Origin of the sequence: Pseudomonas sp. CC120222-01a, from assembly GCF_003097235.1 — a bacterium.
Lineage (GTDB): Bacteria > Pseudomonadota > Gammaproteobacteria > Pseudomonadales > Pseudomonadaceae > Aquipseudomonas.
The window spans coordinates 458,021-514,337 of sequence record NZ_QEQQ01000002.1 but is presented as its reverse complement, the minus strand read 5'-3'; the positions used below and the strand labels follow the sequence as shown (position 1 = coordinate 514,337).

Below are 56,317 nucleotides of genomic sequence, written 5' to 3'. Positions count from 1 at the left end.
GAAGTCTACAAGCGTTGCGTCGATGCGTGCATCGAGATCGGCTACCGCGGTGCCGGTACCTTCGAGTTCCTGTACGAGAACGGCCGTTTCTACTTCATCGAGATGAACACCCGTGTGCAGGTTGAGCACCCGGTGTCGGAGATGGTCACCGGTATCGACATCGTCAAGGAGATGCTGAGCATCGCCGCTGGCAACAAGCTGTCGTTCCGCCAGGAAGACGTGGTCATCCGTGGCCACTCGCTGGAGTGCCGGATCAACGCCGAAGACCCGAAGAAGTTCATTCCGAGCCCAGGCAAGGTCAAGCACTTCCACGCTCCAGGCGGCAACGGCGTGCGCGTCGATTCGCACCTGTACAGCGGCTATTCGGTTCCGCCGAACTACGACTCGCTGATCGGCAAGCTGATCACCTACGGCAAAGACCGCGACGAAGCCATGGCGCGCATGCGTAATGCCCTGGACGAAATCGTCGTCGACGGCATCAAGACCAACATCCCGCTGCACCGCGACCTGGTGCGTGATGAAGGTTTCTGCAAAGGCGGCGTGAACATCCACTACCTCGAGCACAAACTGGCCAACCAGGAGTGATCGCGTTAGCGTGATGCATCAAGAACCCCGGCCCAGTGCCGGGGTTTTTTATTGCCTGCCAGGGCCCTACCCTTTCATCCGCGGCATCTCGATCCGGTGCTCATGCACCCGCCGATACAAGGTCGCCCGCGATATCCCCAAAGCACGCGCCGCTTCCGCCGGTTTCCAGCGATGGCGGATCAGGGCATCGAGCAGCAACTGCCGAGCCGGGCTCGACACGCCGACATCCGCTGCAGGCACGGCATCACCCTGCACCTCTTGCGGCAGGTTCTCCAGGCACACTTGCCCGCCCTCGCTGACCGCACAGGCATAACGCAGCACTTGCCGCAGCTGGCGCAAATTCCCCGGCCAGCGGTACACCAGCAGTGCTTGCAACGCATCATCTGCCAGCACCACCTCAACCCCGCAAGCCTCGGCCTCCTCGGCCAGCAACTGATGAATAAGGCCCAACCGGTCCTCCCGTTCACGCAGCGGTGGCAACTCGAAGCGGGCATTGGCCAGACGGAAATACAGGTCCTCACGGAAACGCCCTTCACTCACCATCGCCGCCAGGTCGCGGTGGGTCGCACAGATCACCTGGATATCAACCCGCTCCCGCCGCGCAGCGCCCAGCGGCGCCACTTCGCCTTCGGCCAGCACCCGCAGCAGGCGAGTTTGCAGGTGCAGCGGCATGTCGCCGATTTCGTCGAGAAACAAGGTGCCGCCATCAGCCTGCTGCAACAGCCCCTGCATGCCTTTGCTCGACGCACCGGTAAACGCCCCGGCGACATAGCCGAACAGCTCGCTCTCGATCAGGCTCTCGGGGATGGCTGCACAGTTCAGCGTGACGAACGGCCCTTCACGGCGCTGGCTCTGCTGGTGCAACTGGCGCGCGAAGACTTCCTTGCCGGAACCGGTTTCGCCCTGCACCAGCACGGCCAGGTTGCAGTCCTTGACCCTTGTGGCCAACCGCAAGTGCTGTTCGATGCGCGCATCCTGCGCTTGCTGCAAGGGTTGCGTCCGGCCCCGCCGCTGGGGCGCGCTGACCCGCCCGTACAACCCGCCCCAACCTGGCAGGCGCTGGGCCGAGGCGTCGTTGGCGCGGCGCAGCTGGGCCATGTCGAACAGCTCACAGATGTGTTCTGGCAAACGCCCGTGCCGTGCCAGCAAGCGCTCGCGGGCCAGGCTGTTGATCGCCTGCAGGCGGCCATCGGCATCCCAGGCCAGCAGGTAGTCGGGCTGGCTCTCCACATAGCCAGGCGTGCCATGGGCGCGCATCACCCAGTGGCCTTGGGCGCTGTGCATGAAAAAGGCATTCTCGATCTCGCGCGCGGTCTGCTCCACCAGTTGCAGGATCAGGTGCTGGCTGCGGCGGTCGTCCGGGGATTGCAGGGCCGACACATCCACCACGCCGAGCAGTTCGCCCTGTGGGTCGAATACCGGCGCCGCCGTGCAGGTCAGGCCGATGAAGGCGGCGCGAAAGTGATCGCGCTTGTGCACCGTGACCGGCGCCTTGCTGGTCAGCACCGCCGCCACGCCACAGGTGCCCTCCTCGCCCTCGGACCAGCAGGTGCCCAGGTACAGGCCGGCCTTGCGGCAATCGTTGCGGATGGCCGATTCGACCCGGTAATCGATGGTGCGCCCAAGGGCATCGGTCAGCAGCACGCAATAGTCGGCACCGCGCACCCGCGCATGCAGGCGCGCCACGGCATCGCTGGCGATGCGCAGGAACAGTTCGGCGCGTTCGCGGCATTCGTTGAGCAGCGATTGGGACAGGATGCGCGGCCCCTGCTGGGACCCGGGGTCAAGACGGTACAGCTCCATGGAACGGCGCCATGAGTCGAGGATCAGCGGCGGCACCGGCGCCTGGGGCAGGCGGTCGGCGTTCTTCAGCACCCGGCTGACGCAATCGACATGGGCTCGGGAGTTCGCGGCAAGCATGAGGCCTCCGGTTCCTGTTTGTTCTTGTCGTTGTGCGGCCATTAAGCGCCTGCCGGCATGTCCCGACAAGCGCTGTGTGATTACCGGTGGGCTTGAGACGCAGCGTCTCAGCCTTCCGGCAAACGCCCGGCAATGCTGGCACGCAGCGTCTCAGGCAATGGCCACTGCAGCCTTGCCCGATAGCCATTCAAGCGCTCTGCAACGGCCCTTGCAGGGCACGCGAAGAAAGCTGGCACCCGCCTTGCTCAAGCCTAGGCAAACAAGAACACGAGGTGTGCCATGCCGCAGCCCGCCCCGACCATCGGGATCATTGCCAACCCTGCCTCCGGCCGCGACCTGCGTCGCCTGACCAGCAACGCCGGGCTTTACTCCAGCACCGACAAGGCCTCGGTCATCCAGCGCCTGCTCGGCGCTTTTGGCGCCACCGGCGTCGCCGAGGTGCTGCTGCCCACCGACATGACCGGTATTGCCGCCGCAGTGCTCAAGGCCAGCCTCGGCCCCGTGGCGCACGACCAGCACTGGCCGCGCCTGGCACTGCTCGACCTGCCGTTGACCCAGACTGTCAGCGACACCCGGCTGGCCACCCGGCAGATGGTCGAGCGCGGCGTGGCGATGATCGCCGTGCTGGGCGGCGACGGCACACACAAGGCCGTGGCGGCCGAGGCTGGGGACACGCCCCTGCTGACCCTGTCCACCGGCACCAACAACGCCTTCCCGGAACTGCGCGAAGCCACCAGCGCAGGCCTCGCTGGCGGCCTGCTCGCAGGCGGCCGGGTACCGGCCAGCATCGGCCTGCGCCGCAACAAGCGGCTGCTGGTGAAGGTAGCGCAGCAACAGCTGTGTGAGTGGGCGCTGGTCGAAGTGGCAGTGTCGCCGCAACGCTTCATCGGCGCCCGCGCACTGAGCCGCAGTGAAGACCTCTGCGAAATCTTCGCCTGCTTCGCCGAGCCCCACGCCATTGGCCTGTCTGCGCTCTGCGGGCTGTGGCAACCGGTGGCCCGCCATGAACCCCACGGCGCCTGGGTACGGCTCAACCCCGGCGCCGAACAGGCCCTGCTCGCCCCGCTGGCCCCCGGCTCGCTGCAAGGCTGCGGCATCACCGCCAGCGGCACGCTCAGCCCAGGTGTGGCCCATCGCCTGAGCCTCACCGCCGGCACCCTGGCCCTGGATGGCGAGCGCGAGATCGAGTTCGCCGAACACGACACCCCGACCATCACCCTCGACCTGCAAGGCCCGTTGACCGTCGACGTCGAGGCCGCGCTGGCACATGCCGCCCGTCATCACCTGCTGGCCGTCCCGCGCGGCCATCGGCTGCACCCTGCAACCCCGTGTTGAGACAACCCTGGAGAACAACAAGATGTCCACTCACCTCAGTTCAGAGCAATTGCTGCATGCCTATGAAGTGATGCGCACCATCCGCGCCTTCGAAGAACGCCTGCACGTGGAATTCGCCACCGGCGAGATACCCGGCTTCGTCCACCTGTATGCCGGTGAAGAAGCCTCTGCCGCCGGGGTCATGGCGCACCTGCGCGACAGCGACTGCATCGCCTCGACCCACCGCGGCCATGGCCACTGCATCGCCAAGGGCGTCGACGTGTACGGCATGATGGCCGAGATCTACGGCAAGAAGACCGGCGTGTGCGGCGGCAAGGGCGGTTCGATGCACATCGCCGACCTGGAAAAAGGCATGCTCGGTGCCAACGGCATCGTTGGTGCCGGCGCGCCACTGGTGGCCGGCGCCGCCCTGGCGGCCAAGATCAAGGGCAATGACAACGTGGCCGTGGCCTTCTTCGGCGACGGTGCTTCAAACGAGGGCGCGGTGTTCGAGGCTATGAACCTGGCCTCGATCATGAACCTGCCATGCATCTTCGTCGCCGAGAACAACGGCTACGCCGAAGCCACCGCCTCGACCTGGTCGGTGGCCTGCGACCACATCGCTGACCGCGCCGCCGGTTTCGGCATGCCAGGCGTGACCATCGACGGCTTCGACTTCTTTGCCGTGCACGAGGCCGCTGGCGCCGCCATCGAACGCGCCCGGTCCGGGCAAGGGCCGTCGCTGATCGAGGTCAAGCTGAGCCGCTACTACGGCCACTTTGAAGGCGACGCACAGACCTACCGCGCCCCTGACGAGGTGAAGAACCTGCGCGAATCCCGCGACTGCCTGCTGCAGTTCCGCAACAAGACCACCCGTGCCGGCCTGCTGCAGGCGGCGCAACTGGACGCCATCGACGCCCGTGTCGACGACCTCATCGAAGACGCCGTGCGCCGCGCCAAAGCCGACCCCAAGCCGCAGCCCGCCGACCTGCTCACCGATGTCTACGTCAGCTACCCCTGAGCCCGGACAACAAGAACAACAGGAGAACCACCATGGCTAGAAAAATCAGCTACCAGCAGGCCATCAACGAAGCCCTGGCCCAGGAAATGCGCCGCGACACCAGCGTGTTCATCATTGGCGAAGACGTTGCCGGTGGCGCGGGCGCCCCGGGCGAGGATGACGCCTGGGGTGGCGTGCTCGGTGTCACCAAAGGCCTGTACCACCAGTTCCCGGGGCGCGTGCTCGATGCGCCGCTGTCGGAAATCGGCTACGTCGGTGCCGCCGTCGGTGCCGCTACCCAAGGCTTGCGCCCGGTGTGCGAGCTGATGTTCGTCGACTTTGCCGGCTGCTGCCTGGACCAGATCCTCAACCAGGCCGCCAAGTTCCGCTACATGTTCGGTGGCAAGGCGGTCACGCCGCTGGTGATGCGCACCATGTACGGCGCCGGCCTGCGCGCTGCGGCCCAGCACTCGCAGATGCTTACCTCGCTATGGACCCACATCCCCGGCCTGAAGGTGGTCTGCCCGTCCTCGCCGTATGACGCCAAGGGCCTGCTGATCCAGGCAATCCGCGACAACGACCCGGTGATCTTCTGTGAGCACAAGCTGCTCTACAGCATGCAGGGCGAAGTGCCGGAAGAGGTGTACAGCGTGCCATTCGGCGAGGCCAACTTCCTGCGCGACGGCGACGACGTGACCCTGGTGACCTATGGGCGCATGGTTCACGTAGCCATGGAAGCGGCCAACAACCTGGCCCGCCAGGGCATCGACTGCGAAGTGCTGGACCTGCGCACCACCAGTCCGCTGGACGAAGACAGCATTCTCGAAAGCGTGGAGAAGACCGGCCGCCTGGTGGTGATCGACGAAGCCAACCCGCGCTGCTCGATGGCCACCGATATCAGCGCACTGGTCGCGCAAAAAGCCTTCGCCGCGCTCAAGGGCCCGATCGAGATGGTCACCGCGCCGCACACCCCAGTGCCGTTCTCCGATGCCCTGGAAGACCTGTACATCCCTGACGCGGCGAAGGTCGAAGCGGCCGTGCGCAAGGTGATCGAAGCTGCAAGGAGTGCCGCATGAGCCAGATCCATACCCTGACCATGCCCAAGTGGGGCCTGTCGATGACCGAGGGCCGGGTCGACGCGTGGCTCAAGCAGGAGGGGGATGAAATCAGCAAGGGCGACGAGGTGCTGGACGTCGAGACCGACAAGATCAGCAGCAGCGTCGAGGCGCCGTTCAGCGGCGTGTTGCGCCGCCAGGTGGCCCGGCCCGACGAAACGTTGCCGGTCGGTGCACTGCTGGCCGTGGTGGTGGAAGGTGAAGCCGAGGAATCGGAAATCGATGCCGTGGTGCAACGCTTCCAGGCCGAGTTCGTTGCTGAAGGTGGTGCCGACCAGGCCCAGGGGCCGGCACCGCAAAAGGCCGAGGTGGCCGGGCGCCTGCTGCGCTGGTTCGAACTGGGTGAAGGCGGCACGCCGCTGGTGCTGGTGCACGGTTTTGGCGGCGACCTCAACAACTGGCTGTTCAACCACCCGGCACTGGCGGCCGAGCGTCGAGTCATCGCACTGGACCTGCCGGGGCATGGTGAGTCGGCCAAGGCCCTGGCAAAAGGTGATCTGGATGAGTTGAGCGAAACGGTGCTGGCCCTGCTCGATCATCTGGACATCGCCAAGGCCCACCTCACCGGGCACTCCATGGGCGGCGCAGTCAGCCTGAATGTGGCACGCCTGGCGCCACAGCGGGTGGCGAGCCTGAGCCTGGTGGCCAGTGCCGGGCTGGGTGAGACGGTCAATGGCCAGTACCTGCAAGGTTTCGTCGCCGCCGCCAACCGCAATGCCCTGAAGCCGCAGATGGTGCAGCTGTTTGCCGACCCGGGGCTGGTGACCCGGCAGATGCTCGATGACATGCTCAAGTTCAAGCGCCTGGAGGGCGTGGATGACGCCTTGCGCCAGCTGGGGGCGGCGCTGGCTGACGGTGACCGCCAGCGGCATGACCTGCGTGGGGTGCTGGGGCAGCACCCGGCGCTGGTGATCTGGGGGGCCGAGGACGCGATCATTCCGGCGGCGCATGCCGACGGGGTCGAAGCCGAGGTGCTGGTGGTGCCAGGGGTCGGGCACATGGTGCAGATGGAGGCGGCGGAGCAGGTGAACCAGCGGCTGCTGGAGTTCCTTCGCAAGCATTGACCCTCTCGACTGCCTGTCCCGGCCTCTTCGCGGGCAAGCCCGCTCCCACAGACCTTGAAAACCCTGGATAACCTGTGGGAGCGGGCTTGCCCGCGAAGAAGGCGACGCGGTCCCCTGCCATGCCTCTACAAACCCCCCGCACTCGCGTAAACTGCCAGGCTTCTCGCAGCCTCGGGCTGCCCCTGTCGATTTACCAAAGGTGCCCGCCATGCCTTGGCTGCAAGTACGCCTGGCCATCAGCCCGGAACAAGCCGAAACTTACGAAGACGCCCTGCTCGAAGTCGGCGCCGTATCGGTCACGTTCATGGACGCCGAAGACCAGCCGATCTTCGAACCCGACCTCAACACCACCCCGCTGTGGTCGCACACCCACCTGCTGGCCCTGTTCGAAGCCGACGCCGAGCCTGAAGCGGTATTCGCCCACCTGCAGCTGCTGACCGGCGCCGAATTGCCCGAGCACCAGGCCGAAGTGATCGAGGACCAGGACTGGGAACGCAGCTGGATGGACGGTTTCCAGCCGATGCGCTTTGGCCAGCGCCTGTGGATTGTGCCGAGCTGGCACGAGGCCCCGGAACAGGACGCGGTCAACCTGCTGCTCGACCCAGGCCTGGCGTTCGGCACCGGCACCCACCCGACCACCGCACTGTGCCTGGAATGGCTCGACGGCCAGCAACTGCAAGACACCCAGGTGCTGGACTTCGGCTGCGGCTCGGGCATCCTCGCCATCGCCGCCCTGCTACTGGGCGCGCGTGAGGCCGTCGGTACCGACATCGACGTGCAGGCCATCGAAGCCTCCCGTGACAACGCCCAGCGCAACGGCATCGCCGACGAAAAGCTGGCGCTGTACCTGCCCGAGCACATGCCGGCCATGCAGGCCGACGTGCTGGTCGCCAACATTCTCGCCGGCCCGCTGGTGTCGCTGGCACCGCAACTGTCCGGCCTGGTCCGCCCAGGTGGGCTGCTGGCCCTGTCGGGCATCCTCGCCGAACAGGGTGAGGAAGTGGCTGCTGCCTACGCTGCCGACTTCGATCTGGACCCGATCGTCGTGCGCGACGGCTGGGTGCGCATCAGTGGTCGGCGCCGCTAAGCGGGCCTAGAATAGTTCTCTGCACAGCTCCCGGATCGCCGCATGACCGACAGTTTCGTCACCCAGTGCCCGCATTGCCAGACCAGCTTTCGCGTCACCCATCACCAGTTGAGCGTGGCTCGCGGCGTCGTGCGCTGCGGTCACTGCCTGCAGGTGTTCAATGCGGCCAAGCAGTTGCTGGAGCAGAACCGTGCCAAGACCGGCGTTGCCCCCGATGCGCCACCGCCCGCGGTGGTCGAACCGGTTGCCGCGCCCGAACCGGTCGCCAGCGAGCCGCCGCCGGTCGAGAAAGAGGCCTGGGCCATCACCGCCCAGGCCCTGGATGAACTCGACCTGGACCAGGAACTCGCGCGCCTCGAACGCCGTGGCGAACCTGCCGAGCCCGGCCCGGATAGCAAGGCCGGTGCCCTGCAGGCCCGTCGCGACGAACCGGCTAGCGATGAGCATGAAGATGAATTGTTCGGCACCGCGACCGACGACCGCCATGAACCGCTCGAGGCCCATGACCCGGCGCCGGTGCTGCTGGACGAACAGCCTCTGGAGCCGGAGCCGGGCGACCGCACCGAGCCGACCCTCGGTGGCAACCTGGACCTGGACCTCGACGACGAACCGCCGGCGCAACGCGCTGCCGAGCCAGAGCCCACGCAACGGTTCGATGAACACGACGACGACGTCATTCACGAAAAGGGCCTGAGCGCCCGTGACGACGACGACACCGACCTCCATTTGTCAGCCCGCGATGACGACCCGCACGAGCCGCTGCCCGGCGAACGCCTGGAGCCCGGCTTCGCCGCCAAGCCTGAGCGCCCGTCACGCAAGGAGCCGCTGGTCGACGTGGTCGACGACCCGCTGCAGCTGGGTTGGGAGAAACCCCGACCCAACTGGGGCAAGCGCCTGCTCTGGAGTTTCCTGACCCTGCTGGCCGCTGGCCTGCTGGCATTCCAGTACGTGTGGTTCCACTTCGACGAGTTGGCCCGCCAGGACCAGTACCGGCCAATCTTCCAGCAACTGTGCCCGATGCTCGGCTGCCAGGTGCCGACCCGCGTCGATATCGGCCGAATCAAGAGCAGCAACCTGGTGGTGCGCAGCCACCCGGACTTCAAGGGCGCGCTGATCGTCGATGCGATCATCTACAACCGCGCACCGTTCGCCCAGCCGTTCCCGCTGCTGGAGCTGCGCTTCGCCGACCTCAACGGCCAGCTGATCGCCAGCCGTCGGTTCAAGCCCAGCGAGTACCTGTCGGGTGAATTGGCCGGGCGCGGCGAAATGCCCAGCCAGACGCCGATCCACATCGCCCTGGATATTCTCGACCCAGGTCCCAAGGCCGTGAACTACAGCCTCAGCTTCCGCTCCCCGGAGTGACACCCCATGGCTGGCAGCCGGATTATCGGCGCCAGCGGGCTGTCGCAAACCCTCGGGCATAAGGCTGCAGTTGCTCAGAATTTATCCAAATCCTTCTTTATCCGGTCACCGAGAGCGGGTATCATGCCAACCCTTTTTCGACTCCAATGATTCGGCCCCACAACAGGGAACACCTATGTCGGCGGTACGCATCGGCCCATACACACTACGCAACAACCTGATCCTCGCGCCCATGGCCGGGGTCACGGACCAGCCTTTCCGTACACTTTGCAAGCGCCTGGGCGCCGGCATGGTGGTGTCGGAGATGGTCAGCAGCGACATGAGCCTGTGGAACAGCCGCAAGTCCAGCCTGCGCCGCATCCATGAAGGTGATCCCGAGCCACGCTCGGTACAGATCGCCGGTGGTGATGCGCAGATGATGGCGGCGGCGGCCCGAGCCAACGTCGAGGCAGGCGCCCAGATCATCGATATCAACATGGGCTGCCCGGCAAAAAAAGTCTGCAACAAAGCTGCAGGCTCTGCTTTATTGAGAGATGAAGCTCTGGTCACCGAAATCCTCCACGCCGTGGTCGGCGCGGTGGACGTACCGGTGACGCTGAAAATCCGTACCGGCTGGGACCGGGCGAACAAGAACGGCCTGAACGTGGCGAAGATCGCCGAACAGGCCGGTATCCAGGCGCTGGCGGTGCATGGCCGCACACGCGCCGACCTGTACACCGGCGAAGCCGAATACGACACCATCGCTGCCATCAAGCAGGCGGTGTCGATCCCGGTTTTCGCCAATGGCGATATCACTTCGCCAGAAAAGGCCCGGGCGGTGCTGGATGCCACCGGGGTCGACGGCTTGCTGATTGGCCGGGCTGCCCAGGGGCGGCCGTGGATCTTTCGCGAGATCGAACATTTTTTGGGGACTGGCCAGCATTTGCCGGCCCCGCAGTTGGACGAAGTGGAACGCATCCTGCTGGAGCACCTGGCCGCGCTGCATGCCTTCTATGGCGATGTAATGGGCGTGCGTATCGCCCGCAAGCATGTGGGCTGGTACCTGGCAACACGACCCGGCGGCAAGGAGTTTCGCTCCCGGTTCAACGCTTTGGAAGACACACAAGCGCAGTGCGCCAACGTTCGCGAATATTTCAGCGAACGTCGACAGAGCCTTGAGACAGAGGACGGACAAGGGGTGGCCGCATGACGATGATGACTGAGACATTAGTGAGTGGAACAACGCCCGTGAGCGACAACGCCAACCTCAAACAGCACCTCAACACGCCGAGCGAAGAGGGCCAGACCCTTCGCGACAGCGTCGAGAAGGCGCTGCACAACTACTTCGCACACCTGGAAGGCGCGACCGTCACCGACGTGTACAACCTGGTGCTCTCCGAAGTCGAGGCGCCCCTGCTCGAAAGCGTGATGAACTACGTGAAGGGCAACCAGACCAAGGCCAGCGAGATGCTCGGGCTCAACCGTGGCACCCTGCGCAAGAAGCTCAAGCAGTACGACTTGTTGTAAGCCAGAATCCCAATCAGAAAAGGCGGCCTCTGCGAAGAGACGCCTTTTTTGCTGACTCCACCGCGTTATTGGAACCCGAAATGACCGACCAGACTACCCGCCTGCCAGTCCGCCGCGCCCTGATCAGCGTCTCCGACAAGACCGGTATCCTCGAATTCGCCCGTGAGCTGCAACAGCTTGGTGTCGAGATCCTGTCCACCGGCGGCACCTACAAGCTGCTCAAGGACAACGGTGTGAACGCGGTGGAAGTGGCCGACTACACTGGCTTCGCTGAAATGATGGATGGCCGGGTCAAGACCCTGCACCCGAAGATCCACGGTGGCATCCTCGGCCGTCGCGGCACCGACGACGCCATCATGAACGAGCACGGCATCAAGCCGATCGACCTGGTTGCCGTCAACCTGTACCCGTTCGAAGCCACCATTTCCAAGCCTGGCTGTGACCTGCCGACCGCCATCGAGAACATCGACATCGGCGGCCCAACCATGGTCCGTTCGGCGGCCAAGAACCACAAGGACGTCGCCATCGTGGTCAACGCCAGCGACTACGCCGGCGTGCTGGAAGGCCTGAAGGCCGGTGGCCTGACCTACGCCCAGCGCTTCGACCTGATGCTCAAGGCGTTCGAGCACACTGCCGCCTACGACGGCATGATCGCCAACTACATGGGCACCATCGACCAGGCCAAAGAAACCCTGTCGACCTCCGCGCGCAGCGAGTTCCCGCGCACCTTCAACAGCCAGTTCGTCAAGGCCCAGGAAATGCGCTACGGCGAGAACCCGCACCAGAGCGCGGCGTTCTACGTTGAAGCCAAGAAAGGCGAAGCCAGCATTTCCACTGCCGTGCAGCTGCAGGGCAAGGAACTGTCGTTCAACAACGTGGCCGACACCGACGCCGCGCTGGAGTGCGTGAAGAGCTTCGTCAAGCCGGCCTGCGTCATCGTCAAGCACGCCAACCCATGCGGCGTGGCCGTGGTGCCTGAAGACGAAGGCGGCATTCGCAAGGCCTACGACCTGGCCTACGCCACCGACACCGAGTCGGCGTTCGGCGGCATTATCGCCTTCAACCGCGAGCTGGACGGCGAAACCGCCCAGGCCATCGTCGACCGTCAGTTCGTCGAAGTGATCATCGCGCCGAAAATCTCCCAGGCTGCCCGCGACGTGGTAGCGGCCAAGCAGAACGTGCGTCTGCTGGAATGCGGCGAGTGGCCAGCCGAGCGCGCTGCCGGTTGGGACTTCAAGCGCGTCAACGGTGGCCTGCTGGTGCAGAGCCGCGATATCGGCATGATCACCGCCGATGACCTGAAGATTGTCACCAAGCGTGCACCGACCGAGCAAGAGATCCACGACCTGGTGTTCGCCTGGAAAGTGGCCAAGTTCGTCAAGTCCAACGCCATCGTCTACGCCAAGCAGCGCCAGACCATCGGTGTCGGCGCCGGCCAGATGAGCCGCGTCAACTCCGCCCGCATCGCCGCCATCAAGGCCGAGCATGCCGGCCTGCAGGTGCAGGGTGCGGTCATGGCATCGGACGCGTTCTTCCCGTTCCGTGACGGCATCGACAATGCGGCTAAAGTGGGTATCAGCGCCGTGATCCAGCCGGGTGGTTCGATGCGTGATGCCGAGGTTATCGCTGCTGCCGACGAGGCAGGCATCGCGATGGTCTTTACCGGCATGCGCCACTTCCGCCACTAATTCAGATGGTCGGCCGAGCCTCGGCCCCTGTAGGAGCGGCCTTGTGTCGCGAAAGGGCTGCACAGCAGCCCCCGGACCTTTGCAATACAGCAAAAATCCCGGGACCGCACTGCGGTCCTTTCGCGACACAAGGCCGCTCCTACACCGGGACGAGGTTCGCCGCCAAACAGAGGTTTTGACATGAAAGTTTTGATCATCGGCAGCGGCGGCCGTGAGCACGCCCTGGCCTGGAAAGTCGCCCAGGACCCACGCGTCGAGAAGGTCTTCGTTGCCCCGGGCAACGCCGGCACCGCCATCGAGCCAAAATGCGAGAACGTCGCCATCGACGTGTGTGCGCTGGAGCAACTGGCCGACTTCGCCGAGAAGAACGTAAACCTGACCATCGTCGGCCCGGAAGCGCCGCTGGTGATCGGCGTGGTCGACCTGTTCCGCAGCCGTGGCCTGGACTGCTTTGGGCCGACCAAGGGCGCGGCCCAGCTGGAAGGCTCCAAGGCCTTCACCAAGGACTTCCTGGCGCGTCACAAGATCCCGACCGCCGACTACCAGAACTTCACCGAGATCGAGCCGGCCCTGGCCTACCTGCAGGAAAAAGGCGCACCGATCGTGATCAAGGCCGACGGCCTGGCTGCGGGCAAGGGCGTGATCGTCGCCATGACCCTGGAAGAAGCCGAAGCCGCCGTGCGTGACATGCTGGCCGGCAACGCCTTCGGCGAGGCGGGTTCGCGTGTGGTCATCGAAGAGTTCCTCGATGGCGAGGAAGCCAGCTTCATCGTCATGGTCGACGGCCACAACGTGCTGCCAATGGCCACCAGCCAGGACCACAAGCGCGTCGGCGATCAGGACACCGGCCCGAACACCGGCGGCATGGGCGCCTACTCCCCTGCTCCGGTAGTTACCCCGGACGTGCACCAGCGTGTGATGGACCAGGTGATCTGGCCGACCGTGCGCGGCATGGCCGAAGAAGGCAACGTCTACACTGGCTTCCTGTATGCCGGCCTGATGATCGACAAGGCGGGCAACCCCAAGGTCATCGAGTTCAACTGCCGTTTCGGCGACCCTGAGACCCAGCCCGTCATGCTGCGCCTGGAGTCGAGCCTGGTGCTGCTGGTCGAAGCCGCCTTCGCCAAGGCGCTGGACAAGGTCGAAGCACAGTGGGACCCGCGTCCGAGCCTGGGCGTGGTGCTGGCTGCCGGCGGTTACCCGGGCGACTACGCCAAGGGCGACGTGATCAACGGCCTGGATGCCGCCGCCAAGATCGAAGGCAAGGTGTTCCATGCCGGTACTTCGCTGAAGGATGGCCAGGTCGTCACCAACGGCGGCCGCGTGCTCTGCGCCACTGCCATGGGCGCCAGCGTTGCCGATGCCCAGCAGCAGGCCTACCGCCTGGCCAAGGAAGTGAGCTGGAACGGCAGCTTCTACCGCACCGACATCGGCTACCGGGCCATCGCCCGCGAGCGCGGTGAGCACCAGCAGTAAGTTGTACCGGATTGCCGCAGCAGCTTGTGCATGCGGCATCCGGCTCGTCGACAGGGCCCCATGGGGGCCTTGCCTTCGACTTGGCGCGCCGCGCATAGTTAGTATCTGGCACATCGGCTAGGAAGGGATCTCGTAGTGCGTCGGCTTCGGATTGCCACAGCTCTGATCGTCAGCTTGCTGACCTTGTTCTGCCTGTTGCCGGCTTCGGCCGATCAGGGCGGAGGCTGGTCCGTTCTGCTCGATGAACAGGCCAACCTGCAATTGAGCGACGTGCGCTCTGATCGCTATCGCAGCCAGTTCAGCCCGACCACCCTGGGTGAGCTCGACGCCGCACCGGCCGACCAGGCCTTGTGGCTGCACTATCGCCTGGAACCGGGTGACCAGGAGCAGCTGCTGCGCATCTTCGCCCCCGACCTGTCCCGCCTCGATCTGTACGCCCTCGATGGCGACCGGCTGCTGCGCCAGCTGCACCATGGCCGCCAGGCCGGCAACGGCAATGGCAGCCCGACCCTGCGTGGCAGTGACCATGTATTACCCTTGCCCAACAGCCAGCATGCGCTGGATATCTACCTGCGCCTGGTCTCGGAGCACCAACTGCGCCCGGCGATAAGCCTGGAGCCTGCAGCGATAGCCGCCTCCGACCACAGCCAGCCGCTACTGTTCGGCATGCTGTTCGGCGGCCTGGTGATGCTCATCCTGCATAACCTGATCCGCTTCATCTATACCCGCTCCAGCACCACACTGTATCTCGCCCTTTACCACGGCCTGATGCTGCTCAGCGGCCTGATCCTGCTCAATCTCAGCGGTCCGTGGTGGCATTTATGGCACAGCGCGCAAACCCCGGCCGCCTACCTGACCCTGGTGCTGGCCGGGCTGTCAGGGCTGTATTTCACCCAACATTTCTTCGCCCCCTGCAACTCGCCGCGGCTTAACCGCCTGCTGCAGGGTGAAATGCTGGTCGCTGCAGTCAGCGGCCTGATTCTGCTGTTCGTCGACACCTTGCCGCTCAACCTGATGACCTATGCCCTGCTGGCCATCGGCAGCGTGACCATGCTGCTGGCCAGCAGCTACCACTGGTACAAGGGCTATGCCCCTGCACGCCTGTTCAGCATCGCCATGCTGGTGTTCAACCTTGGTGGCCTGGTGCTGCTGCCTGCCCTGCTCGGCCTGACCCGCACCTCGACGCCCTGGCTGCTGTGCATCCTCCTGGGCATGACGGTGGCCAGCGGCCTGCTGCTCAACCTGGCCGTCAGCGAGCGCCTGCGGCGCATCAGCGAAGAGCGCTTCAGCGCCAGCCGTGCATTGGCTGCCAGCGACGCCGAGATCAACGCCAAGGCGGAGTTCCTGGCCAAGATCAGCCATGAAATCCGTACCCCCATGAACGGTGTACTGGGCATGACCGAGCTGCTGCTCGGCACGCCGCTGTCGGTCAAGCAGCGCGACTATGTGCAGACCATCCACAGCGCCGGCAACGAGCTGCTGACGCTGATCAACGAGATTCTCGACATATCCAAGCTCGAATCGCGGCAGATCGAACTGGATGACGTGCAGTTCGACCTGAACGCCCTGATCGAGGACTGCCTGAACATTTTCCGCGCCAAGGCCGAGCAGCAGAACATCGAGCTGATCAGCTTCACCCAGCCGCAGGTGCCGCGGGTCATCAGTGGTGACCCGACGCGCTTGCGCCAGGCGCTGTCGAGCCTGCTGGAAAATGCCCTGAAGAACACCTCCCAGGGCGAGATCCTGCTGGTAGTGGCACTGGACCAGCGCGGTGAAATCCCGCGCCTGCGCATTGCCGTGCAGGACAGTGGCGAACCGCTGCCATCTGCCGAGCGCGAGGCCTTGCTGCAGGCCGAGCTGCACAGCCACCACTTCCTCTCCAGCAACAAACTCGGCGGCCACCTCGGGCTGGTCATCGCCAAACAGCTGATCGGCCTGATGCAAGGCGAGTTCGGCATCAAGAGCAGCACCAGCATGGGCAACACCCTGTGGCTGACCTTGCCGCTCGACCCGTCACGCCTGGAGCAGCCCCCGGCAGACCTGGACGGCCCATTGCGCGACGCCCGGGTGCTGGTGGTGGACGACAACGACACCTGCCGCAAGGTCCTGGTGCAACAGTGCAGCGCCTGGGGCATGAATGTCAGCGCGGTGCCGTCCGGCAAGGAGGCGCTGGCCCTGCTGCGAACCAAGGCGCACCTGCGCGACTACTTCGACGCCGTGTTGCTGGACCAGAACATGCCAGGCATGACCGGCATGCAGCTGGCGGCCAAGATCAAGGAAGACCCGAGCCTGAACCACGACATCCTGGTGGTGATGCTCACCGGGATCAGCAACGCGCCCAGCAAGGTCATCGCGCGTAACGCCGGGGTCAAGCGCATCCTCGCCAAGCCGGTCGCCGGTTATACGCTGAAGACCACGCTGGCCGAAGAGCTGGCCCAGCGCGGCCGCGAGCAGGCCGTCCCGGCACCACTGCCCGGCGCGCAGGGCACGCTTGAGCTGCCGAGCGACTTCCGTGTGCTGGTAGCCGAAGACAACAGCATCTCGACCAAGGTCATCCGCGGCATGCTCGGCAAGCTCAACCTGGAACCCGATACCGCCAGCAACGGCGAGGAGGCCTTGCAGGCGATGAAGGCGCAACGTTACGACCTGGTGCTGATGGACTGCGAAATGCCGGTGCTGGACGGTTTCTCCGCGACCCAGCAGCTGCGTGCCTGGGAAACCACCAACCAGCGCCAACGCACCCCGGTGGTGGCACTGACCGCGCATATACTGGCAGAACACAAGGAGCGCGCACGGCTGGCCGGCATGGACGGGCACATGGCCAAGCCGGTGGAGCTGTCACAGTTGCGCGAGTTGATCCAGTACTGGGCCAATCAGCGCGAAGCCAAGGCTGACCCTGCGCATACTTCTTGACCACGCCGAACGCGCTGTTTGTAGGAGCGGCCTTGTGTCGCGAAAGGGTCGCGCAGCGGCCCCAGATTCTCAGTTTCGCAGCAGAAATTGCCGGGGCCGCTGCGCGGCCCTTTCGCGACACAAGGCCGCTCCTACACCAAGGATCATCCCATGCTCCACGAGTTGTTCAGTGTCTACCTGAAGATGCTGGTGCTCTATAGCCCGTTCTTCGTGCTGTCGTGCTTCATCAGCCTGACCCGCGGCCACTCCAGCAAGGAGCGCAAGCAGCTGGCCTGGAAGGTCGCCTTTGCCGCGCTGGTGGCCAGCGTGCTGCTTTACCTGTTCGGGCGGGTGATCTTCGGCATCTTCGGCATTACCGCCGACGCCTTCCGCATCGGTGCCGGTAGCGTGCTGTTCATTTCGGCGTTGGGCATGGCCCAGGGCAAACCGGCCGTGCAGGCCGACAATGTGCAGCAGGACGTGACCATCGTACCGCTGACCATTCCGCTCACCGTCGGCCCCGGCACCATCGGTGCACTGCTGGTGATGGGGGTGGGCCAACCGCACTGGGACGACAAGCTGCTGGCCATCGTCAGTATCGCGCTGGCCAGCTTCACCGTAGGGCTGGTGCTGTACTTGTCCCACGGCATCGAGAAACTGCTCGGTGACCAGGGCCTGCAGATCGTCAGCCGTTTGATGGGGCTGTTCGTCTGCGCCCTGGCGGCGCAGATCATCTTTACCGGGATCAAGGGCTACCTGGTCGGTTAGCCCTCGAGCTCAGGGCGCGACCGGGTACCAGCGTGGGGTGTAGACCCACTGCCCGCCATTGGCGCGGTCGAAGGTGCAGGTAGTGGACGAACCGACCAGTACCATGGTGCGCATGTCGACCATCTCCGGCGTCAGCTCGGCCAGGCTCACCACCCTCAGCGTCTGCCCCGGCCGGCCGATATCGCGCCCCAGTACCACCGGCGTCTGCCCATCACGGTGCCGGCGCACGACCTCCAGCGCCATGCCAAGCTGATGCGGCCGGGATCTGGAAATCGGGTTGTAGAAGGCCAGCACCAGATCCGCCTGGGCCGCCAGGTCCAGGCGTTTTTCGATGATCGACCAAGGCTTGAGGTTGTCCGACAGCGACATCACACAGAAGTCATGCCCCAACGGCGCGCCCGCTTGCGCGGCAGTTGCCAGCGAAGCCGATACGCCAGGCAGGATCTCAAGGTCGACGCGGTGCCAGGCAGGGTCGCTGGACTCATGCAGGGCTTCGAGCACCGCCGCCGCCATGGCGAATACACCCGGGTCGCCCGAAGACACCACCACCACCGAACGCCCCTGGGCCGCCAGTTCGAAGGCATGCCGCGCACGCTGCATCTCTTCACGGTTGTCGGTGCAGTGCTGCACCTGATCGTCGCGGAACGGCCCAGCCATGCGTACGTAGGTTTCATAACCGAGGATGTCCTCGGCACACGCCAGCTCGGCCTTCACGGCAGGCACCATCAGCTCGGCGGCACCAGGGCCCAGGCCGATCACCGCCAGGCGACCGCGCTTGCGGCCCAGCCGTGCAACATCGACCGGCACCGTGGCCTGCGCGATCACCAGGCCCGACTGCTCGATCAGCCGAGCCTCGGGCAAGACCTCGGCCGCCATGTCGGTCAACGTGCCGTTCATGGCCGCGAAGCGCAACACGACGCCCAGTTCTGTGGCGGCCTCGCGCAATGAAGGCTCGGCCATCGCCTGCTCGGCGACCAACAGACAAGCCAGCGAGGGCTCGGCAATGCCGGCCTCACGCAAGGCGCCCCGCACTTGCTCGGCCAGAGCAGGCCCGCCTGCAGCCAACACCACCACCACGGAACGTGGGTGGATCAGCAACTCGTCACGGCTGGCCACGCGCGCGTCACAGCCAACATGGATGGTGCGCCGGGCCGTGTCACTGGCGGGCAATTGCGCCTGCGCAAGCCAGGGTGCATCCCCCTCGACACGCACGCTTTCACCGGCCAGCAGGTCGGAGACAAAGCGCTTGCCCTGTTCGAGGTCTGCCAAGGCATAGCCCTCGGGTGGGTTGAGCAGGCAAGTGCCAAAGCGCAGCTCACCACTGGTAGTGATCGCCGCCGCCACACCCAGCGCCTCGCCGAGTTCGCGGGCCATGACGTTGACCCCGCTCAGGCCACCCAGCAGCGGCACCACCGCGCTACCGTCCTCGGCCACGGCCAGTACCGGCGGCTCCGCGCCCTTCTCATCGAGCAGGCTGGCCAGGCTGCGGATGACGATGCCGGCGGCGCACAGCGCGATGATCGGCGTGGCCTGCTGGTACAGCACGCGCAGGGTGTCGCCAAAACCGTCGTAATACTGGTCCGCGCCCTCGACCCGGCCGCGCAGGCCGTGGATGGTCGCCTGTGGATAACGTTGCTGGATGCGCTGCGCCGTAGCCAGGCTGCCGCCGCCAAGAATGACGATGGCCGGCGCCTGTTGCCTGTTCAGCCCTGCCATTTTTCCCCCGGCACGATGATCAGCGAGAAGTATGGCGAGGACTGCGGGTCCACCTCATCCAGCGGCACGATCTTCTGGTTGGCCATGGTCGCCCGCTCGACATACAGCGCACGGCCGTCCAGGCCCAGTTCGCCCAGCACCTGACGTACCTTGGGGAAGTTGCGACCAAGCTTCATGATCACCGCCGCATCGGCATCCGCCAGCCGGCGCTTGAGCTCTTCGGCCGGCAGCACGCCCGACAGTACCGACAGGCTCTGGTTGCGATACACCAGTGGCGCACCCAGTACCGAGGCACCTCCGAGCATCGAGCAGACGCCTGGGACCACTTCAGCCTCATGCTGCTGGGCAAGGCGGTCGTGCAGGTACATGTAGGAACCGTAGAAGAACGGGTCACCTTCGCAGATCACGGCCACATCGCGACCAGCGTCCAGGTGCTCGGCTACCTGTACGGCAGCTTCATCGTAGAAATCGCTGATCACCTGCTCGTAGGACAACGGCGCGGGCAGTGCCTCGGTGGTCACCGGGTACACCAGTGGCAGCAGAGTCTGCTCGGTTTGCAGGTGCGCCTCGATGATGCCGAAGGCGTTGCCGCGCTTGCCCTTGGCCACGAAGTACGCCACCACGGGCGCCTCGCGCAGCAGACGCAGTGCCTTGACGGTGATCAGTTCAGGGTCGCCGGGGCCTACGCCCAGGCCCAGCAGTCGTCCGCGCGCCATCACTCCACCTCCGTGGCCAGGGCGTTGACCGCAGCAGCGGCCATCGCGCTGCCGCCCAGGCGGCCTTGCATGATCACGAACGGCACGCCACGGCTGTCGGCAGCGAGCATCGCCTTGGACTCGGCGGCGCCGACGAAGCCGACCGGGAAGCCAAGGATCAGGGCGGGCTTTGGCGCACCGGCATCGATCATCTCCAGCAGGTAGAACAGCGCAGTCGGGGCATTGCCGATCACCACCACGCTGCCTTCCAGGTGCGGGCGCCACAGCTCCAGGGCCACGGCGGAACGGGTGTTGCCGGCGTCCTTGGCCAAGCCTGGCACGCTCGGGTCGCGCAGGGTGCAGATCACCGGGTTGTTGGCGGGCAAGCGGGCACGGGTGATGCCTTCGGCAACCATGTGCGCGTCGCAGAGAATCGGCGCGCCATTGGCCAGGGCTTCACGGCCGGCGCGGCCGGCACCTTCGGAGAACTGCAGGCCGTCGATGGCGTCGACCATGCCGCAGGCATGGATCACGCGCACGGCGAGTTTTTCCAGGTCTGCGGGGATCCGCTCGAGCCGGGCTTCCTCACGGATGATCCGGAAGGAATTGCGATAGATCTCCTGACCATCGCGGATGTAGTCAATCATCAAGGTGCTCCGTCGGCAGGGCGAGCATGGCGCCTGCTTCATTCAAGGTAAGGTCGGTGGCGCGCAGGGCACCCAGGCCCGGCAGGTGCGCGTCACGCAAATAGAGGTCATAGCGGCCCGGTGAACGGGCCAGCAAGGTGGCCGGGGCGACGTGGGCCACGGCACAGGAACGGGGGCAGCCGGACAGGTGCACGCTGCCGGGCGCGCCACTGCCCAGCAACTCCGCCAGCTCGACGGCATCGGCCTTGGTGTCGGCCAGGCCCTTGGCGCAGCCACTGCTGCCGGTGCAGGCAACCACGCGCGCCAAGGGCTCATCGGCCTGGCAGAGCAGGCCCAATGCCGACAGCTCGACGCGGGCTTGTTCCAGGTCGGCTGCGGCAATGTTGGTCAGCATCAGGCTTTGCCACGGGGTCAGGCGCAGGCTGCCATCCCCCCATTGGCGGGCCACCCGGGCAGCGCCACGCAACATGGCCGGTGACAGGCGGCCCAACGGCGGCGCGACACCCAACGCCATGCCCTGCTGTTGTGTCACGGCACCCAGCCAAGGGCGTTGCGCGACTTCGCGCCGCCACTCGAGCACGGCCGCATCGCGGCGGACTTGCAAGCCGAGACCGTCGATGAAGACATCGACCTGGCAACCTTGCAGCAGCTGGCGCATGCGCGATTGCTCCGGGCTGGCCAGATCGAGGAAGCGATCGAGCACCGCGCGCACCAGCGCCAGCCCTTGCACCAGCGGTACCGCACCCAGTACCTGGCCATCGGCCGGGCAGCTGGCCAGGCCAAATGCCAGCCAGTCACGCTGCTCCAGGCGCAGTGCCGATAGCCACAGGTCGTGAGGGTGATCGAGCATCGCCACGCCTTCGCCCCCATCGAGCTGCACGGCGAACTTGGCCGACAACTGATGGAAGCGCGGCGTACCTTGCAGCAGGTCGAGGATCTGCCCGGCCAGGGGGCGTACATCCAGCAGCATCGACGGGTCATGGCCAGCCAGGGGACTGAGCATCAGGTTGCGCACGTCATCGCTGGCTGCATCACGTGGACCGAGGCGGGCGGCCAGCAGGCTTTCGACCAGCCCGGCATGATCGCTGCCGATACCGCGGATCTGCAGATTGCCGCGGTTGGTGGCTTCGATCACCCCACCCGCGAAACGCTCGGCTGACGCCGCCACCGCTTCGGCCTGGCCGGCCAGCAGCAGGCCGCCGGGCAGCTTGATGCGGCAAATGCCACCGTCACGGGCGCTGACGATGCGCCACAACCCCGGGCAGGCCGAGGGACGGGGTGATGCTACGGGCGTGTTGGCTGGCGTCAAAGGGGCGTCCGGCAATCGCTGAAAATGCGCTTGAGTGTAGAAGGCGCGGTATTATGCCTGCTTTGTCCGGCGGCATGAAAAGCCGGTGGTCGAGCTTCAACAGCGATTGAGCAGAAATTTTGGGGGCGCTGCGCGCCCCATCGCGACACAAGGCCGCTCCTACAGGAATCACCGTCCCCTGTAGGAGCGGCCTTGTGTCGCGATGGGCTGCACAGCAGCCCCAGACCCCGAAGAGGTATCAATGACCCCCTGGCTGACAGTAGTAGGCATCGGCGAAGACGGCTTCAGCGGCCTGGGCAAGCAGGCCCGGCGCGCCCTGCTGGGCGCCTCGCGGATCATCGGCAGCCCGCGCCAGCTGGCCCTGCTGCCGCGTTGCATCGGCGCCGAGCGGCAAGACTGGCCAACGCCATTCTCCCTCGCCCCGGTACTGGCACTGCGCGGTGAGCCGACCTGCGTACTGGCCAGCGGCGACCCGATGTTCTTTGGCGTCGGCGCCAGCCTGGCGCGACAGGTAGCAGCCGAAGAAATGCAGGTGCTGTCGATGCCCTCCTCTTGTGCTCTGGCCGCCGCACGCCTGGGCTGGCCACTGCAGGACGTGCAGGTGGTATCGGTAGTCGCACGCCCGTTGGCGGCGCTCAATGCCCACCTGTACAGCGGCCAGCGCCTGCTGGTGCTGAGCAACGACGGCGATAGCCCAGCGGCCATCGCTGCACTGCTGCGCGAACGCGGCTTCGGGCCCAGCCGCCTGTACGTGCTTGAGCACCTCGGCGGTGCGGCCGAGCGGCATCTGCGCGGCACCGCCGATGACTGGCCCCACAGCGAAATCGCCACCCTCAACCTGGTCGCCATCGAATGCCTCGCCAGCCCAGATGCCATGCGCCTGTCGCGCGTGCCCGGCCTGCCAGACAGCGCCTTCCGCCATGACGGCCAGCTGACCAAGCGCGACGTGCGCGCCATCACCCTGGCGCGCCTGGCGCCGCAGCCCGGCGAATTGCTGTGGGATGTCGGCGCCGGTTGCGGCTCAATTGGCATCGAGTGGATGCGCGCTCACCCGGCCTGCCGCACCCTGGCCATCGAAGCCGACGAAGGCCGGCAGGGCTTCATCGAATACAACCGCGATGCCCTCGGTGTGCCGGGCCTTCAGCTGGTTCGCGGCAAGGCACCCGACGCCCTCAACGAGCTGGAACGCCCGGATGCCATTTTCATTGGTGGTGGTGTCACCCGCGAAGGCGTGTTGCCGCTGTGCTGGGAACGCTTGCGCCCCGGTGGGCGGCTGGTGGCCAATGCGGTGACCCTGCAAAGCGAGCTGGCCTTGGCGCACTTCCGTGAACAGCACGGGGGCGAGCTGACCCGTATCCATGTCGCCCAGGCCCAGCCGTTGGGAGCTTTCGACACCTGGCGCCAGGCGCTGCCGATCACCTTGCTCGACGTGGTGAAACCCCTCGATGCGTGAAGAAACCCGCGAGCAACCCGCGCCCCTGCGCAGCGGCCTGACCACCGGCAGCTGCGCCACGGCCACAAGCCTTGCCGCTGCCAAGTTGCTGCTGACCGGCCAGTGCGACGACGCGGTGAACATCACCCTGCCCAAGGGCAAGGTGGTGCAGATGCGCCTGGAATTCTGCCGCCTGGTCGGCGAGCGCGCCGAAGCGGGCACGCTCAAGGATGCCGGCGACGATCCTGACGTCACCCATGGCGCCCTGCTCTACAGCCAGATCCGCCTGCAGGCACAACCTGGCATACGCTTCGTCGCGGGCTCTGGCGTCGGTACCGTCACCCGCCCTGGCCTGGTGCTGGCAGTGGGTGAGCCGGCGATCAACCCGGTGCCACGGCGGATGATCAGCGAGCACTTGCAGCAACTGGCCGACGACTGCGGCTACCTGGGCGGCTTCGAGGTCACGGTCAATGTGCAAGGCGGTGAGGCGCTGGCGCTGAAGACCATGAACCCGCGCCTGGGCATCCTCGGCGGGCTGTCGATCCTCGGCACCAGCGGCATTGTCCGCCCCTTCTCCTGCTCGGCGTACATCGCCTCGATCCACCAGGGCATCGACGTCGCCCACACCAACGGCTACACCCATATCGCTGCCTGCACCGGCAACGCCAGCGAAGACACCATGCGCCGGGTCTACAACCTGCCCGAAATCGCCCTGATCGAAATGGGGGATTTCGTCGGTGCAGTGCTCAAGCACGTGCGCAAAGTGCCGGTGCCACGCCTGACCCTGTGCGGCGGTTTCGGCAAGATCAGCAAGCTGGCTGCCGGGCACATGGATCTGCACAGCCGCCACTCGAGCATCGACCTGCCACAGTTGGCTGGCTGGGCAGCGGACATCGGCGCCGACGCCGAGCTGCAAGCGGCCATCATTGCCGCCAACACCAGCCAGCAGGCCCTGGCCCTGGCCCACGCCGCAGGCATCGCCCTGGGCGATGCGGTATGCACCCATGCCCTGGCCTTCGCCCGTAGCGTGGTGCCGGCTCAGGTGCAGGTCGAAGTGTTTGCCATCGACCGCCAGGGCGGCATCGTCGGCAAGGCCGGTGTGCAATGAGCCGCCGTATCCTGCTGCTCGGCGGCGTCACCGAAGCCTTGGCCATCGCCCGCCAGCTTGGCCCCGAGCACGTCTACAGCCTGGCCGGCATCGGCCGCGTGCCGCAGGACCTCACATGCCAGGTACGGGTCGGTGGCTATGGTGGCGCCGAGGGCCTGGCCACCTACCTGCGTGAAGCTGGCATCAGCCTGCTGATCGACGCCACCCACCCCTATGCCGCGCAGATCAGCCGTAACGCTGCCAGCGCCGCACAGGCCGCCGGCATCCCCTGCTGGGCCTTGCGCCGCCCGGCCTGGCAGGCACAGCCGGGAGACGACTGGCGCGAAGTGGAAGACTGGGCCGGCCTGATCGAAGCGCTCAAGCCGTTCAAGCGCCCCTTGTTCACCCTAGGCCGCGAACCGCTGCAACATCTTGAGGAGATTCCGCCGGAGCAGTTCTGGACCTTGCGGGCGCTGGAAGCCTGCGCGGGCAATGAGCGCTGTGAGGTCATCGGCGCACGTGGGCCGTTTCAGATCGAAGACGAGCGGGCATTGTTCGAGCGGCGCCGCATCGATGTGCTGGTGAGCAAGAACAGCGGTAGCGTGGCGACCGAACCAAAACTCGACGTGGCACGGGAACGCGGGGTGCCGGTGCTGATACTGAGACGTCCGGCATTGCCTGCCGTGGATCGGGAATTTACCCAGGCGGGTCTATTGCTGGCCAAGATCAAGGACTGTTTGTGATGACGCCAGAACGTATATCCCTTTGACATATACGTCGTCTGACTTAAACTCCAGTCACAGTTTGCTGCTTCCAAGGAGGCCTATCATGGAGCAAGGTGCAGTCTTCAAAAGTAACCGCAGCCAGGCCATCCGTTTGCCGAAATCCGTTGCCCTTCCCGATGAAGTGACCCGCGTAGACATCGTTGCCGTGGGGCGAACCCGCATCATCACCCCAGCTGGGGAGGCATGGGACAGCTGGTTTGACGGCAACGACGCAAGTGCAGACTTCATGGCCAGCCGTGATCAACCTGCCGACCAGGAACGCGAAGGGTTTTAATGCTCAGGTACATGCTCGACACGAACATCTGCATCTTCACTATCAAGAACAAGCCACAATTGGTTCGTGAAGCCTTCAACCGCCACCATGGTCAGATGGCAATCAGTACCGTTACGTTGATGGAGTTGGTGTACGGCGCAGAGAAATCAGCACACCCCGAGCGCAATCTTTCGATAGTGGAAGGCTTCGCTGCCCGCCTGGAAGTACTCGATTACGATAGCCAGGCTGCCGAGCACAGTGGCCAACTACGTGCAGAACTAGCACTGGCTGGCACACCGATCGGCCCATTCGACCAGCTGATAGCTGGCCATGCCCGGGCTCGGGGGCTGGTGCTCGTAACCAACAACCTGCGTGAATTTCAACGAGTGCCAGGTTTGAGAGTTGAAGACTGGCTGGTCAATCCAGGCCAGACCTAACGCGGAAATTTCCTACTCACCTCCTCCTCATCGGCAACGAAACGCTCAGAAATTTCCAAGTGGCCATTCGCCCACTGTGCGCTTTAGACTTTGCGCCTCCCCTCCGGAAGGCGTCGTTCATATGGAAATGCAATGGTGGATCTGGCTGGTCTTCGGTATCGGCCTGATCCTGCTCGAGCTGGTCTTGCCCACGTTCTTCATCATCTGGTTCGGCATCGGTGCCGTGCTGGTCTCGCTCATCGCCCTGGCCGCCCCCGCCCTGCAGCTGGACATGCAGGTGCTGCTGTGGGTGCTGTTCTCCTCGGTGACCACGTTCCTCTGGTTCAAGCTGTTCAAGCGCAAGCAACCGGACGTGCGCTGGACTGCCGACAGCGTGATCGGTGAAGTCGGGCTGCTGACCAGCAGCGTCTCGCCATTCCAGAAAGGCCGCGTGCGCTTCCAGAAGCCGCTGCTCGGCAACGAGGAATGGACCTGCGTCGCCGACGGCGACATCCCGGCAGGCGAGCGTGTGCGCCTCGTCGCCATCGAAGGCAATACCGCCCGGGTCGTCCGGGCCTGAATCGGCATTTAAAAGGAAGTTTGCATCATGACCAGTCTCATCGTCGTCGGCGCCCTCGCCCTGTTCGTCCTGATCACCGTGTTCAAGGGGGTGCGCATCGTGCCCCAGGGCGAGGAATGGATCGTCGAGCGCCTGGGCCGCTACCACAACACCCTCAAGCCGGGCCTGAACATCGTCATCCCGTACATGGACGTGGTCGCCTATCGCCTGCCGACCAAGGACATCATCCTCGACGTGCAGGAGCAGGAAATCATCACCAAGGACAACGCGGTGATCGTGGCCAACGCCCTGTGCTTCGCCAAGGTGGTCGACCCACAGAAGGCCTCCTACGGCGTGCAGAACTTCTCGTTCGCCGTCACCAGCCTGACCATGACCTCGCTGCGCGCCATCGTCGGTGCCATGGACCTGGACGAGGCGCTGTCGAGCCGCGAACAGATCAAGGCACGTCTACGTGAAGCGATGTCCGAACAGACCGAAGACTGGGGCGTCACCGTGCGTTCGGTGGAGATCCAGGACATCAAGCCGTCGGAGAACATGCAGCTGGCCATGGAACGCCAGGCGGCCGCCGAACGTGAGCGTAAAGCCGACGTGACCCGCGCCGAAGGTGCCAAGCAGGCTGCGATCCTCGAAGCCGAAGCACGCTTGCAGTCGGCCAAGCTGGACGCCGAAGCGCAGATCAACCTGGCCGAGGCCTCGGCGCGGGCAATCTCGCTGGTCAAGGAAGCGGTGGGCAACGAAACCGTACCCGCCATGTACCTGCTGGGTGAGCGTTATGTGGGCGCCATGGAGAACCTGGCCAGCAGCAACAATGCCAAGGTTGTGGTGCTGCCAGCAGACCTGCAGGAAACCGTGCGCGGCCTGATGGGCCGCAACAAGGCCTGAGATTGATTTGACCCTCTTCGCGGGCAAGCCCGCTCCCACGGGGACCGCACATGTTCAGGCATTGTGCGGCCCCTGTGGGAGCGGGCTTGCCCGCGAATGGGCTGCAAAACAGCCCCAGACTGCGTCACTTCACCGCACCCCACCATTTTTACCTATACTCCGCCTTACAATACCGCCCACGATTCCTGACCGGATCTCTCCATGCCCCCACGTCGGCACATTGCCTGGATAGCCTGCCTAGCAGTGCTGTTCAACCTGCTGGCCATGCCGCTGTCTTCTGCCGCGCCCAAAGGCCCGGCTGAGCAGCTGCTGTGGGGGGCTTTCTGTTCCAGCGTGGCTGGCAAGGCCAAGGTCGATGTTCAGGCCCTGGCCAAGATCGACCTCGGCAGCCAAAGCGATCAGCACTCCAACATGCAGCACTGCTGGTGCTGTTCGGGCGCTGCACCACTGCTGGCCCTGCCGGGTTATCCGCCGCAATTGCACAACCCGCCGACGCTGTTGGCCGGGCGCGAGCCGCCACCCGCCAGTTACCAACCCACGCCGCGCCAGCTATGGCCTGCGCTCAATCCCCGTGCCTCTCCGCTGGCCTGAGTTCATCACGCTGTCTGCCTGAACCTGAACAGATCGGAGACTCACCATGCTCAAGCAAGCTCTTGTACTGGCTGCCCTGCTGCTGCCCGGCGCCTACGCCAATGCCCATGAATACACCGTGGGTGACCTGCACATCGCTCACCCGTGGTCGCTGCAACTGCCGCCCAACGCCCCTAACGTCGCCGCCTATTTCGTCGTGCACAACAACGGCAAGGCCGATGACCGCCTGCTCAGCGTCAACAGCCCGATCAGCGATGACGCACAGCTGCATGAGCACGCCATGAGCGCCAGCGGCGCGATGAAGATGCAGCAGGTGCAAAGCGTGGCGGTGCCCGCCGGCAAAGACCTGGTGTTCGCCCCCAGCGCTTACCACGTGATGCTGATGCAGCCCAAGGACCGCAGCCTGCTTACCGACGGCAAGCGCTTCCCGCTGACCCTGCACTTCGAAAAGGCTGGCGACATCACTGTCGACGTGGCCGTACAGAAGCAGGCACCGGCGGACCAGCCCCAGGCTCACGAACACGCACACTGACGCCAGCTGACAGGCGCTCGCCAGCATGAGCCTGCCGCGCAACAGCCTCAGCCGTACCCCCCGCCCTGAACGCAGGCGCGTCGGTGGCGGCTGGCTGAGCCTGTTCGCCATGTGGATGATCTTCATCGGCCCACTGGTTTCCCAGTCGATGCCGATGGACCACCACGCCGGCATGAACATGCCGATGGACATGTCGATGTCCATGCCTGCAGGCAGTGATGCCCATCACGGCCACGGCAACGATGGCCAGCTGCATGTGATGTGGGAAAAGTGCGGCTACTGCAGCCTGCTGTTCAACTGCCCAGCCCTGCCGCAAACCCTTAGCCCACTCAGCGTCGCCAGCACAGCTCCCCCCACCCTCATCCCCGCTCCCACGCGCCAGGGCCACGCCCGGCAGGCCGTGTTCCCCGGTGCGCGCAGCCGCGCTCCGCCCCTTTCGATCAGCGTCTGACACCACCGTTATCGCACGGAGCCAGGAAGCTTCGCGCACACTCATGACTGATCGACTGGAATCACTATGTCCGGCTGCACCCCTGTTTTAGCTTCTTCCCTGCGAGGGACATTCGCCGCGCTGTGCGGCTCGCTGCTCGCGCCCATGGCCCTGGCTGCCGAACCTGGCCATGAAGGCCCTGAGGCCGAGCTGAGCCCAACGGTGATCACCGCGCTTGCGCCGAGTTCGCCACTGACCGTGGTCACCAACCCCAAGGACCCGCGCCAACCCGTGCCCGCCAGCGATGGGGCCGACTACCTGAAAACCATCCCTGGCTTTTCCGCCATCCGCGCTGGCGGCACCAATGGCGACCCAGTGCTGCGCGGCATGTTCGGCTCGCGCCTGAACATTCTCACCAACGGCGGCGTGATGCTCGGCGCCTGCCCCAACCGCATGGATGCCCCGACCTCCTACATTGCACCGGAAACCTACGACCGCCTGACCGTGATCAAAGGCCCGCAAAGCGTGATCTGGGGGCCTGGTGGTTCGGCGGGTACCATCCTCTTCGAACGTGAGCCGGAAAAGTTCGGCACCCTCGGCAGCCGGGTCAACGCCAGTTTGCTGGCCGGTTCCAATGGCCGCTTCGACAAGGTGCTCGATGCTGCGGCCGGCAATAGCCAGGGCTATGCGCGCTTCGTCGGCAACCAGTCGCACTCGGACGATTACGAGGATGGCAACGGCGACACCGTGCCTTCGCGCTGGGAAAAGTGGAATGGCGACGTGGCCCTGGGCTGGACACCCGACCAGGACACACTGCTCGAACTCACCGCCGGCAAGGGTGACGGCGAGGCCCGCTACGCCGGCCGTGGCATGGACGGCTCGCAGTTCAAGCGCGAGAGCCTGGGCCTGCGCTTTGAAAAGTCCAACCTCGGCGAGGTGCTCGACAAGGTCGAGGCGCAGGTCTACTACAACTACGCCGACCACGTGATGGACAACTACAGCCTGCGCACGCCATCAGGCACCGGCATGATGGGCATGCCCATGGTCAGCAACGTCGACCGCCGTACGCTGGGCGCTCGCCTCAAGGCCACCTGGCGCTGGGCCGATGTGCAGTTGATTGGCGGCATCGACGCGCAGACCAACGAACACCGCCAGCGCGGCGGCATGGGCGTCGATGCGCACAAGGGCCAGCCTTGGACCAAGGATGCCGACTTCCACAACTACGGTGCTTTCGGCGAGCTCACCTGGTACGCCACCGGCGAAGACCGGCTGATCACCGGTGCCCGCCTGGACCGTGCCTCGGCCCGGGACTTCCGCCAGGGCAGCGCCACGCAAGGCGACACCCGCGCCGACACGCTGCCCAGCGGCTTCGTGCGTTACGAGCATGACCTGGCGGCGATCCCCGCCACCACCTACATCGGCCTCGGCCACGCCGAGCGCTTCCCGGACTACTGGGAGCTGTTCTCGCCCAAGCTGGCACCACCCGGCGCGGCCAACGCGTTCGACGGCATCAAGCCAGAGAAGACCACCCAGCTCGACTTCGGCATCCAGTACCGCGACGAGCGCCTGGAGGCCTGGGCCTCGGGCTATGTCGGGCAGATCCGTGACTACATCCTGTTCGACTACCGCACCGGGATGATGGGCATGAGCACCTCCCAGGCACAGAACATCGACGCCCGCATCATGGGCGGGGAACTGGGCGCGGCCTACAAGCTCACCGAGCGCTGGAAGGCCGATGCCACCCTGGCCTACGCCTGGGGCAAAAACAGCAGCGATGGCAAGGCACTGCCACAGATGCCGCCGCTGGAAAGCCGCCTGGGCCTGACCTACAGCCGCGACAGCTGGAGCGCCGGGGCCCTGTGGCGCCTGGCGGCGGAGCAGAACCGCATCGCCGAAAACCAGGGCAACGTGGTCGGCAAGGACTACGACAAGAGCGCCGGATTCGGCGTGTTCTCGCTCAATGGCGCCTACAAGGTGAACCACAACCTCAAGCTCAGCGCAGGGGTCGACAACCTGTTCGACAAGGCCTACGCCGAGCACCTGAACCTGGCCGGGAATGCCGGGTTCGGCTACCCGGCCAATGACCCACAGCCGGTGAACGAGCCAGGCAGGACCTTCTGGACCAAGGTCGATTTCAGCTTCTGACAACAACAACGGGCGCGGCTTCGGGCGCGCCCATCAGCTGGTCAAACAGGAGGTTCCCATGAGAGGAACACGCATCAACTTCTATAACCTGGCCTGGCGTTGGCATTTCTATGCGGGGCTGTTCGTGGCCCCGTTCATGATCCTGCTGGCGATCACCGGGATCATCTACCTGTTCAAGCCGCAGCTCGACCCGCTGCTGTACCGTGACCTGATGGTGGTCGAAGCCGGCCATCATCGACAGGGCGCCGACACACTGCTGGCCGAAGTGCGCCAGGCCTACCCGAAAGGCCATGTCGGCCAGTACCTGCCGCCGATCAATGCCGAGCGCAGCGCGCAGTTCGTGGTGCATGACGGTGGCCGCGAGCTGAACGTGTTCGTCGACCCGTACAGCGGCAAGATCCTTGGCGAGCAGGACGGCAAGCAGAACCTGCAGGCCATCGCCCGCGCCCTGCACGGCGAGCTGATGGTCGGTACGGTCGGTGACCGCCTGGTTGAGTTGGCCGCCGGTTGGGGCATCGTGCTGGTGGTGTCCGGCCTGTACCTGTGGTGGCCACGCGGGCGTAACGGTGCCGGCGTGCTGTGGCCACGGTTCGCGGCGCAAGGGCGATTGTTCTGGCGCGACCTGCATGCGGTGACCGGGTTCTGGGGTTCGGCCCTGCTGTTGCTGATGCTGGTCAGCGGCATGACCTGGACCGGCATGTGGGGCAAGCAGTACGCCGATCTGTGGAACCGCTTCCCGGCGGCCATGTGGAATGACGTGCCCAAGTCGGATCAGCAAGCCCGCGAGCTGAACAGCGCGCACCGCCAGACCGTGCCGTGGGCGATGGAGAACACGCCGATGCCGCAATCCGGCGCGCATGCCGAACATGCCGGGCATCACATGATGGACAGTGCACCGGCTGCGCCTCAGGTGAGCCTGCAGCAGGTTGAAGACATCGCCACTTCGCGCCAGGTCGAACCGGGCTACAGCATCACCGCGCCGACCACGGCCGAAGGCGTGTACACCATCGCCGTGTTCGCCGACGACCCGCGCAACGATGCGACCCTGCATGTCGACCAGTACACCGGCAAGGTACTGGCCGATGTGCGCTGGCAGGATTACAGCCCGGTGGCTCGCGCTACCGAACTGGGCGTGATGCTGCACGAAGGCAAGATGTTCGGGCCGCTGAACCAGATCATCATTCTGCTGGTGTGCCTGATGATCCTGCTGGGTTCGGTGAGCGGCCTGGTGATGTGGTGGAAACGCCGGCCCGAGGGTGGGCTGGGCGTGCCGCCGCTGCGCCATGACCTGCCACGCTGGAAGACGGCTGTGGGGGTGATGCTGGTGCTGGGCGTGATGTTCCCGCTGGTGGGGGTGTCGATGGTGGTGATGTGGGTGGTGGATAGCCTGGTGGTGAGGCGCCGCCGGGTGCTGGCCAACGCCTGATCGCGCTTCAACCTGCACCGGCCTCTTCGCGGGCACGCCCGCGAAGAGGCCGGCACAGGAGAACAGCTGCTACCCAAAAGTCGAGTCGATCTGTCGCGCCCCGATCTGGCACGAGCGTGTTAGCCTAATCGGCTACCTCCGACAAGAAGACCGACCTTCCAAGGGAATGCAGCTTGATGACGCAAACTTCTCCCACCGCGCCAGATGAACACCATCTGCAGCGCAACCTGACCAACCGCCACATCCAGCTGATCGCCATCGGCGGCGCCATCGGCACCGGCCTGTTCATGGGCTCGGGCAAGACCATCAGCCTGGCCGGGCCGTCGATCATCTTCGTCTACATGATCATCGGCTTCATGCTGTTCTTCGTCATGCGCGCCATGGGCGAACTGCTGCTGTCGAACCTCAACTACAAATCGTTCATCGACTTCTCCGCCGACCTGCTCGGCCCGTGGGCAGGCTACTTCACCGGCTGGACCTACTGGTTCTGCTGGGTGGTCACCGGCATCGCCGACGTGGTCGCCATCGCTGCCTACACGCAGTTCTGGTTCCCGGACCTGCCGCAGTGGATACCAGCGCTGACCTGCGTGGCGGTGCTGCTGTCGCTGAACCTGGTGACCGTGAAGATGTTCGGTGAACTGGAGTTCTGGTTCGCCCTGATCAAGATCGTCGCCATTCTCGGCCTGGTCGCCACCGGCCTGTACATGGTCATCACCGGCTTCACCTCGCCAAGCGGGCGCACTGCTCAGCTGGCCAACCTGTGGAACGACGGCGGCATGTTCCCCAACGGCCTGATGGGCTTCTTCGCCGGTTTCCAGATCGCCGTATTCGCGTTCGTCGGCATCGAGCTGGTGGGCACCACCGCGGCTGAAGCGAAGAACCCCGAACGCACCCTGCCGCGGGCGATCAACTCGATCCCGATCCGCATCATCGTGTTCTATGTACTGGCGTTGATCGCAATCATGGCGGTGACCCCATGGCGCGACGTGGTGCCGGGCAAGAGCCCGTTCGTGGAACTGTTCGTGCTGGCCGGCCTGCCGGCGGCGGCGAGCATCATCAACTTCGTGGTACTGACCTCGGCGGCCTCCTCGGCCAACAGCGGTGTGTTCTCCACCAGCCGCATGCTCTACGGCCTGTCCCAGGAAGGCGATGCACCCAAGGCATTCGAGAAGCTGTCCAGCCGCTCGGTGCCGGCCAACGGCCTGTTCTTCTCCTGCGCCTGCCTGCTGCTCGGCGCTGTGCTGATCTACCTGGTGCCGAACGTGATCGAGGCGTTCACCCTGGTGACGACCGTGTCGGCGGTGCTGTTCATGTTCGTCTGGACGCTGATCCTGCTGTCGTACCTGAAGTACCGCAAGCACCGCGACGCGCTGCACCAGGCATCGAGCTACAAGATGCCGGGCGGGCGCTTCATGTGCTACGTGTGCCTGGCGTTCTTCGCCTTCATCCTGGTGTTGCTGAGCCTTGAGGCGGATACCCGCTCGGCGCTGGTGGTGACGCCGATCTGGTTCTTGCTGCTGGCGGTGACCTACCAGTTCGTGCGTAGCCGTCGTCATCCGCGCTCGGCTGTGCGTAACGGCTGATTCTGCTGGGGCTGCTTAGCAGCCCCAATCCTGTGCACGCCAATATCCCGGGCACCAACCTGGACCTGCAAAACGCCCCAACACCTCGCACAACCCCTCTACTACGCACCTCCCGCCGTTAGGCACACCCCTTGCAACGCCCCTCCCCGCTTGCCCAACACCATAAAAAACTCAGCGGAGAGAGCACATGAAGCGTCGCAGTCTGATCAAGGCCTTTACCCTCAGTGCATCGCTTGCGGCGATGGGCCTGAGCTGGAGCATCCAGGCCGCCGAAACCATCAAGGTCGGCATCCTGCATTCGCTGTCCGGGACCATGGCGATTTCCGAGACGTCGCTCAAGGACATGGCGCTGATGACCATCGACGAGATCAACGCCAAGGGCGGTGTGAACGGCAAGCTGCTGGAACCGGTGGTGGTCGACCCAGCCTCCAACTGGCCGCTGTTCGCTGAAAAGAGCCGTCAGCTGCTGACCCAGGACAAGGTCGCAGTGGTGTTCGGCTGCTGGACGTCGGTGTCGCGCAAGTCGGTGCTGCCAGTGTTCGAAGAACTCAACGGCCTGCTGTTCTACCCAGTGCAGTACGAGGGTGAAGAGATGTCGCCGAACGTGTTCTACACCGGCGCCGCACCCAACCAGCAGGCCATTCCGGCCGTGGAATACCTGATGAGCGAGGACGGCGGTAGCGCCAAGCGCTTCTTCCTGCTGGGCACCGACTACGTCTACCCGCGCACCACCAACAAGATCCTGCGCGCCTTCCTGCACAGCAAGGGCGTAGCCGACAAGGACATCGAAGAGGTCTACACGCCGTTCGGCCATGCCGATTACCAGACCATCGTCGCCAACATCAAGAAGTTCTCCGCCGGCGGCAAGACCGCGGTGATCTCCACCGTCAACGGCGACTCCAACGTGCCGTTCTACAAGGAACTGGCCAACCAGGGCCTGAAGGCCACCGATGTGCCGGTGGTGGCGTTCTCGGTGGGTGAAGAAGAGCTGCGCGGTATCGACACCAAGCCGCTGGTGGGTCACCTGGCGGCGTGGAACTACTTCGAGTCGGTGGATAACCCGGTCAACCAGAAGTTCGTCGCCGACTGGAAGGCCTACGCCAAGGCCAAGGGCCTGCCGGGGGCCGACAAGGCCGTGACCAACGACCCGATGGAAGCCACCTACGTGGGCATCCACATGTGGGCCCAGGCCGCCGAGAAGGCCAAGTCCACCGACGTCGACAAGGTCCGCGAGGCGCTGGCCGGGCAGACCTTCAAGGCACCGTCGGGCTTCACCCTGACCATGGACAAGACCAACCACCACCTGCACAAGCCGGTGATGATCGGCGAGATCCAGGATGACGGGCAGTTCAGCGTGGTCTGGGAAACCGAGCAGCCGCTGCGGGCGCAGCCATGGAGCCCGTTCATTCCGGGTAACGACAAGCGTCCGGACTATGCAGTGAAAGGTAACTGAGTGCACTGGGGCTGCTCTGCAGCCCATTCGCGGGCTCGCCCGCTCCCACAGGGGCCATGCAGTGTACCTGTGGGAGCGGGCATGCCCGCGAAGAATCCACCGCCGATTTTCAGGATTACCCGCATGCTCAGACTGCTGCTCACCCTGTTCCTGCTAATCCCTCTGGCAACCCAGGCCAGCGAGGGCGAATTCTTCCTCACCGCCAAGCCCGCCGAGCAGGCCCGACTGCTCGAAAGCTGGGCGGCACAACCCGATGCCGCGCGCCTGCCGCTGCTGGACAACCTGCGCCAGGGCCGCATCGCCGCCGATGACACGCGCAAGGTACGCCTGAACAACCGCCTGCGCGGCCTGATCGACAACGCCTTGGCCAGTCACCAACTGCTCAGCGACGACAACGCCACGCGCCTGGCTGCCGCCCAACAACTGCAAAAGAGCGCGCAACCGGCACAGATGGCCTTCCTTGACCGGCGCTTCGCCCTCGAAGTGGACCCCGCCGTGCACGCCGCCCTCGGCCTGGCCTTGGCCAACCTGCAACTGGGCGCCAGCGAGCCGGCTGTGCGCCTGGCTGCCGTGCGCCTGCTCGGCGAAACCGGTGACCCGCTGGCCCGCACCCGCCTCGAAGCGCTGTTGCAACCGGGCGCCGAGAGCGATGCGGCCGTGCGCACCGCTGCCGAAACCAGCCTGGCCCAGGTCAAGCGCAAGCTGCTGGTCGGCGAACTGCTCGGCCAGGCCTTCAGCGGCCTGTCGCTGGGCTCGATCCTGCTGCTGGCCGCGCTGGGCCTGGCGATCACCTTCGGTCTGCTCGGGGTGATCAACATGGCCCACGGCGAGATGCTCATGCTCGGCGCCTACAGCACCTACATGGTCCAGGTGCTGCTGCAGCGCTACGCTCCCGGCGCCATCGAGTTCTACCCGCTGATCGCCCTGCCGGTGGCCTTCGCGGTCAGCGCCGGGGTCGGCATGGCCCTGGAACGCACGGTGATCCGCCACCTCTACGGTCGCCCGCTGGAAACCCTGCTGGCGACCTGGGGCATCAGCCTGATCCTGATCCAGGCCATCCGTCTGTTGTTCGGCGCGCAGAACGTCGAAGTCAGCAACCCGGCCTGGCTGTCCGGCGGCATCCAGCTGCTGCCCAACCTGGTGCTGCCGTACAACCGCCTGGTGATCATCGGCTTCGCCCTCGCCGTGGTGCTGCTCACCTGGCTGCTGCTCAACCGCACACGCCTGGGCCTGAACGTGCGCGCCGTCACCCAGAACCGCAACATGGCGGCCTGCTGCGGCGTCTCGACCGGGCGCGTCGACATGCTCGCCTTCGGCCTCGGCTCCGGCATCGCCGGCCTGGGCGGCGTGGCCCTGAGCCAGGTCGGCAACGTTGGCCCGGACCTGGGCCAGAGCTACATCATCGACTCGTTCCTGGTGGTGGTGCTCGGCGGCGTCGGGCAGCTGGCCGGAAGCCTCTGGGCAGCGTTCGGCCTAGGGATAGCCAACAAGCTGCTGGAGCCGCAGATCGGTGCGGTGCTCGGCAAGATCCTCATCCTTGCGTTGATCATTCTGTTCATCCAGAAGCGCCCGCAAGGCCTGTTTGCCCTCAAGGGACGGGTAATCGACTGATGAACCAGCCACTGCTTGTCACCGCTTCGCAAAAGGCCGGGCCACGGCTGTCGCTGGCCATCGGCGCGGTCGTCGTCCTGCTGCTGGTGGCCCTGCCGCTGCTGTCGCTGCTACCGGCCGATCACGCCCTGCAGGTCTCGGCCTACACCCTCACCCTGGTCGGCAAGATCCTCTGCTACGCCATCGTCGCCCTGGCCCTGGACCTGGTCTGGGGCTATGCCGGGTTGCTGTCGCTGGGCCACGGCCTGTTCTTCGCCCTCGGCGGCTACGCCATGGGCATGTACCTGATGCGTCAGGCGGCCGGCGACGGCCTGCCCGGGTTCATGACCTTCCTGTCGTGGAGCGAACTGCCGTGGTATTGGGCCGGTACTCAGCACTTCGCCTGGGCCCTGTGCCTGGTGGTGCTGGCGCCCGGGCTGCTGGCGCTGGTGTTCGGCTGGTTCGCCTTCCGCTCGCGGATCAAGGGCGTGTACTTCTCGATCATGACCCAGGCCCTGACCTTCGCCGGCATGCTGCTGTTCTTCCGCAACGAAACCGGCTTTGGCGGCAACAACGGTTTCACCAACTTCCGCACCATCCTCGGCTTCGACATTACCGCGCAAGGCACTCGGGCCGTGCTGTTCCTGCTGACTGTCGGCCTGCTGCTGGCCAGCCTGTACTTGTGCTGGCGCCTGACCCAGAGCAAGTTCGGCCGCCTGCTCACTGCGGTGCGTGACGCCGAAAACCGCCTGATGTTCTGCGGCTACGACCCGCGTGGTTTCAAACTGCTGGTGTGGGTGCTCAGCGCCGTGCTGTGCGGCCTGGCCGGTGCGCTGTACGTGCCGCAGGTGGGCATCATCAACCCCAGCGAAATGTCGCCGACCAACTCCATCGAAGCCGCCGTGTGGGTGGCCCTGGGCGGGCGTGGCACGCTGATCGGCCCGCTGCTCGGTGCCGGCCTGGTCAATGGCATGAAGAGCTGGTTCACTGTGGCCTTCCCGGAGTTCTGGCTGTTCTTCCTCGGTGCGCTGTTCATCCTCGTGACCCTTTACCTGCCCAAAGGCGTGGTCGGCCTGTTGAAGAAAAGGAGCCAGCCATGAGAGGCGTGCCCCCGGTCCACCCGGAATTTATGCTGGAACCTGTGTTCGACACCCTCGGCAGCGGCCGCGAGGCGATCGGCCTGGGCCACAGCCGCAAGGCCGGCCTCGACACCCGCCACGGCACGGTGCTGAGCCTTGAGGGCATCAGCGTCAGCTTCGACGGCTTCAAGGCGCTCAACGCGTTGAACCTGTACATCGGCGTCGGTGAACTGCGCTGCATCATCGGCCCCAACGGCGCTGGCAAGACCACGATGATGGATGTGATCACCGGCAAGACCCGCCCCGACACGGGCAGCGCGTTCTTCGGCGACACCCTCGACCTGACCCGCATGAGCGAGTACCAGATTGCCCAGGCCGGCATCGGCCGCAAGTTCCAGAAGCCCACGGTGTTCGAGGCACTGACCGTGTTCGAGAACCTGGAGTTGGCGTTGAAGACCGACAAGTCGGTGTGGGCCAGCCTGGCTGCGCGCCTGAGCGGCGAACAGCGCCAGCGCATCGAGGACGTGCTGACCACCCTGCGCCTGCTGCCCCTGGCCCAGCGCCAGGCCGGCCTGCTGTCGCACGGGCAGAAGCAGTTTCTCGAGATCGGCATGCTGCTGGTGCAGGAGCCGCAACTGTTGCTGCTCGACGAACCGGTGGCAGGCATGACCGATGCCGAGACCGAGTTCACTGCCGAGCTGTTCAAGGGCCTGGCCGGCAAGCACTCGTTGATGGTGGTGGAACATGACATGGGCTTCGTCGGCAGCATCGCAGACCATGTGACCGTGCTGCACCAGGGTAGCGTGCTGGCGGAAGGGTCGCTGGAACAGGTGCAGGCGGATGAGCGGGTGGTCGAGGTCTACCTGGGTCGCTAGACAAGGAAACCTGCGCCGCCCCTTTCGCGGGCAAGCCCGCTCCCACAGGGGAATGCGTTCTTCTGTGGGAGCGGGCTTGCCCGCGAAAGGGCCAGCGCAGGCACAGCAACTCTTTCAGGAATGCGCACATGCTCAAGATCGACACCCTGCACCAGTACTACGGCGGCAGCCACATCCTGCGCGGCCTGTCCTTCGAAGCCAAGGTCGGCGAAGTCACCTGTCTGTTGGGCCGCAACGGGGTGGGCAAGACCACCCTGCTGCGCTGCCTGATGGGCCTGGTGCCGGCCCGCGAGGGCAATATCGAGTGGGAAGGCAAGCCGATCACCACACTCAAGCCCCAGCAGCGGGTCCACGCCGGGATCGCCTACGTACCCCAGGGCCGGGAGATCTTCCCGCGCCTGACCGTCGAGGAAAACCTGCTGATGGGCCTGTCGCGCTTCCCCGCCCGCGAGGCACGCGAAGTACCCGCGTTCATCTACGAACTGTTCCCCGTGCTGGAACAGATGAAGCAACGCCGTGGCGGCGACCTGTCCGGTGGCCAGCAGCAACAGCTGGCCATTGGCCGGGCTCTGGCCAGCCGCCCACGCTTGCTGATCCTCGACGAACCGACCGAAGGTATCCAGCCCTCGGTGATCAAGGAAATCGGCGCGGTGATCCGGCGCCTGGCCGAGCGTGGCGACATGGCGATCCTGCTGGTCGAGCAGTTCTACGACTTCGCCGAAGAACTGGCCGACCAGTACCTGGTCATGGCCCGTGGCGAGATCATCCAGCGCGGCCGCGGCGAAAACATGCAAGCCGAAGGTGTGCGCGGGCTGGTAACCATTTAATCTGCAATCAACGACCCTGCGAGACGCTGTCATGAGTTACCAAATCCGCGACGCCCTGCCTACCGACGTGCCGGGCATCCTCGACATCTACAACGACGCCGTGCGCAACACCACGGCGATCTGGAACGAAACCCCAGTAGACCTGGCCAACCGCCAGGCCTGGTTCGCAGCACGGGCGCAGCAGGGCTATCCGATCCTGGTGGCCGTGGATGAGACCGGTGTGCTGGGTTATGCCTCGTTTGGCGACTGGCGGCCGTTCGAAGGTTTTCGCCTGACCGTGGAACATTCGGTGTATGTGCGCGGCGACCAGCGTGGAAAGGGCCTGGGGCCGGTGCTGATGGCGGCGCTGATCGAGCGGGCGCGAGGGTGCGGCAAGCATGTGATGGTCGCGGCCATCGAAAGTGGTAATGCCGCGTCGGTGCGGCTGCATGAGCGGCTGGGCTTCGTGGTGACCGGGCAGATGCCGCAGGTGGGGGTGAAGTTTGGCCGCTGGCTGGATTTGACCTTCATGCAGCTGGTGCTGAACCCGGGTGCCGAACCAACCTGAGATTGATGTTGGCTGTGCTGGCCTCTTCGCGGGCTCGCCCGCTCCCACAGGGACCGCACAAGGCCTGAGAGCCGTGCAGTACCTGTGGGAGCGGGCATGCCCGCGAAGAGGCCGGGCCTGCAAACCTCACATCTGGGTGAACCTGCCTAGCCGCTGCTTCAGCATGCTGTTCTCGCTGCGCAATTGCTGCACTTCCTGCAGCAGCTCCAGCGCCAGCGCCACCCCTTCCCACTCCAGTTCCAGCTCCTGATGCAGTTTCGCCGCGCGCTTGGCCAACAGCGGCGCCTGATCGTCGAACAACCAGTCCTCCGGCGTTCGCCCCGAAGGTTCGACAATGCCGTGCTCGACGATTTCGATCACGTAGTCAGCCGTGATATCGGCTTCCTGACACAGGGTACGCATGTCCAGTTGAACGATCAGGGTGCTGCTCATGATCACTTACTCCATTGTGTCCTCGGGTCGAACGCCGCTTTCTCGGAAAGCTGGGTCCACAGTTCACGGGTAGCAGCGTCGGAAGCCGGCGGCATCACCACTTTCAGCTGCGCATAGAGGTTGCCGCGCTCGCCGTTCTTGTTGGCAAGGCCCTTGCCCGGCACGCGCAGGCGCTGGCCGCTCTGGCTGTCGGGGCGGATGGTCAGGTTGATCTTGCCATCCAGGGTCGGCACCGCCACCTTGGTGCCCAGGGCAGCCTCCCACGGCGCCAGCGGCACGGTGATGATCAGGTCATGACCTTCGACATCGAACAGCGGGTGCGGTGCCATGCGCACGGTCAGGAACAGGTCGCCAGTGGCACCACCGCCAACGCCCGGGGCGCCCTGGCCCTTGAGGCGGATACGCTCGCCGTCGGTGACCCCGGCAGGGATCTTCACGTTCAGGGTCTTGGTGGTGAACCCGGTGCGCTGGCCAGCCGCGTTGGTCTGCGGCACCTGGAAGCTGATCTGCTTGGATTCCTTGCTCAGGGTTTCTTCCAGGAAGATCGCCAGTTCCAGTTCCACGTCCTGCCCTCGCCTGCCGGCACTGCGTTGTTGTTGCCGGCCGCCACCACCGAACGGATTACCGCCACGGGCACCGAAGATCGAGCTGAAGAAGTCGGAGAAGTCGCCGCCCTCGAAGCCACCGCCAGCGCCACCCGCGCCGCCACGGCTCTGCCAGCCCGGTGGTGCCTGGAACGGCCGACCGTGCTGACCGCCGTACTTGCGGATTTCGTCGAATTCAGCGCGTTTCTGCGCGTCACCAAGCACCTCGTAGGCCTCGTTGGCCTCCTTGAACTTGTCCTCGGCGTCACGCTCCTTGCTCACGTCAGGGTGATACTTGCGCGCCAGCTTGCGGTACGCGGCCTTGATCGCCTTGTCGTCCGCCGTGGGCTCTACGCCGAGTATCTTGTAATAGTCTTTGAAGTCCATCTGTGGATCACCAATGTGAATTTTCGTGTTGCATCTGAAGATAGGGGTCAAGCATAGCCTTTCAAGGTTCGCTTGGGGTTGCCTCAAGGCAGACGATCGGTCTTGATTCTGTAGCCAACTGGCATACACTGCGCGGCCGTTTTGCCTCCGGAAGCTTTTTCCCATGTCTGACGTATCGCCAGCCCGCGCCCTGGGCATCGACTTCGGCACCTCTAACTCCACGGTCGGCTGGCACCGCCCGGGCGTCGAATCGTTGATCGCCCTGGAAGACGGCAAGATTACCCTGCCGTCGGTGGTGTTCTTCAACATCGAAGAGCGTCGCCCGGTGTATGGCCGCCTGGCGCTGCACGAGTACCTGGAAGGCTACGAAGGCCGCCTGATGCGCTCGCTCAAGAGCCTGCTGGGCTCCAAGCTGATCAAGCACGACACCAGCGTGCTGGGCAGCGCCCTGCCGTTCAAGGACCTGCTGGGGATGTTCATCGGCGAGCTGAAAAAGCGTGCCGAGGCTGCCGCCGGTCGTGAATTCGAGCAGGTGGTGCTGGGCCGCCCGGTGTTCTTCGTCGACGAAGACCCGGCCGCCGACCAGGAGGCTGAAGACACCCTGGCCGAAGTGGCGCGCAAGATCGGCTTCAAGGACGTGTCGTTCCAGTACGAGCCGATTGCCGCGGCGTTCGACTACGAGTCGGGCATCAGCCGTGAAGAGCTGGTGCTCATCGTCGATATCGGCGGTGGTACCTCGGACTTTACCCTGATCCGCCTGTCGCCCGAGCGCCACCTGGTGGCCGAGCGCCAGAGCGACATCCTCGCCACCGGCGGCGTGCACATCGGCGGTACCGACTTCGACAAGCAGCTGAGCCTGCAGGGCGTGATGCCACTGTTCGGCTACGGCAGCCGGATGAAGAGCGGCGCGCTGATGCCGACCAGCTACCACCTGAACCTGGCCACCTGGCACACCATCAACGCCCTGTACTCGCAGAAGTCGCAGCTGGCGCTGGGCAGCATGCGCTATGACATCGAGGACACGCTGGGCATCGATCGCCTGTTCAAGCTGATCGAAGAGCGCGCCGGGCACTGGCTGGCGATGGAAGTGGAAGCCAGCAAGATCGAACTGACCGAGCAGGTCAGCCGCCGCGTCGACCTCAGTCGTGTCGAGCGCGAGCTGGGCGTGGACCTGACCCGGGTGCTGTTCGAGGAGGCGATCGAAGGGCTGCTGGAGCGGGTGCGCGGCAGTGTGACCGAGCTGCTGGCCAAGGCTGGCGTGAGCGCTGGCCAGGTTGATACGGTGTTCTTCACTGGTGGTTCGAGCGGGATTCCGGCACTGCGCAACAGCGTGTCGGCGATGCTGCCGAATGCGCGGCATGTGGAAGGCAACATCTTTGGCAGCATCGGTAGCGGTTTGGCGATCGAGGCCCGCAAGCGCTACGGTGCTGCCTGAGCCATTTTGGGGCTGCTTTGCAGCCCTTTCGCGACCCAAGGCCGCTCCTACAAGGGAGCGCGATCACCTGTAGGAGCGGCCTTGGGTCGCGAAAGGGCCGCAACGCGGCCCCAGCAATCTGTCAGACTAGCTCCGCCCGCCGCAGCTCACTCTTCAGGTAGGCGTAATAGACCGGCCCCGCCACCACCCCCGGCAAGCCGAACGCCGCCTCGAACACCAGCATCGCCAGCAACAGCTCCCAGGCCTTGGCTCTGATCTGCCCACCGACGATCTTGGCGTTGAGGAAATACTCGACCTTGTGGATCACGATCAGGTAGCCCAGCGCTGCCGCCGCCACCCAGATCGACAACGACATGCCGACGATGGTGATCAGGGTGTTGGACATCAGATTGCCGATCACCGGCAGCAGCCCGAGCAGGAAGGTCAGCACGATCAGCGTCTTGGTCAGCGGCAAGTGCACGCCGAACAACGGCATCACCACGGCGAGGAAAATGCCGGTGAACGCGGTGTTGAGCATCGAGATCTTGATCTGCGCGAAGACGATGTTGCGAAACGCCTGCACCAGCAGGTTCAGCCGCTCGAACAGGGCCGCAGCCAGGGGCTTGCGCCGGGAAATGTCGGGAATGCGCTGCAGGGCGATGATGGCGCCGAGGATCATGCCGATCAGCAGGGTCACGAACATGTGCGCCATGCCCTTGCCCACCAGCTGCAGGTCGCTCAGGTGGCTCTTGATCCAGTCACCGATGGCCACCTTGAACTCCGCCGCGCTGGCCGGCAGGTAGGCTTCGATGAACGGCGGCAGCTGGCTGCGGGCACGCTCGACCAAGGTCATGAACTTGTCCAGCGAGGCACCGGGGTTCTCGGCTTCGTGCAGCAGGAAGCTGAAGGCACCGGCAATCAGCAGGGTCAGCATACTGACCACCAGCACCCCCAGCAGCGCCACCGCCAGCCAGCGCGCACGCTCCCCGGCGATCAGCGGTTGCAGGCGCGGGGTGAGCATGTTCACCAGCTCGAACACCAGCAGGCCAGCCAACAGGCTGGGGAGCAATTTCAGAGGCAGGGCCAGCAGCAGGCCGGCCATGACGATGATCAGGCTGGCCAGGGTGATCTGACGGGGGGTGAAAGTCATACAGCCTCTACGGCAGACAGCGGGAATGCCCGCAGTCTGCCAGCCTTCAGGACACAGGCATAGGCGCAGGTCACTTCTTCTTCAGGCAGTCGCTCATGTACGCCTTGCGCTCGTCACCCTTGAGCGCCTTGGTGGTGGCGTCGGCGTTGCAGGTCTTCATCTTGTCCTGCTGAGACTGTGGCACGTCCTTTTTCAGGCAAGTGCTCATGAACGCCTTGCGTTCATCGCCCTTGAGGGCCTTGGTCGTGGCGTCGGCGTTACAGGTTTTCATCTTTTCCTGTTGTGCCGTGTTGGCGGCAAATCCTTGCGCGCTGAACAGCACAGCCAGCGCCAGCAGTGGCACGTGCAACATCTTCATGGAGTGGTCTCCTTGTCTCCGCGCCCGATGCACGGGGTCAGGCTGAGTGTAGACAAGAAATCTTACACACCATGCCGGGCCTGCCGCCGGTACTGCTCAGGTGTACAGCGGGCCTGGCGCTGGAACATGGCAATGAATGCCGAAGCGCTGCTGTAGCCCAGGTCGAAGGCAATCGCCTGGATCGGCAGCCCGGCCTCCAGGGCCTCGATGGCGCGCAGAAAGCGCAAGCGCAGGCGCCATTCGCCGAAGCTGATGCCCAGTTCGCGCAGGAACTGGCGGGCCAAGGTGCGCTCGCTGACATGCACCCGGGCCGCCCAGTCGGCCAACGGCCGGTTGTCGCCGGGTTCGGCGGTGAGGGCATCCAGCACCTTGCGCAGGCCCTCATTGTGGGAGAAGGGCAAGTAGCAGGTCTGGGTCGGCGCCTGGTGCAGTTGGTCGAGCAATACCTGCACCAGGCGCTGGTCGCGTTCATCCTGCGCCACCCGCAGGTCGCGGCGGGCGAAGTCAGCGAGGATGGCCTTGAGGATGTCGCTGATGATCAGGCTGCACGGCTGCGACGGCAGTTCAGCGCACAGGCTGCGGTCGAGATAGACCGAACGATAGACGATGGCCTGGGGGTTGTAGCAGCCATGCTCGGTAGCTGGCGGCACCCACACCGCATAGTGGGGTGGCGAGAGGAAGCGCTGGCCGGCGACATCCAGATGCATCACCCCGTGGGCCGTGTAGTTGAGCTGGCCCCAGGCATGGCGATGGGGCGCACTGTGGGTGTCGGCGCCGAACTCGTCATGGCGGAAGTACACCGGAGCCGGGAGTTGGGCGAACTGAGGGATGTCGAGGTATTTGCGCGGCATGCTGTCTGCTTCGTGGGGCAGGTTGTCTGGATGGAAGTATAGGCTTATGAACAGACAGCCGATAATGAGCGTCCATGGGGCCTGCCTTTCGGCCCCAGCCAAGCCAGACGAGTAACCGCTTCATGAACTACCTCTTCCCTTTGGTCGCCATTCTCATCTGGGCCGGTAATACCGTGGTCACCAAGATGTCGGCCGGCGCCATCTACCCTGCCGAAATCGGCTTCTACCGCTGGCTGCTGGCCGGCGCGCTGTTCACGCCGTTCCTGCTGCCCGCCGTGTGGCGCAACCGTGCGGCCATCCGCCCGCACTTGGGCAAGGTGGCGATCCTCGGCGTGCTGGGCATGGCCGTGTATCAGAGCCTGGCGTACTTCGCCGCCGGTATCACCAGCGCCACCAACATGGGCATCATCCTCTCGCTGATGCCGCTGATGTCACTGGCCCTGTCCATCGCCTGGCTGGGCCAGCGCCTGAGCTACGGGGCCCTCGCAGGCGCCGTGGTGTCGTTCGTCGGCGTGCTCGAAGTGGTCTCCGCCGGCCAGCCCGGCATCTTGCTGGAACAAGGCTTGAACAGCGGCGACCTGCTGATGCTGGTAGCGACCCTGGCCTACGCGCTGTACAGCTTCTTGCTGAAGAAATGGCAATTGCGCCTGCCACCGTTGCAGCTGCTGTACCTGCAAGTGCTGGTAGCCATCCTGGTGTTGCTGCCGCTGTTCCTGCTTTCGAACAAGACCGGACTGAATGGCCACAACATCGGCCTGGTGCTGTACGCCTGCGTGCTCGCCTCGATGATCGCGCCGCTGGTGTGGATGCAGGCCGTGCATCGCCTGGGGCCAAGCCGTACGACGTTGTTCTTCAACCTGCTGCCGTTGGTGACCGCGCTGATCGCCGCAGTAGTCCTCGACGAACGACTGGCCAGCTATCACCTGATCGGTGGTTTGCTGACCTTGGTCGGCGTCATACTGGCCGAGCGCTGGACCACGCCGGTACGCCGCTAGAGCCCGGCCGCCTTGAGCCGAGCCGCATGTTCAGTGAACAGCCGCAGCGGCTCGGCGCCCTTGCCCACGGCGCCCAGCTGCTGGTTGACGATATCCAGGTGATCGAGCGGGTAGTCATCGCCGATCACCTGCCCCAGGTGCGAGCTGAAACGCCCGACCATGCCGTCGCAATGGCCCTTTTCCCTGACGAAACTGCGTGCGAACAGCCGGCAGAAGCGGTTGCTGCCGTCGAAGCGGTTGCGCCCCTGGTCAGTCAGCCCCGGCTGCAAGGTGCCGGACCAGGAGTAGTAACGCACGCCGCTGACCTCATACGCCCCCTCCCCGCCCCAGGTATCCGGTAGCCCCTGTGGATAAGCTTGGTTGAACAGGGCCACGCCAGCGCTGGTCAGGGCCTGGTGGGAAGCATGCACGTCGACCGGCAGCGGGTCGCGTCGCCAGCCGGTTTCCAGCCACACCAGCAACACCGCCAGGCCATGCAGGATGGCCTTGAGGATGCGCCCTTGGGGTGAATCACCAGGCGCCGTGCGCTCAAGGTGATCGGCCAGCTCCGAGCCATGATTGGGCCCCGCCACCGAAGTGACCGAGGCCACCCGATCCGGCCGCCTGGCCGCCGCATAACGTGCGTTCAGCGCGCCCTGGCTGTGGCCGATGAGGTTGACCTTGGCCGCCCCCGTGCGCTGGCAGATGTCTTCGATGATCGCCAGCAACTGCTCACCGCGCACCTCGTTGGAATGCAGCGGCGAGACCTGCACCGGGAACACCTGTGCGCCGCCCTTGCGCAACGCCGGCACGATGCCGAACCAGTACGGATAGAGCAGCACCCGGACAAAGCCGAGCATGCCCGGCACCAGCACCAATGGGTATCGCGTGGCCAATTCCTGCTGCATGGCTTGAGCCCCTTTCCGTGGACGATCGGCCAACACTAGCGCCGCTTCGATGACCATCGCAATCGAACTCCCGACGCGCTGCGCGGTTCCAAACCAGAACAGACCCTTTGCAAGGAGCGGGACCATGTACAAGCAGACCCTGGCAATCCTTCTGGCAAGCGCCGCGCTGGCCGCCTGCAGCAGCCACCCGGAAAACCCGGTGGACCATGTCACCTACCGCGACGAACCGCTGGTCAAGCAGGTGGAAAACGGCATGACCATGCAGAAGGTCATCGCCATCGGCGGCAGCCCATCGAACGTGATCGACTTGCCGCACGGGGGTACCTGCAACGACTACATCCTCAACCGCGACGGCCACCAGCAGCCGTACTACGTGCGCTTCGACGCCACCGGCCATGTCGATGCCAAGGGCTTCAAGACCTGCAAGCAACGAGAAGAGGACAGCAAAGCCGCCCACGGCGCTTGAGCCTTCTACCTACCGTGAACACCCGTCCTGATCTGTTTGGAGACAATCATGAGCAACGTTGAACTGACCGATGTGCAAACCCTGCGCAAACGTGCCCGCGAGCATGTCGAGCAAGGCGCGGTGACCGAGGGTTACCACGCCGACCGCCAGGAAATCCTGCGCCTGCTCAACGAGTCGCTGGCCACCGAACTGGTCTGCGTACTGCGCTACAAGCGCCATTACTTCATGGCCAGCGGGATCAAGGCCAGTGTGGCGGCCAGCGAGTTCCTCGAACATGCGAACCAGGAAGCCGAGCATGCCGACAAACTGGCCGAGCGCATCGTGCAGTTGGGCGGTGAGCCGGACTTCAATCCGGACAACCTCACCAAGAATTCCCATGCGCAATATGTGGCGGGCAGTTCGCTGAAGGAGATGGTGCTGGAGGACCTGGTGGCAGAGCGGATTGCCATCGACAGCTATCGCGAGATCATTCAGTACATTGGCGATAAAGACCCGACTACACGGCGGATCTTCGAGGACATCCTGGCCCAGGAAGAAGAGCACGCGGACGACATGTCCGATCTGCTTCAAGGGCTGTAATGACTGGGGGCGCTATGCGCCCCCACTCTATTTCTGCTTTTTCACCGCAGCCGGCGCCTTGCCGGCTTTCATCTGCTGCAGCAATGGCGTGCACTGGTTGGGCTCATCCCCACTGCTCGGCGCCACCAGCGCCAGCAACCCGGCAGCCGGCCCGGCAACCACGCCCAACGCCAGCATCCCCGCCCCGCGCAGCGCCAGTGGCACCGCCTGCACCCCGGCACTCGGTTTGGCAAACGGCCCGCGCACATACAGCGGCGAACGCAGCGAGAACAGCCGTAGCCCCTTGGATTCCGGGGTTATCTTCAAGTCCAGCTGCTCACTGGCAAAGTTGGCCGTGCCATTGATGTAGATGATCGCGTTCTCGGTATCGAAGATGAACAACCGCGTAGTCGCCAGCCCGTCCTTGATCCCGACATCCGCCGCCGCGCAGTTGATCTTCACGTCCTCGTCGCCGAACAGCTTGCCCACCACGTAGTTACCGACATTGAGCCCGGCAATCTCCATCAGGCTGCGGCTGATGGCGCCATCGTTGATCAGCATGCGCAGGTTGCCGTTGGCCGTGCCCAGCAACGCCGCCACCGAGTTGCCACGGCCACTGATGTCGGCATCGCCGTTAAGCTCGCCGAAGCTGGTCTGCATCGGTGCGAAGCTGGGGAACAGCTGCTTGAGCTTGAAGCCACGCGCCGTCAGCTGGGCACGCCCCTGCAGCGGCACGTTACGGCCGTCAAGGCGGATGTTGGAGGCCAGGCTGCCACCGGCCACGCCAAAGCGCAGCGGCTCCAGGCGCAGCAGGCCGTCGTCCAGGATCACGTGGGCAGACAGGTCATTGAAGGGCAGCTTTTCGCTGTGCACGATGCGCTTGCCGGCAAAGGTAACGTCGGCGTCCATGGCCCGCCAGCGTTCGGTGCGGAACTCTTCCACCGGCAGCACCTTGTCGGCCGGCTGCTTGCTGGCACCACCGCGGGCTTTCTGCTCGGCATTGGAGTCGGCACCGATCAGCGGGGCCAGGTCCTTGAACAGCAACTGGTTGGACACCAGGTTGCCGGAGAGCTTGGGCCTTGGCTGGCTGGCGACGAAGGCCAGGTCGCCATGGATGTCGCTGTCGCCGATCTTGCCGTTGAAGCCCTGGTAATTGAAGGTCGCGCCTTCTGCGGCATGCAGGTTGGCGCGGAGACGGCCGTCGGTGGAATAGGCCGGGGTGTCCGGCAGCGTCACGCCGGTCAACGGGTAGAGGTTGCCCAGGCTGGCACCGGACAGGCGCAGGCGCAGGTCCAATGCGCCGAGGTTACGCGGGTCGGTCAGTGTACCGGCGAGCACCACATGGGTATCGGCAATGCGCACGTCGGCCTGCAACGGGAACGGCTGATTGGCGTCTTGCAGCGCCAGCAAGCCGCCGATCTTGCCGGTGCCGGACACCGGCTGACCTTTGTAGCGGCCCTGAGCCTTGAGCCCGAACGCATAGTCCTGGGCGCCACCAACCTTTTCGGCGCCGGCCTTGCCGACGATTTCACTGAAGGGGATCGGTTTGCCCAGCGGGTCGATCTGCACCTTCATGCTGGTTTTCAAGGTCTGGTCATCGAAGCTCACATTACCCTGGTCAAAGCCGATGGCACCGATGTCCAGCTGCCACTTGGACGGCGCCTCGTTCTCGTCCTTGGGCCCGAAGTCGAAGGTCCAGTTCGCGCGTCCATCGGCCAGGCGCGTGAGGCTGGCGGTAGGCTTGGTCAGGTCGATGCGCGGGATGCTGATCTGCTGGAACAGCAGCGGCAGCGGCGCCAGGCGGAACTCCACGCGCTCCAGGCCGACCATCTGCGGTTCCTTCAGCCAGTCTGGGTTGCCCAAGGTCAGGTCTTCGGCAATGAAGTGCGGCCACGGCACCCACGCGCGCCAGCCGCCTTCTTCCGGCTCGGTGCGCCAGTGCACGGCGAGATTGCCATTGATCGCGAATGGCCGGTGCAAGGCCTCGGAAACCTTCTCGTTAAGCAGCGGCTTGACGCGGTTCCAGTCGAAGGTGGCGATGATCACTACCAGGATCGCCAGCAGGGTCAACAGGGTGGTTAAGGTCCAGACGAGGATTCTGGCGGGACGCGTCATTGCGTGATTCTCCTGACGGCAAGGCACAAAGCAGGCGTAACGATGGCACTCAATATCTCGGACTGATGAAAACCCCCTGGGTTTTATCGGAGACGGCCATGATAGCGAGTTTTTTTTGGGGTTCTTGCTTGGCTTTTGGTCTCGGCCAATGGCTGGTGTTACCTCAAGTCGTTACTGGCAAATAGCCGCATTACATCTCGAAAGCACCGAGATAGAGCCCCTGCAAAACGCTATCAATACCGTCGATTGTTACCATTACCCGTATGAACTTCTCTCTGGCGTCACCGGGCGTAGCATTGGCTTCGTACCCACTTTCCAGCCCCCGAGAGGAGCACCGAACCATGAAACGCACCCTGCTGACCCTGACCCTGTCGATCCTTGCTGCCAACGCCTTCGCCCTGCCGGCTGCCGACCAGCACCTGACCGCCGAATCGCGCTCCAGCGCAGCCGAGATCGCCCAACCGCTCAAAACCGTTGCCGAAGGTGGCTCGGATCGCCTGATCGAACGCTCTGCCCGTGTTGCCGAAGGTGGCTCGGACCGCCTGATCGAACGCAGTGGCCGCGTTGCCGAAGGTGGCTCGGACCGTCTGATCGAACGCTCTGGCCGTGTTGCCGAAGGTGGCTCGGACCGTCTGATTGAACGCAGTGGCCGCGTTGCCGAAGGTGGCTCGGACCGTCTGATTGAACGCAGTGGCCGTGTTGCCGAAGGTGGCTCGGACCGTCTGATCGAACGCAGTGGCCGCGTAGCTGAAGGTGGCTCGGATCGCCTGGTTGCAATCAGCCACGTGAGCTGATCGCCATGGCCGAAAAGAACAACCTCTGTCACACGGCTTGCTCCCCTCCCAGCCCGGTCCATTGACCGGGCTTCGTTTTTTTATCTAGAGTGCCCAGCCTCACCGTCACAGAAGCCCGCCCCATGCTGCCGCGCGCCGAACAGAAGCTACAGACCCGCCAGGCCCTGCTGGACGCCGCCTGCCAGCTCATGGAGAGCGGCCGTGGCTTTGGCAGCGTGAGCCTGCGCGAAGTGGCCAAGGCGGCAGGTATCGTGCCTACCGGTTTCTATCGGCACTTTTCCGACATGGACGCCCTGGGCCTGGCGCTGGTGGCCGAAGTCGACGCCACGTTCCGCCAGACCATCCGCCTGGTGCGGCATAACGAATTTGAGCTCGGTGGCATCACCGATGCTTCGGTGCGCATCTTCCTCGACGTGGTCGCCGCCCACCGCGCCCAGTTCCTGTTCCTCGCCCGCGAGCAGTATGGCGGTTCGCAAGCCGTGCGCCAGGCCATCGCCCGCCTGCGCCAGGACATCAGCGACGACCTGGCCACCGACCTTGCGCGGATGAAGCGTTGGCAGCACCTGGACAACGCCGCACTGGCGGTGATGGCCGACCTGGTGGTGAAGACCGTGTTCGCCACCTTGCCGGAACTGATCGACAGCCCGGAGCCGGGTTATCCACAGGTGCTGAGCGCCCAGGAAAAGATCACCCAGCAGCTGCGCTTCATCTTCGTCGGCGCACGCCACTGGCAAGGCCTGGGCAACCCGAGCTGATCGCTCTCCTGCTCTGGCCCTTTCGCGGGCAAGCCCGCTCCCACAGGTATTGTGTTGCCCTCAGGCCCGGTGCGGTCCCTGTGGGAGCGCGCTTGCCCGCGAAGAGGCCGGCACAGCCAACCCACAACCCCAGTTCTGCTACCATGGCGCCCTGCCCGAAAGCGACGAGCGCCAACATGCCCAACCCCCGCCCCACCCTGCCCGAACTGGCCCGCTTCAACCAGCACTTCGCCGAACGCATCGTGCCGCTGTGGCAAGGGCCGGGCTGGAACGCCGAGATGGCCCTGCCCTACGAGGCCCTGGACGCCCAGCATCGCCCGTTGCCGGTGCAGCGCTACCGGGCCATGGCCTGTGCGCGCCAGCTGTACCTGTTCAGCAGCCGCATCGAGCAACCGGGCGCCGCCGAGCGGGCGGCGGCGCTGTTCCGTTCATTGCAGAAGCACTTCCACGATGCCGAGCATGGCGGCTGGTTCTACAGCATCGACGCCGAGGGCAAACCGCTGGACCGACGCAAGGACCTGTACACCCACGCCTTCATCGTGTTCGCGTGCGCGCACTACTGGGGCAAGGTTGGCGAAGGCCTGGTGGAAGCCACCCTCAATGCTGCCCTGGAAGTGGTCGACGAGCAGTTCGCCCGGGATGACGGTCTGTATGAAGCCAGCCTTGGCGAAGACTGGGCCGACCTTGGCAGCGGCCCGCTGCAGAACCCGCAGATGCACCTGGCAGAAGCCTTCCTGCAAGTGCTGGCGGTACGTGAGGACGAGCACGTGCAGCAATCTCTGCTGCAGTTGTGCACAGCCCTGCAGGAACACTTCATCGAGCCGCAGCATGGGCTGATGCTGGAGAAGCCACGAGGCACTGTGGATAACTGGTTCGAGCCGGGGCACCAGTTCGAATGGTTCTACCTGCTGGAAACCTCGCCACTGCTGCGCGGGACCGCGCTGCATGCCTCCATCGAGCGGGCCTTCGGCTATGCCGAGCTGTGCGGGGTCAATAATGCGGCAGTGCTGGCCATGCTCGATGTGGAAGGCAGTGTGCTCGATGCGACCCAGCGGATCTGGGCACAGGCGGAATACCTGCGGGCACTGGTGTTGCGCTCGGGGAATGAAGCGAAGCTGCTGGTCCAGCTGAAGGCGATGGAACAGCAGTTCCTGCATGCAGGTGGCTGGTATGAGTGCCGCGATGGCGAAGGGGCGGTGAGCCGGCATGACATGCCTTCGACTACGCCCTATCACTTGGCGACCTGCCTGGAAGGCCTGCGACGCCTGGCCTGAAACCTCCCCTGTGGGAGCGGCCTTGTGTCGCGAAAGGGCTGCAAAGCAGCCCCAGCAATTTGTGCATTTGCGCTGAAAGCCCGGGGCTGCTGCGCAGCCCTTTCGCGACACAAGGCCGCTCCCACAGTTCGGTGGCAGAGCCTCGGATCAACCTCTGGTGGAACGGTCGATCGACAGCCCCGCAAAGTCCTGGCGCACCGGCATCAGCTCGAGGCTGTTGATGTTGATGTGCGCCGGCTGATTGAGGATCCAGAAGATCGTTTCGGCGATGTCCTGGGGCTGGATAGGCTCTGCGCCCGCGTAGGTGGCATCGTACTTGGCCTGGTCACCGCTGTTGCGCACCAGCGAGAACTCGCTCTCGCACAGGCCCGGCTCGATGTTGCTCACCCGCACGCCAGTGCCGCGCAGGTCGCAGCGCAGGCTCAGCGAGAACTGGCCGACGAAGGCCTTGGTGCCGCCATACACGTTACTGCCCGGGTATGGGTAGTTGCCCGCCACGGAACCGACGTTGAGGATTGACGCGCCACGACCATAGGCGATCAGGCGTGGCAACAGCAGGTGGGTGGTGTACATCAGGCCCTTGATGTTGGTGTCGACCATGGTTTCCCAGTCGTCCAGGCTGCAGTTCTGCGCCGCATCCACACCCAGCGCCAGGCCGGCATTGTTGACCAGGCCGCGCAGCTTGTCGAAACCGGCCGGCAGGCTGGCGATGGCCTGCTCCATGGCCTTGCGATCACGCACGTCAACGGCCAGGCCGTGCACTTCGGTCTTGGCCGACAGCTCGGCGCACAGGGCATCCAGACGTTCCTTGCGACGGCCGGTGAGCACCAGCTTCCAGCCGGCTTCGGCGAAACGGCGGGCGGTGGCCTCGCCAAAACCGGATGTCGCGCCAGTGATGAATACGGTGGATGTCATGCTCTGTTCCTCACGGTAGGTTGTCATCGACAGCTTTGCAGCATGCCCGCGCCGGGCGTTGGCAGCAAGCCGCACAGTTCGCTGTTCATTTTTTGTTCATATGTGGCAAACCCTTGTGGCAGAGCGCTCGGCGCCAGCTATGCGCATGTTATCCACAGGGCTTTCCCCACGGATTGGGGGCAACTTATCCACTGCGCGGAACCCTTTCAGCCCGTTGTGGTCGGTGGATATCTTTCGGTGATGGCGCAACGCTTTCAATCATGCCGTCTGCAGCGGTCTGTCCAAGGCTTTCCCACAGACTTATCCACAGGCTTTCGAGCACCTTTCGCAGATCTCGGCCTGTGCAAAAATGCGCGTGAAATCATGCACAAAGGGCATCTGATCATTTTATGACCAGAGCCTTGCAGGCCTTGCGGATAAAGGGATAGAGCGAGATGCCACCATGTTTTCCACAGGCGGTTCCACATTAATCGTGGAAAAGATCTGCCCTGTGGAAACAAGGGCTTGCGAGGGGATTGTCGAGTCGCTCGAGAAACATATGCGACAAGTTGTCCACATTGAACAAGGGGCTGCAGTGCAGCCCCCGCATATCACTCAATGCCCGCCAAGATAAGCGTTGCGCACCTCTTCGTTGACCAGCAGCTCCTGACCCGTCCCGCTCATGCGGATCTGCCCGTTGACCATCACATACGCCCGGTCCGACAACTTGAGCGCATGGTTGGCGTTCTGCTCCACCAGGAAGATGGTCATCCCGCTCTTGGCCAGTTCACGCAGGGTCGCGAAGATCTGCTTGACCACGATCGGCGCCAGCCCCAACGAGGGCTCGTCCAGCAGCAACAGTTTCGGCCGGCTCATCAGCGCCCGGGCAATGGCCAGCATCTGCTGCTCGCCACCGGACATGGTCATGGCCCGCTGGTTGCGCCGTTCCTTCAAGCGCGGGAACAGCTCGAACATGCGCTGCATGTCTTCAGTGGCGTATTTGTCGCCGATGGGGATGGTGCCCATCATCAGGTTCTCCTCGACGGTCATGTCGGGGAACACCCGGCGCCCTTCCGGCGACTGGGCGATGCCGTTGGAGGCGATGTAGTGCGACGACTTGCGGGTGATGTCGGTGCCCCGGTAGACGATATGCCCCGACGCCGCCCGCGGCTGGCCGAAAATCGACATCAGCAGGGTCGACTTGCCAGCGCCGTTGGCACCGATCAGGCTCACCGTTTCGCCTTCGTTGATGTGCATCGACACCTTTTTCAACGCCTGGATCGGCCCGTAGAACACGTCCAGTTCCTTCAGTTCGAGAATGGGTGCACTCATACCAGTTCCTCTTCGTCGGCACCCAGGTAGGCGGCGATCACCGTCGGGTTGTGGCGGATTTCCTGCGGCGCGCCTTCGGCAATCACGTTGCCGTGGTCGAGCACGACGATATGGTCGGAAATGCTCATGACCATGCCCATGTCGTGTTCGATCAGCACCACGGTGATGTCGTGCTCGTCACGCAGCACGCGGATCATCCGGCTCAGGGCCTCGGTCTCCTGCGGGTTGAGGCCGGCAGCCGGCTCGTCCAGGCAGATGATCTTCGGCCGTGTGCACATGGCCCGGGCGATTTCCAGGCGGCGCTGCTGGCCATACGACAGTTCACCGGCCAGGCGGTTGGCGCAGTCGACCAGGTCGACCACTTCCAGCCAGTAGAACGCGTGGTCCAGGGCGTCGCTCTCGGCCTTGCGGTAG

General features: G+C 64.7%; 54 protein-coding genes (2 of these 54 cut by a window edge). 39 read left to right on the top strand and 15 right to left on the bottom strand.

Annotated elements, in window-relative coordinates; translation table 11 throughout:
• Positions 1-585, top strand: the end of a protein-coding gene (gene accC / locus N430_RS05255) for an acetyl-CoA carboxylase biotin carboxylase subunit (RefSeq protein ID WP_103445827.1). The gene continues 771 nt to the left of window position 1, outside the view; 585 of the gene's 1,356 nt are visible here — the last part of the coding sequence; its start codon lies beyond the left edge, outside the window; its stop codon occupies positions 583-585.
• 66 nt (positions 586-651) lie between these two features.
• On the opposite strand, the gene N430_RS05250 is transcribed toward accC, so the two are convergent.
• The gene (locus N430_RS05250; protein WP_110633683.1) at positions 652-2,505 is read right to left on the bottom strand and encodes a sigma-54-dependent Fis family transcriptional regulator; all 1,854 of its coding nucleotides are present in this window, start codon (positions 2,503-2,505) and stop codon (positions 652-654) included.
• Between the two features lie 279 nt (positions 2,506-2,784).
• On the opposite strand from N430_RS05250, the gene N430_RS05245 reads away from it, so the two are divergent.
• The 12 genes from N430_RS05245 (at position 2,785) to N430_RS05190 (ending at position 17,777) form a co-directional block, all read left to right on the top strand.
• On the top strand, positions 2,785-3,840 hold the full coding sequence (locus N430_RS05245; RefSeq protein WP_110633681.1) for an NAD(+)/NADH kinase: 1,056 nt from the start codon (positions 2,785-2,787) through the stop codon (positions 3,838-3,840).
• A gap of 22 nt (positions 3,841-3,862) precedes the next feature.
• Positions 3,863-4,840, top strand: coding sequence for a thiamine pyrophosphate-dependent dehydrogenase E1 component subunit alpha (locus N430_RS05240; RefSeq protein ID WP_110633794.1), 978 nt, complete (start codon positions 3,863-3,865; stop codon positions 4,838-4,840).
• Between the two features lie 32 nt (positions 4,841-4,872).
• Positions 4,873-5,895, top strand: coding sequence for an alpha-ketoacid dehydrogenase subunit beta (locus N430_RS05235; RefSeq protein WP_110633678.1), 1,023 nt, complete (start codon positions 4,873-4,875; stop codon positions 5,893-5,895).
• Complete coding sequence (locus N430_RS05230) at positions 5,892-6,998, top strand: acetoin dehydrogenase dihydrolipoyllysine-residue acetyltransferase subunit (protein WP_110633675.1); 1,107 nt, start codon at positions 5,892-5,894, stop codon at positions 6,996-6,998. Before N430_RS05235 ends, N430_RS05230 begins: the two co-directional genes overlap by 4 nt.
• 208 nt (positions 6,999-7,206) lie before the next feature.
• Positions 7,207-8,085 (top strand): 50S ribosomal protein L11 methyltransferase, encoded by an 879-nt coding sequence (gene prmA / locus N430_RS05225; protein WP_110633672.1) that lies wholly within the window; start codon positions 7,207-7,209, stop codon positions 8,083-8,085.
• 42 nt (positions 8,086-8,127) lie between these two features.
• A complete protein-coding gene (locus N430_RS05220) occupies positions 8,128-9,447 on the top strand; it encodes a DUF3426 domain-containing protein (RefSeq protein WP_110633669.1) in 1,320 nt (439 codons plus the stop codon).
• A gap of 175 nt (positions 9,448-9,622) precedes the next feature.
• Positions 9,623-10,636 (top strand): tRNA dihydrouridine synthase DusB, encoded by a 1,014-nt coding sequence (dusB, locus tag N430_RS05215; RefSeq protein WP_110633667.1) that lies wholly within the window; start codon positions 9,623-9,625, stop codon positions 10,634-10,636.
• Positions 10,633-10,953 (top strand): DNA-binding transcriptional regulator Fis, encoded by a 321-nt coding sequence (gene fis, locus N430_RS05210; RefSeq protein WP_008093076.1) that lies wholly within the window; start codon positions 10,633-10,635, stop codon positions 10,951-10,953. Before dusB ends, fis begins: the two co-directional genes overlap by 4 nt.
• Before the next feature lie 80 nt (positions 10,954-11,033).
• The gene (gene purH / locus N430_RS05205) at positions 11,034-12,641 is read left to right on the top strand and encodes a bifunctional phosphoribosylaminoimidazolecarboxamide formyltransferase/IMP cyclohydrolase (RefSeq protein WP_027920810.1); all 1,608 of its coding nucleotides are present in this window, start codon (positions 11,034-11,036) and stop codon (positions 12,639-12,641) included.
• A gap of 180 nt (positions 12,642-12,821) precedes the next feature.
• A complete protein-coding gene (gene purD, locus N430_RS05200; protein ID WP_110633663.1) occupies positions 12,822-14,117 on the top strand; it encodes a phosphoribosylamine--glycine ligase in 1,296 nt (431 codons plus the stop codon).
• A 135-nt stretch (positions 14,118-14,252) separates the two neighbouring features.
• Complete coding sequence (locus N430_RS05195) at positions 14,253-17,030, top strand: hybrid sensor histidine kinase/response regulator (protein ID WP_110633660.1); 2,778 nt, start codon at positions 14,253-14,255, stop codon at positions 17,028-17,030.
• 150 nt (positions 17,031-17,180) lie between these two features.
• A complete protein-coding gene (locus tag N430_RS05190) occupies positions 17,181-17,777 on the top strand; it encodes a MarC family protein (RefSeq protein WP_110633657.1) in 597 nt (198 codons plus the stop codon).
• A gap of 9 nt (positions 17,778-17,786) precedes the next feature.
• Here the strand turns inward: N430_RS05190 and cobJ are convergent, their stop codons facing one another.
• The 4 genes from cobJ to cobG are packed head-to-tail and all read right to left on the bottom strand — an operon-like array spanning position 17,787 to position 22,159.
• Positions 17,787-19,493 (bottom strand): precorrin-3B C(17)-methyltransferase, encoded by a 1,707-nt coding sequence (gene cobJ, locus N430_RS05185; RefSeq protein WP_110633654.1) that lies wholly within the window; start codon positions 19,491-19,493, stop codon positions 17,787-17,789.
• Positions 19,481-20,209 carry a precorrin-2 C(20)-methyltransferase gene (locus N430_RS05180; RefSeq protein WP_110633651.1) on the bottom strand — a complete coding sequence of 243 codons (729 nt, stop codon included), beginning with the start codon at positions 20,207-20,209 and terminating at the stop codon, positions 19,481-19,483. The genes cobJ and N430_RS05180 overlap by 13 nt, the downstream gene beginning before the upstream one ends.
• Positions 20,209-20,835 carry a precorrin-8X methylmutase gene (locus N430_RS05175; RefSeq protein ID WP_103445841.1) on the bottom strand — a complete coding sequence of 209 codons (627 nt, stop codon included), beginning with the start codon at positions 20,833-20,835 and terminating at the stop codon, positions 20,209-20,211. The genes N430_RS05180 and N430_RS05175 overlap by 1 nt, the downstream gene beginning before the upstream one ends.
• Positions 20,828-22,159, bottom strand: coding sequence for a precorrin-3B synthase (cobG, locus tag N430_RS05170; RefSeq protein ID WP_110633648.1), 1,332 nt, complete (start codon positions 22,157-22,159; stop codon positions 20,828-20,830). The genes N430_RS05175 and cobG overlap by 8 nt, the downstream gene beginning before the upstream one ends.
• Positions 22,160-22,385: 226 nt before the next feature.
• On the opposite strand from cobG, the gene cbiE reads away from it, so the two are divergent.
• From cbiE to N430_RS05075, 19 genes are all read left to right on the top strand, one after another.
• A complete protein-coding gene (gene cbiE, locus N430_RS05165) occupies positions 22,386-23,597 on the top strand; it encodes a precorrin-6y C5,15-methyltransferase (decarboxylating) subunit CbiE (RefSeq protein ID WP_110633645.1) in 1,212 nt (403 codons plus the stop codon).
• Complete coding sequence (locus N430_RS05160) at positions 23,590-24,684, top strand: cobalt-precorrin-5B (C(1))-methyltransferase (protein ID WP_110633642.1); 1,095 nt, start codon at positions 23,590-23,592, stop codon at positions 24,682-24,684. The genes cbiE and N430_RS05160 overlap by 8 nt, the downstream gene beginning before the upstream one ends.
• A complete protein-coding gene (locus tag N430_RS05155; RefSeq protein WP_110633639.1) occupies positions 24,681-25,406 on the top strand; it encodes a cobalt-precorrin-6A reductase in 726 nt (241 codons plus the stop codon). Before N430_RS05160 ends, N430_RS05155 begins: the two co-directional genes overlap by 4 nt.
• An 85-nt stretch (positions 25,407-25,491) precedes the next feature.
• Complete coding sequence (gene vapB / locus N430_RS05150; RefSeq protein WP_110633636.1) at positions 25,492-25,722, top strand: type II toxin-antitoxin system VapB family antitoxin; 231 nt, start codon at positions 25,492-25,494, stop codon at positions 25,720-25,722.
• Complete coding sequence (vapC, locus tag N430_RS05145; RefSeq protein ID WP_110633634.1) at positions 25,722-26,138, top strand: tRNA(fMet)-specific endonuclease VapC; 417 nt, start codon at positions 25,722-25,724, stop codon at positions 26,136-26,138. Before vapB ends, vapC begins: the two co-directional genes overlap by 1 nt.
• 121 nt (positions 26,139-26,259) lie before the next feature.
• The gene (locus tag N430_RS05140) at positions 26,260-26,697 is read left to right on the top strand and encodes an NfeD family protein (RefSeq protein WP_110633631.1); all 438 of its coding nucleotides are present in this window, start codon (positions 26,260-26,262) and stop codon (positions 26,695-26,697) included.
• A 27-nt stretch (positions 26,698-26,724) separates the two neighbouring features.
• Positions 26,725-27,579, top strand: a complete 855-nt coding sequence (locus N430_RS05135; protein WP_110633628.1) for an SPFH domain-containing protein — start codon at positions 26,725-26,727, stop codon at positions 27,577-27,579.
• A 201-nt stretch (positions 27,580-27,780) separates the two neighbouring features.
• Positions 27,781-28,170 (top strand): DUF2946 domain-containing protein, encoded by a 390-nt coding sequence (locus N430_RS05130; RefSeq protein ID WP_099814376.1) that lies wholly within the window; start codon positions 27,781-27,783, stop codon positions 28,168-28,170.
• 46 nt (positions 28,171-28,216) lie between these two features.
• On the top strand, positions 28,217-28,702 hold the full coding sequence (locus N430_RS05125; RefSeq protein WP_110633626.1) for a copper chaperone PCu(A)C: 486 nt from the start codon (positions 28,217-28,219) through the stop codon (positions 28,700-28,702).
• A gap of 25 nt (positions 28,703-28,727) precedes the next feature.
• Positions 28,728-29,153: a DUF2946 domain-containing protein gene (locus tag N430_RS05120; protein ID WP_110633623.1), complete on the top strand. Its 426-nt coding sequence runs from the start codon at positions 28,728-28,730 to the stop codon at positions 29,151-29,153.
• 66 nt (positions 29,154-29,219) lie between these two features.
• Positions 29,220-31,277, top strand: coding sequence for a TonB-dependent copper receptor (locus N430_RS05115; RefSeq protein WP_110633620.1), 2,058 nt, complete (start codon positions 29,220-29,222; stop codon positions 31,275-31,277).
• A 58-nt stretch (positions 31,278-31,335) separates the two neighbouring features.
• Positions 31,336-32,703 (top strand): PepSY domain-containing protein, encoded by a 1,368-nt coding sequence (locus N430_RS05110; RefSeq protein ID WP_110633617.1) that lies wholly within the window; start codon positions 31,336-31,338, stop codon positions 32,701-32,703.
• A 176-nt stretch (positions 32,704-32,879) separates the two neighbouring features.
• On the top strand, positions 32,880-34,286 hold the full coding sequence (cycA, locus tag N430_RS05105) for a D-serine/D-alanine/glycine transporter (RefSeq protein ID WP_110633613.1): 1,407 nt from the start codon (positions 32,880-32,882) through the stop codon (positions 34,284-34,286).
• A gap of 187 nt (positions 34,287-34,473) precedes the next feature.
• Complete coding sequence (gene urtA / locus N430_RS05100) at positions 34,474-35,739, top strand: urea ABC transporter substrate-binding protein (RefSeq protein WP_110633610.1); 1,266 nt, start codon at positions 34,474-34,476, stop codon at positions 35,737-35,739.
• Between the two features lie 81 nt (positions 35,740-35,820).
• Positions 35,821-37,350 (top strand): urea ABC transporter permease subunit UrtB, encoded by a 1,530-nt coding sequence (urtB, locus tag N430_RS05095; RefSeq protein ID WP_371922758.1) that lies wholly within the window; start codon positions 35,821-35,823, stop codon positions 37,348-37,350.
• Positions 37,350-38,429 carry an urea ABC transporter permease subunit UrtC gene (gene urtC / locus N430_RS05090; protein WP_110633604.1) on the top strand — a complete coding sequence of 360 codons (1,080 nt, stop codon included), beginning with the start codon at positions 37,350-37,352 and terminating at the stop codon, positions 38,427-38,429. The genes urtB and urtC overlap by 1 nt, the downstream gene beginning before the upstream one ends.
• Complete coding sequence (gene urtD / locus N430_RS05085) at positions 38,426-39,283, top strand: urea ABC transporter ATP-binding protein UrtD (protein WP_178083368.1); 858 nt, start codon at positions 38,426-38,428, stop codon at positions 39,281-39,283. The genes urtC and urtD overlap by 4 nt, the downstream gene beginning before the upstream one ends.
• A 128-nt stretch (positions 39,284-39,411) precedes the next feature.
• Positions 39,412-40,110 carry an urea ABC transporter ATP-binding subunit UrtE gene (urtE, locus tag N430_RS05080; RefSeq protein ID WP_103445856.1) on the top strand — a complete coding sequence of 233 codons (699 nt, stop codon included), beginning with the start codon at positions 39,412-39,414 and terminating at the stop codon, positions 40,108-40,110.
• Positions 40,111-40,141: 31 nt separating this feature from the next.
• On the top strand, positions 40,142-40,657 hold the full coding sequence (locus N430_RS05075; protein ID WP_110633597.1) for a GNAT family N-acetyltransferase: 516 nt from the start codon (positions 40,142-40,144) through the stop codon (positions 40,655-40,657).
• A 126-nt stretch (positions 40,658-40,783) separates the two neighbouring features.
• Here the strand turns inward: N430_RS05075 and N430_RS05070 are convergent, their stop codons facing one another.
• Entirely contained in the window at positions 40,784-41,089 is a 306-nt protein-coding gene (locus N430_RS05070) for a chaperone modulator CbpM (protein WP_110633593.1), read from the bottom strand.
• 2 nt (positions 41,090-41,091) lie between these two features.
• Positions 41,092-42,060 (bottom strand): curved DNA-binding protein, encoded by a 969-nt coding sequence (gene cbpA / locus N430_RS05065; RefSeq protein ID WP_110633590.1) that lies wholly within the window; start codon positions 42,058-42,060, stop codon positions 41,092-41,094.
• Positions 42,061-42,223: 163 nt separating this feature from the next.
• Here cbpA and N430_RS05060 point away from each other — a divergent pair, with 163 nt between their 5' ends.
• Complete coding sequence (locus N430_RS05060; protein WP_110633587.1) at positions 42,224-43,495, top strand: Hsp70 family protein; 1,272 nt, start codon at positions 42,224-42,226, stop codon at positions 43,493-43,495.
• 121 nt (positions 43,496-43,616) lie between these two features.
• Here the strand turns inward: N430_RS05060 and N430_RS05055 are convergent, their stop codons facing one another.
• From N430_RS05055 to N430_RS05045, 3 genes are all read right to left on the bottom strand, one after another.
• Complete coding sequence (locus N430_RS05055; protein WP_110633583.1) at positions 43,617-44,624, bottom strand: AI-2E family transporter; 1,008 nt, start codon at positions 44,622-44,624, stop codon at positions 43,617-43,619.
• 70 nt (positions 44,625-44,694) lie between these two features.
• Entirely contained in the window at positions 44,695-44,982 is a 288-nt protein-coding gene (locus N430_RS05050; RefSeq protein WP_110633580.1) for a PsiF family protein, read from the bottom strand.
• 62 nt (positions 44,983-45,044) lie between these two features.
• Positions 45,045-45,833 (bottom strand): helix-turn-helix transcriptional regulator, encoded by a 789-nt coding sequence (locus N430_RS05045; RefSeq protein WP_110633577.1) that lies wholly within the window; start codon positions 45,831-45,833, stop codon positions 45,045-45,047.
• Positions 45,834-45,955: 122 nt separating this feature from the next.
• Between N430_RS05045 and N430_RS05040 the strand changes: the two genes are divergently transcribed.
• On the top strand, positions 45,956-46,828 hold the full coding sequence (locus tag N430_RS05040) for a DMT family transporter (protein WP_110633574.1): 873 nt from the start codon (positions 45,956-45,958) through the stop codon (positions 46,826-46,828).
• Here the strand turns inward: N430_RS05040 and N430_RS05035 are convergent.
• Positions 46,825-47,715 (bottom strand): triacylglycerol lipase, encoded by an 891-nt coding sequence (locus N430_RS05035; protein ID WP_110633570.1) that lies wholly within the window; start codon positions 47,713-47,715, stop codon positions 46,825-46,827. The two genes, N430_RS05040 and N430_RS05035, sit on opposite strands and share 4 nt — an antisense overlap.
• A gap of 124 nt (positions 47,716-47,839) precedes the next feature.
• Between N430_RS05035 and osmE the strand changes: the two genes are divergently transcribed.
• Together osmE and N430_RS05025 are read left to right on the top strand one after the other, a co-directional pair.
• Complete coding sequence (osmE, locus tag N430_RS05030; protein WP_110633567.1) at positions 47,840-48,181, top strand: osmotically-inducible lipoprotein OsmE; 342 nt, start codon at positions 47,840-47,842, stop codon at positions 48,179-48,181.
• Between the two features lie 48 nt (positions 48,182-48,229).
• The gene (locus N430_RS05025) at positions 48,230-48,760 is read left to right on the top strand and encodes a bacterioferritin (protein ID WP_110633563.1); all 531 of its coding nucleotides are present in this window, start codon (positions 48,230-48,232) and stop codon (positions 48,758-48,760) included.
• Positions 48,761-48,787: 27 nt separating this feature from the next.
• Here N430_RS05025 and N430_RS05020 read toward each other — a convergent pair whose 3' ends face one another.
• Positions 48,788-50,854 (bottom strand): AsmA family protein, encoded by a 2,067-nt coding sequence (locus N430_RS05020; protein WP_110633560.1) that lies wholly within the window; start codon positions 50,852-50,854, stop codon positions 48,788-48,790.
• Between the two features lie 341 nt (positions 50,855-51,195).
• On the opposite strand from N430_RS05020, the gene N430_RS05015 reads away from it, so the two are divergent.
• From N430_RS05015 to N430_RS05000, 3 genes are all read left to right on the top strand, one after another.
• The gene (locus N430_RS05015) at positions 51,196-51,648 is read left to right on the top strand and encodes a phage infection protein (protein ID WP_116583635.1); all 453 of its coding nucleotides are present in this window, start codon (positions 51,196-51,198) and stop codon (positions 51,646-51,648) included.
• Between the two features lie 122 nt (positions 51,649-51,770).
• Positions 51,771-52,403, top strand: coding sequence for a TetR family transcriptional regulator (locus N430_RS05010; protein ID WP_110633554.1), 633 nt, complete (start codon positions 51,771-51,773; stop codon positions 52,401-52,403).
• A 176-nt stretch (positions 52,404-52,579) separates the two neighbouring features.
• Entirely contained in the window at positions 52,580-53,677 is a 1,098-nt protein-coding gene (locus tag N430_RS05000) for an AGE family epimerase/isomerase (RefSeq protein WP_110633548.1), read from the top strand.
• 147 nt (positions 53,678-53,824) lie between these two features.
• On the opposite strand, the gene N430_RS04995 is transcribed toward N430_RS05000, so the two are convergent.
• The 3 genes from N430_RS04995 to N430_RS04985 all read right to left on the bottom strand — a co-directional run.
• Entirely contained in the window at positions 53,825-54,592 is a 768-nt protein-coding gene (locus N430_RS04995) for an SDR family oxidoreductase (RefSeq protein WP_110633546.1), read from the bottom strand.
• A gap of 594 nt (positions 54,593-55,186) precedes the next feature.
• On the bottom strand, positions 55,187-55,903 hold the full coding sequence (locus tag N430_RS04990) for an ABC transporter ATP-binding protein (protein ID WP_103445872.1): 717 nt from the start codon (positions 55,901-55,903) through the stop codon (positions 55,187-55,189).
• Positions 55,900-56,317, bottom strand: partial view of an ATP-binding cassette domain-containing protein gene (locus N430_RS04985; protein ID WP_085676784.1) — the final stretch only. Its footprint extends 458 nt past the window's final position; only the last 418 of its 876 coding nucleotides appear in the window; its start codon lies off the right edge, out of view; the stop codon is at positions 55,900-55,902. The genes N430_RS04990 and N430_RS04985 overlap by 4 nt, the downstream gene beginning before the upstream one ends.

Excerpts from the sequence above, each read along its gene's own strand:
- urtA (WP_110633610.1), top strand. The coding sequence starts at position 34,474 with ATGAAGCGTCGCAGTCTGATCAAGGCCTTTACCCTCAGTGCATCGCTT.
- vapB (WP_110633636.1), top strand. The coding sequence starts at position 25,492 with ATGGAGCAAGGTGCAGTCTTCAAAAGTAACCGCAGCCAGGCCATCCGT.
- osmE (WP_110633567.1), top strand. The coding sequence starts at position 47,840 with ATGTACAAGCAGACCCTGGCAATCCTTCTGGCAAGCGCCGCGCTGGCC.
- dusB (WP_110633667.1), top strand. The coding sequence starts at position 9,623 with ATGTCGGCGGTACGCATCGGCCCATACACACTACGCAACAACCTGATC.
- N430_RS05230 (WP_110633675.1), top strand. The coding sequence starts at position 5,892 with ATGAGCCAGATCCATACCCTGACCATGCCCAAGTGGGGCCTGTCGATG.
- N430_RS05155 (WP_110633639.1), top strand. The coding sequence starts at position 24,681 with ATGAGCCGCCGTATCCTGCTGCTCGGCGGCGTCACCGAAGCCTTGGCC.
- N430_RS05070 (WP_110633593.1), bottom strand. The coding sequence starts at position 41,089 with ATGAGCAGCACCCTGATCGTTCAACTGGACATGCGTACCCTGTGTCAG.
- cycA (WP_110633613.1), top strand. The coding sequence starts at position 32,880 with ATGACGCAAACTTCTCCCACCGCGCCAGATGAACACCATCTGCAGCGC.
- vapC (WP_110633634.1), top strand. The coding sequence starts at position 25,722 with ATGCTCAGGTACATGCTCGACACGAACATCTGCATCTTCACTATCAAG.
- N430_RS04990 (WP_103445872.1), bottom strand. The coding sequence starts at position 55,903 with ATGAGTGCACCCATTCTCGAACTGAAGGAACTGGACGTGTTCTACGGG.
- N430_RS05075 (WP_110633597.1), top strand. The coding sequence starts at position 40,142 with ATGAGTTACCAAATCCGCGACGCCCTGCCTACCGACGTGCCGGGCATC.
- N430_RS05045 (WP_110633577.1), bottom strand. The coding sequence starts at position 45,833 with ATGCCGCGCAAATACCTCGACATCCCTCAGTTCGCCCAACTCCCGGCT.
- N430_RS05120 (WP_110633623.1), top strand. The coding sequence starts at position 28,728 with ATGAGCCTGCCGCGCAACAGCCTCAGCCGTACCCCCCGCCCTGAACGC.
- N430_RS05000 (WP_110633548.1), top strand. The coding sequence starts at position 52,580 with ATGCCCAACCCCCGCCCCACCCTGCCCGAACTGGCCCGCTTCAACCAG.
- N430_RS05020 (WP_110633560.1), bottom strand. The coding sequence starts at position 50,854 with ATGACGCGTCCCGCCAGAATCCTCGTCTGGACCTTAACCACCCTGTTG.
- N430_RS05180 (WP_110633651.1), bottom strand. The coding sequence starts at position 20,209 with ATGGCGCGCGGACGACTGCTGGGCCTGGGCGTAGGCCCCGGCGACCCT.
- urtD (WP_178083368.1), top strand. The coding sequence starts at position 38,426 with ATGAGAGGCGTGCCCCCGGTCCACCCGGAATTTATGCTGGAACCTGTG.
- N430_RS04995 (WP_110633546.1), bottom strand. The coding sequence starts at position 54,592 with ATGACATCCACCGTATTCATCACTGGCGCGACATCCGGTTTTGGCGAG.
- purD (WP_110633663.1), top strand. The coding sequence starts at position 12,822 with ATGAAAGTTTTGATCATCGGCAGCGGCGGCCGTGAGCACGCCCTGGCC.
- N430_RS05055 (WP_110633583.1), bottom strand. The coding sequence starts at position 44,624 with ATGACTTTCACCCCCCGTCAGATCACCCTGGCCAGCCTGATCATCGTC.
- N430_RS05240 (WP_110633794.1), top strand. The coding sequence starts at position 3,863 with ATGTCCACTCACCTCAGTTCAGAGCAATTGCTGCATGCCTATGAAGTG.
- N430_RS05220 (WP_110633669.1), top strand. The coding sequence starts at position 8,128 with ATGACCGACAGTTTCGTCACCCAGTGCCCGCATTGCCAGACCAGCTTT.
- cbiE (WP_110633645.1), top strand. The coding sequence starts at position 22,386 with ATGACCCCCTGGCTGACAGTAGTAGGCATCGGCGAAGACGGCTTCAGC.
- purH (WP_027920810.1), top strand. The coding sequence starts at position 11,034 with ATGACCGACCAGACTACCCGCCTGCCAGTCCGCCGCGCCCTGATCAGC.
- N430_RS05015 (WP_116583635.1), top strand. The coding sequence starts at position 51,196 with ATGAAACGCACCCTGCTGACCCTGACCCTGTCGATCCTTGCTGCCAAC.
- N430_RS05160 (WP_110633642.1), top strand. The coding sequence starts at position 23,590 with ATGCGTGAAGAAACCCGCGAGCAACCCGCGCCCCTGCGCAGCGGCCTG.
- N430_RS05175 (WP_103445841.1), bottom strand. The coding sequence starts at position 20,835 with ATGATTGACTACATCCGCGATGGTCAGGAGATCTATCGCAATTCCTTC.
- prmA (WP_110633672.1), top strand. The coding sequence starts at position 7,207 with ATGCCTTGGCTGCAAGTACGCCTGGCCATCAGCCCGGAACAAGCCGAA.
- N430_RS05040 (WP_110633574.1), top strand. The coding sequence starts at position 45,956 with ATGAACTACCTCTTCCCTTTGGTCGCCATTCTCATCTGGGCCGGTAAT.
- N430_RS05125 (WP_110633626.1), top strand. The coding sequence starts at position 28,217 with ATGCTCAAGCAAGCTCTTGTACTGGCTGCCCTGCTGCTGCCCGGCGCC.
- N430_RS05235 (WP_110633678.1), top strand. The coding sequence starts at position 4,873 with ATGGCTAGAAAAATCAGCTACCAGCAGGCCATCAACGAAGCCCTGGCC.
- N430_RS05035 (WP_110633570.1), bottom strand. The coding sequence starts at position 47,715 with ATGCAGCAGGAATTGGCCACGCGATACCCATTGGTGCTGGTGCCGGGC.
- N430_RS05010 (WP_110633554.1), top strand. The coding sequence starts at position 51,771 with ATGCTGCCGCGCGCCGAACAGAAGCTACAGACCCGCCAGGCCCTGCTG.
- N430_RS05135 (WP_110633628.1), top strand. The coding sequence starts at position 26,725 with ATGACCAGTCTCATCGTCGTCGGCGCCCTCGCCCTGTTCGTCCTGATC.
- cbpA (WP_110633590.1), bottom strand. The coding sequence starts at position 42,060 with ATGGACTTCAAAGACTATTACAAGATACTCGGCGTAGAGCCCACGGCG.
- cobJ (WP_110633654.1), bottom strand. The coding sequence starts at position 19,493 with ATGGCAGGGCTGAACAGGCAACAGGCGCCGGCCATCGTCATTCTTGGC.
- urtE (WP_103445856.1), top strand. The coding sequence starts at position 39,412 with ATGCTCAAGATCGACACCCTGCACCAGTACTACGGCGGCAGCCACATC.
- N430_RS05025 (WP_110633563.1), top strand. The coding sequence starts at position 48,230 with ATGAGCAACGTTGAACTGACCGATGTGCAAACCCTGCGCAAACGTGCC.
- N430_RS05110 (WP_110633617.1), top strand. The coding sequence starts at position 31,336 with ATGAGAGGAACACGCATCAACTTCTATAACCTGGCCTGGCGTTGGCAT.
- N430_RS05250 (WP_110633683.1), bottom strand. The coding sequence starts at position 2,505 with ATGCTTGCCGCGAACTCCCGAGCCCATGTCGATTGCGTCAGCCGGGTG.
- urtC (WP_110633604.1), top strand. The coding sequence starts at position 37,350 with ATGAACCAGCCACTGCTTGTCACCGCTTCGCAAAAGGCCGGGCCACGG.
- N430_RS05115 (WP_110633620.1), top strand. The coding sequence starts at position 29,220 with ATGTCCGGCTGCACCCCTGTTTTAGCTTCTTCCCTGCGAGGGACATTC.
- N430_RS05130 (WP_099814376.1), top strand. The coding sequence starts at position 27,781 with ATGCCCCCACGTCGGCACATTGCCTGGATAGCCTGCCTAGCAGTGCTG.
- N430_RS05140 (WP_110633631.1), top strand. The coding sequence starts at position 26,260 with ATGGAAATGCAATGGTGGATCTGGCTGGTCTTCGGTATCGGCCTGATC.
- N430_RS05245 (WP_110633681.1), top strand. The coding sequence starts at position 2,785 with ATGCCGCAGCCCGCCCCGACCATCGGGATCATTGCCAACCCTGCCTCC.
- N430_RS05190 (WP_110633657.1), top strand. The coding sequence starts at position 17,181 with ATGCTCCACGAGTTGTTCAGTGTCTACCTGAAGATGCTGGTGCTCTAT.
- N430_RS05060 (WP_110633587.1), top strand. The coding sequence starts at position 42,224 with ATGTCTGACGTATCGCCAGCCCGCGCCCTGGGCATCGACTTCGGCACC.
- N430_RS05050 (WP_110633580.1), bottom strand. The coding sequence starts at position 44,982 with ATGAAGATGTTGCACGTGCCACTGCTGGCGCTGGCTGTGCTGTTCAGC.
- fis (WP_008093076.1), top strand. The coding sequence starts at position 10,633 with ATGACGATGATGACTGAGACATTAGTGAGTGGAACAACGCCCGTGAGC.
- urtB (WP_371922758.1), top strand. The coding sequence starts at position 35,821 with ATGCCCGCGAAGAATCCACCGCCGATTTTCAGGATTACCCGCATGCTC.